Origin of the sequence: Nocardioides sp. L-11A (genome assembly GCA_029961745.1) — a bacterium.
Lineage (GTDB): Bacteria > Actinomycetota > Actinomycetes > Propionibacteriales > Nocardioidaceae > Nocardioides.
This window is the reverse complement of record CP124680.1, coordinates 5,186,915-5,242,497: the sequence shown is the minus strand read 5'-3', so window position 1 is coordinate 5,242,497 and position 55,583 is coordinate 5,186,915. Positions and strand designations below refer to the sequence as shown.

Below are 55,583 nucleotides of genomic sequence, written 5' to 3'. Positions count from 1 at the left end.
GTCCGGGGTCAGTCCAGAGATGGTCCGGCGGAGGCGATGTCGCGCAGGTCGCTCCAGGTGTCGATGTCCCGCGCCTCGTCGCCGACCGGCGCCACGGCGACGAGGTCGAGCGGCGCCAGCAGCGCCCGGACCGACAGGCCGTGCTGGCCCTCGTGGTCGGGGCGGACGGCGTCCAGGCGGGCGGTCTCCACGACGAAGGCCAGCTGGCGGCGGCCGTCGGCGTCCGCGAGCACCGCGCCCTCGTGGCCCACCGCCGCCTCGTGCAGCCGGCGGAAGGTGCCGGAGTGGAGGCGCGGCATGTCGACCGCGAGCACCGCGATCGTCGGGAAGCTGCGCAGCAGCAGGTCGCGCCCGGTCAGCAGCCCCGCCGCCGGACCGCCGAACCGCGGCTCCTCCCGGACGAAGGTCACCGGCCGCTCGGTCGGCACCGGGTGCCCCACCACGACCACCTCGCTCGCGTCGATGACGGCGTCGAGGGCGTGCTCCAGCAGCGGGCGGCCGTCGACCTCGATGGACGCCTTGTCGACGCCGCCGAGACGGGAGCCCTGGCCGCCGGCCAGCACGATCGCGGCGTATCCGGACAGTCCCTGCTCGATCACCACCCCTGGATCCTCCCAAACGCACGCCTACGCTGGCACCGTGACCAGTCCCACCTCCCGGCAGCTCCGTCTCTCCCTGGTGCAGGCCGCGTCGGCGCTCGACCCCGCGGTCAACCGGGACGCCCTGACCCGGCTCAGCGCCGAGCACGGCCAGGACACCGACCTCGTCGTCTTCCCGGAGGCCTTCGCCCGCGACTTCGGGGAGGCCGGCTCCGACGTCGCGCCGTACGCCGAGCCGGTCGACGGGCCCTTCGGCGCCGCCCTCGCGGCGGCCGCGGCGGACGCGGACACCACGGTCGTGGCCGGCATGTTCGAGTGCGGCCCCGACCCCGAGCGGCCCTACAACACCCTGCTCCTGGACGGCGCCGCCGCGGCGTCGTACCGGAAGGTGCATCTGTACGACTCCTTCGGCTACCGCGAGTCCGACCGCCTCACCGCCGGCCCGCTCGAGCCGGTCGTCGTCGACGTGCGCGGCTGGCAGGTCGGGCTGATGACCTGCTACGACCTCCGGTTCCCCGAGCTCGCGCGGGCACTCGTCGACCGCGGCGCCGAGCTGATCGTGGTGCCCGCCGCCTGGGTCGCGGGCCCGCGCAAGGTGCACCACTGGCGCACGCTGCTGAGTGCCCGCGCCATCGAGAACACGGTGTACGTCGCCGCGGTCGGCCAGCCGGCTCCCCGCTATTGCGGCCACTCGCTGGTGCTCGACCCCTTCGGCGAGGTGCTGGCCGAGGCCGGCCCGGGCTCGCCCGAGCAGCCGGAGGTCCTGCGCACCGTGATCGAGCGCACGGTGCTGGAGGAGGCCCGCCGCGTCAATCCCTCCCTGCTCAACCGCCGGCTGCGCTGAAGCAGCCGCGCACCGGATAGGCTGCTCCTCCGTGTCCCGCACCCCCTCCCGTATCCCGCTCGAGCAGCGCATCGGTGAGTTCGGGGCCTCGCGGGCGCCACTGACGATCTGGTTCCTGTTGGTGCTCGCCGCCGCCGGCGCCCTGGTCTGCGCGATGCTCCCGGTCGGGCCCACGTGGCTCGGGACCGCGGGCGCGGTCGGCGTCGCGACCGCCTTCACCTGGGGCCTGGCGGCCCGGACCGGCGGCCGCCCGCTGGTCTTCGCGCCGCTCGCCCTCGCCTGTGCCCTGGTCGCGGTGGCCAGCGACAACGACCTCCTGCTCACCGGCGCCGCCATCGGCACCTCGGCGGTCGCCGCCGTCCTCGGCGTGATGATCACGGTGCCGGCCGCCGGCATCGCCACGGCCGCTCGCGAGTGCGTGGTCGGCATGCTGGTCGCCGGCGTCGGCGCGATGGCCACCGTGGGCTTCGAGCCGGCCATCCAGAAGGAGCGGTTCGAGTACGTCGGGCTCGGGCTCGCGTTCGTGGTCGCGATCGTGCTCGTCCACCGGCTCGGCGCGGGCTTCCACGGCCTGGGTCGCCGTGGCCTGATCATCGTGGCGATCGGCGCGATCGTGCTCGCCGCGACCCTGCTGTACGCCGAGCTGCTGCGCCGCTACGGCTCCACCGGTCTGGTCGACCAGCTGCTGGACTGGGTGTCGTGGAGCCGGGACACGCTGGGCGCCTTCCCACGCCCGATCGCGAGTGTCCTCGGCGTACCCGCCCTCGCCTACGGCTGCCACATGCGGGCCCGCCGCCGCCAGGGCTGGTGGGTCTGCGCCTTCGGCGTGGCCGCCACCTCCTCCACCGCGACCGCCCTCGCCAATCCCGCCGTCTCGGTCCAGGAGGCGACCCTGTCGGTCGTCTACGGCCTGGTCGTGGGCCTGGTCCTCGGCTGGCTGCTCATCCGTCTCGACCTCGCCCTCACCGGCAACCGGGGCCGCCGCAGTCGCTCCGCGGAGCAGGCGGCCGCCGTCCGCCCCGAGCCGGGACGGTTCGCCCCCCTCCTGTGACGCGGCGCCCCTTGTAACTAAGGGTTACAGCACGAATTTCGCTGCAATAGCGCCCGGGTAGGTGTCACAACACCCGGGTAGATGCCTGCGCCTCAGCAGCCGCCACGCCCGGCCGACGCCCCCTCGGCAGAGGCTTGCTCCGCTGCGCCTCAGCAGCCGCCACGCCCGGCCGACGCCCCCTCGGCAGAGGCTTGCTCCGCTGCGCCTCAGCAGAGGGGGCGGGATTCGAACCCGCGGTAGGTCTCCCTACGACCGCTTTCAAGGCGGTTCCGATCGGCCACTCCGGCACCCCTCCACGCCCGTACGACGCACGCGTCGCCCCGGACCCCGCGAGTCTAGTGGTCCCGGTCGTCGCGGCTTTGCCCCGTCCTCGCCCGGCGTTGAACAATGCCGGTCATGAGCAGCACACAGCCGTCCGGGGTCACCGACTACCGTCTCGCGCCGCCGGTCATGGCGCGCTTCGTCGGGGCCTACCTGGTGCTGCTCGCCCTGGTGCTGCTCGTGGTCACGGCCGTCGTGGTGGCGGCCGACCTCAACGCCGATCTCCTGGTCCTCGTGCTGGGAGTGGGCCTGCTCGGCCTGATCGGGCTCGGCTGGTGGCTCCGCTCGCGGCTGGTCGTCGTCCGGCTCACCGACGCCGGCTACCAGGTCCGGATGATCCGCGCCGCCGGGGCGACCGACGCGCGCTGGGCCGAGGTCGAGGACGCCGTCGCGGCCGCACCGTCCGGGATCGACTGCCTCGTGCTGCGGCTGCGTGACGGACGCAGTACGACCATCCCGATGCAGCTCGTCGCCGCGGACAAGGACGACTTCGCGCGCGACGTACGGGAGCATCTGCGGCGCGCCGCCCGCTGACCGGCCCGCTCCCGGGGCCGTGGACGGGGCCCGATTGGTCCGCTCCCCGGCGCTCCTTGTAGCCTTGCCCACGCTGTCCGGTCTATGACCGGTGCGGTGGAGGAGGCGTCGCCTAGTCTGGTCTATGGCGCCCGCCTGCTAAGCGGGTTTGGGGCTACAACCCCATCGAGGGTTCAAATCCCTCCGCCTCCGCCGCGAACGAGGCCCCCGGTCGTCACTCGACCGGGGGCCTCGCTTATTGGGCCGCTTTGGGGAAGGATGTTTGAAAGCGTCGTCAGGGGGTAGGCGCCAGCGGCTCGGGTACCCGGAGGGACGGCACCCGGCCGCCCACCAGTGAGGGGAATGCTCAATGAAGAAGCTCGCTCGCAAGACCGCTTTCACGCTGGCAGCACTGATCACCGCGGCCGGCATCGTCTCCCTTCCCACGGCGGCCGAGGCCGACACGGGCTGGGGTTGGCGGGTCTTCCCCGGCGCGCACCGCTGACGGAGGCGCTCGGATCCTGTCCGGTCAGGACGACGTGACGTCGTCGTCCTGACCGGCTATGCCCAGGGTCCCCATGGTGTAGCCGAGCTGGAAGCGCGTCTCGGCGTCGTACTCCTCCTTGAGCTCGGCCACGTACCCGGCGTACGTCCGAGGGCTCACCCCGAGCCGCTTCGCGCTCACCGCGTCGGCATGGCCCTCGATCAGCATCCGGATGGTCATCGACCGCTGCTCGGACGCGATCTCCTTGGTCACGCTGTGTCCCGCGCTCGCGAACGGGCGGCCCCGCGCGAAGGCGCGTTCGAAGACGTCGACGAGGTACGCCACGATCGCCGGCTCCCGTACGACGACCGCGGTCGCCAGGCTGTCGGCGGCCGGGATCAGCGCGACCCGGCGGTCGACCACGATCATCCGGTTGAAGAACTCGTCGAGCGTGCGGACCTCCGCACCCTGCTCGGTCACGGTCGCGACGTACTTGTGCGTCGCCGGGTGCCGCCGCGCGCTGTGCTGGTACAGAGTGCGCATCGTCAGCCCTCGCTTGAGCGCGGCCACGTCGCGCACCGCCGCCTCCGCCACCGTCTTGGCGCTCCGGGTGGCCTGCGGCTGTGCCGTCAGCAGCTCCTCCTGGGCCTCGCTGACCAGGGTCGTCAGATAGGGATTGATCGCCTCGCCGTGCAGGTAGAGGAACGGCCCCGACTCACTCGCCGCCGGCGACCGCCGCCAGCTCTGCGCGAGATGCGAGAAGGCACTCGCCCAGCGCGCGGACTCCTCGAGCAGCCGCGCCCCCTCGTTGCCCAGCGGCGTCACGACCCGCGACTGCGCGTTGCTCGGCTCCAGCGGTCGCCACGTCTTCCGCGACGCGTCCAGCTGCAGCAGGCCCAGCTCGACCAGCAGGTCGAACGCCCGCCGCAGCGGCGCGCCCTCGACCAGGCGCGGGTCGTCGGCCGCCAGCCCGCCCTCGGCCAGCACCTGCTCGTAGAGACCGATCGCCTCCTCCTCGAAGAGGGCCCGGTCCTCGGGCTCGTAGGCGGTCATGGCGTCATGGTTCCACACCGTCCCGACCGTCGGCGGTGGCGGTGATTCGGCATCTGCAGGCCCTCTCGGCTATTCTCATGCGGTCGCTTCGGTGACGGGCGCCTGTAGCTCAACGGATAGAGCATCTGACTACGGATCAGAAGGTTTGGGGTTCGAATCCCTACAGGCGCGCAGCTCGGTCCACCGCATGACCTGCGCCAACAGGTCGAAAGGCCCACTTCCCCAAGGGAGGTGGGCCTTCTTCGGCTCAAGAACCACTCATGGTCCAGTGTCGCTGGGGCCACCTGTCCTGTCGGAGGGTAGCCGGCTCAGAGCAGCCGGTGGCGGTAGGCGACCGCGACCGCGGCTGCCCGGTCCGGGGCGTCGAGTTTGCCCATGATGTGCTGCAGGTGGGTCTTCACCGTCGCTTCGCCGATGAAGAGCTGGACGCCGATCTGATGGTTGGTTCGTCCTTCGGCCACCAGCTGCAGGACCTCGAGCTCCCGGGCGGTGAGGAGGGGGCGTGGCGGCGGGCTGGATAGCCGGTGAACCACCTCGGGAGAGTAGGCCGCTTCGCCGCGGCTCGCGCTGCGGATGGCGGCGATGACCGCTTCGCGGGTGGCGTCCTTGAGGAGGTAGCCGCGGGCGCCGGCAGCCAGCGCGTCGCGGATGTCGTCGTCCGTGTCGTAGGTGGTGAGGACGAGGAGCATGGTGTCAGGCCAGGACCGACGGACGGCGTGGATCAGCTCGATGCCGCCGATTCCCGGCATCCGCAGGTCGGTGAGCACGAGGTCGACGGAGCGACTGTCCAGCAGGGCCAGCGCCTCTTCCGCGCTGCCCGCCTCGCCGACCACGGTGATGTCGTCGTGGGCGGTGAGTTGACCGCGCAGGCCGTCCCGGACGACGGGGTGGTCGTCCACGAGGAGTACCCGGATCGGCTCGGTCATCGGCGGGCCACCTGCGCCGGCACCGTCACGGTCACCGTGGTGCCGGTGCTGCCGGAGGACCGCAGCTCCAGGCGACCGGCGACCCCGTCGACCCGTTCTCTCATGAACCGGAGGCCGTGTCCTTCCGCCGTCGCGAGGTCGGCGGAGAGTCCCACCCCGTCGTCGGAGACGTCGAGGGCCAACGCGTCGACCAGGTACGACAGCGTGAGGTGGGCGGCCGACGCGCGGGCATGGCGTCCCACGTTGGTGAGAGCCTCCTGCGCGGCGCGGACGAGGACGTCTTCCGCAGCGTCGGACACGGCGACCTGTTCGCCGACGACGTGGAGGCGGACCGGCAGCTGGTGGGTCCGTTCCGCCTGCGCCGCCACCTCGGCCAGCGCGGCAGGAAGCGTTCCTCTGTCGAGGGCACTGGGGCGGAGAGCGTGCACGGATCTGCGCGCGTCCCGCAGGCACTCGCGCGCCAGTGCGGTGCTGGTCCGGACGCGCCGGTGCAGCTCGTGCTCCGGCCCCAGTTGGGCATCGAGTGCCTCCAGCTGCGTCAGGATCCCGGCGAGTCCCGCAGCGAGGGTGTCGTGGATCTCGCCCGCCAGCCGGGTGCGCTCCCCGGCGACGCCGGCGGCCCGCGCCTCGGCGAGGAGCCGCTCCTGCAAGCCGAGATTCTCGTCGAGCGCACGTTGGAGGTCGGCGTGTGCGGCCGCGAGCGCAGCCAGCGCGGCGTGCCGTCCGGCCGTCTCTGCCTCGAGCGCGCGGATCGCCCCGCCCGCAACCCCGACGAGGGCCGCCGTCGCCGCGGCGAGGCTCACCTGCTCGAGCGTCCAGGTCCTCGGCGCCGATCCGAGGATCGAGACGGCCGTGGTCGCCGCGACGCCGGCGTACGCGGCGACGCCGGGCAACGCCACGAAGGCCATCGGGTAGCACACGAGCTGCAGCGCGAAGAAGGTGAAGCTGAGCTCGGTCAGGTGATCGGTGAGCGCAAGCAGTCCGACGAAGTAGAGGGCCATCGGCAGCAGGCGCGCCTCCAGCCACTGAGGGTGGAGGACGACCCACCACGCGTGCCAGGCCGCCACTGCCACCGAGACCGCGACGATCTGGAGCACCACCGCGGGTGCGGGCCGGGCGGTCGCAGCCGTCAGGACGACGGTCCCGGCCAACACCCCGTAGGGAAGCGCGATCCACATGCGATCCGACCGACGGAGGGACATCAGCCTGTCCCAGATCGTCGACACGCCCCGATTGTCACACGCAGGCGGGCTCGACGGGCGCGCCATCCGTCGATCGGGGGATCTGTCGGCCGGGTTGCGTCCCTAGCGTGGAGATCATGGCTTCGCCGACCCACTGCCTCCCGCTCGTCGATGGGGCGGTCGCTGCTCGCGCGGCCGCGCCCGATCTTGCGCGGGGCCTCGCGCTGGCGCTGATCGCGCTCGCCAACGTGATGATCTACTTGCACGCCCGTGCCTACGGCCCGCGCCAACACATCGTCGAGGAGAACCCCCTCGACCTCGGCGTCACGGCGCTGCTGGTGACCTGGGTCGACTCCCGTGCCTATCCGCTGTTCGCCGCGCTGTTCGGCTACGGGATGGTGCGGATCGCGGACCGCGTCCGTTCCGCAGGCGACGAACGCGGCGCGGCGTCGGCTCTGCGTCGGCGGTCCTGGTGGCTCATCGGTTTCGGCGCGGTCCACGCGGCCCTGGCCTTCTCCGGGGACGTGCTGGGTTGGTACGGACTGATCGGCGTGGTCCTGGCGTCCCGGACCCGTCTGCGGGGGAGCGCACTGCTCTGGCTCGCCGCGGCGTGGCTGCTCGTCGCCTCCGCCGTACAGGGCGCCGTCTACGCGGACCCGACGGTGACGGACCAACGCAGCTTCCTGTGGTCCTTCGCGATCGAGGATCCCGGCGCGGCCCTGGGGTGGCGTCTGCTGGAGTGGCTGATGACCCCGTTCGGCCTGCTGTCCGTCGTGAGTGCGGTGCTCGTGGGAATGTGGGCAGCACACCGACGAGTGCTCGAACGTCCGTGTGAGTACCTGATCCTGCTGCGGGTCACCGCCTTCGTCGGCATCTCGGCCGGAGTCCTGGGCGGCATCCCCATGGCGGTCGTGACCATCCAACTGTGGAAGCCATCGTCCCTCGTCGTCGGGGCGCTGTCCTGGCTCCACATCCTCACCGGCGTCCTCGCCGGCCTCGGCTACCTCGCGGCGATCACCCTGCTCGCTCGGCGATGGCGAGACGGTCGCATCGCTCGTGCCCTGCGCGCCACCGGCGAGCGTTCGCTGAGCGCCTATCTCGCGCAGACCGTCGTGTTCGGGGCCCTGCTCCCTGCGCACACTCTTGGCCTGGGCGCCGTCCTCGGTACGACGCAGGCGGCGGCGCTGGCCCTGCTCACGTGGCTCGCGACGGTGGTCGGTGCCGCCATGCTCGCCGGATCAGGACGGCGTGGGCCGGCCGAGGCCCTGCTTCGCCGCTGCGCGCGATGAGCCCGACGCCCCGGCCGCGGTGCGTCCCGCAGTCGTGGTCGCGGATGCTGTCGAGCACTTGACCCGAAGCCCGCAGGAACGGGAGCGCATTCTCGGCATGGCATTGTCCGACCGCGACCCTCGCGGCGTCGTACCCACCGAGTTCGGCGACCCCTTCGCGACCCATGCGCACCCAGTGCTCGCCAGGCGGTCGGCCCCATCCGCCCGGTCAGGAGGTCCTGTCGCTCGGGCGTAGCACGCTCACTGGAGGGAACCGCCGCCGCAAGGTGGCTCGGTGGATCCACGGTGCCGTACCGGCGCGGCAGCATCGAGCAGCGGTGGGCCGGTTCGTCGGCCGATTTACTACTTCCTATAGTAGGCAGTCACGTTCCGGGACAGGTGCCAAGGAGATCGATCGTCGGTGGGTGCTCAGCCGCGTCACCGCGCCCCGAGCAGCCATCGGGCGCCGCGTCGCCGCGCGACCTCCCCGCGACGGGGCCGGGTGGCCGGGGCCGTGGCCGCCGCGATCGCCACGACCGCGGCGGTGGCGCTGGGCAGTGCCGCCGTCGAGTCGCCGGACGGCTCCGGGGCGGCGGCCATCGCCGATCGCCGGCGCGAGCCGGTGCCGCTGCCCACGGGGGCCGAGCGGGAGCGACTCCGCGAGACGCGCGGCCTCGACGACGTGCTGAGCCGGAGTGCGCCGCGCGCCACGTCCGGGACAGTACGCCGCGAGCCGGCCTGGCTCGAGGGCTGCCGAACGGCGCCGCAGGCGACCCTGGGCGGCAACGGGACCGTGCCGGAGGAGAGCCTGTGTGAGCTGCCGGATGGCTTCCACCTGCGCGGCGACGCGGCGGCCGCCTGGGCGCGGCTCGACCTCGCCTACACGGCCCGGTTCGGGGAGGAGCCGTGCGTGACCGGCGGCTACCGCGATCTCGCCACGCAGCGCTCCCTGTACGCCGTCAAGCCGGGGCTCGCCGCCCGCCCGGGGACCAGCAACCACGGGTGGGGCGTGGCCATCGACCTGTGCGGCGGAGTGGAGTCGTTCGGGACGGCCGAGTACCGGTGGATGACGGAGAACGCTCCTGCCGCGGGGTGGGTGAACCCGTCCTGGGCCCGGGCCGGCGGCTCGCGCCCGGAGCCCTGGCACTGGGAGTACGTCGGGCCCTAGCGGCCCGGGCCCGGGGCCGGCCAGGGGTTGCGCCGGCAGCCCTGCAGGCCCTTGGTCTGCTGCATCATCACCGGAGCCAACGCGCCGGGCCCGTCGCAGTCGGCGTGGCCGTTGCCGAGGGCGTGCCCGACCTCGTGGTTGACCAGATAGCGCCGGTACTGGGCGATTCCGGCGTAGGCGTCGGCACCGTGGACCCAGCGCCAGGCGTTCAGGACGACGCGCTCGCCGTTGCGGCACGAGAGCCGGCCGCCGGTGTCCAGGGGCGCGCACAGCTGGTCCGTGGTGTCCGGGGTCGCGACCAGGATGCGCAGGTCGCCGTCCCGCTCGACCCGCTGCACCGACCGATCCTCGGCGCTCGTCCAGCCGCGCGGGTCGGCGAGGGTGGCGTCCACGGTCGCGGCGATCTCGCGCACCCGCAGCGGCAGGCCGCGCTCCACCTCGACGGTGTAGGTCAGCAGAGCGCCGTCGCCACCCACGTCGGACCGGCCGCCGGCGACCCGGAACGTCCCGGGGCCGCGCTCGGGGATCTCGACGACAGCCGCCGCCGGAGGAGGCGGATCGGACGGCGCCGGGGGAGCGGTCGTGAGCGGTGTCGCCTGCGCGACCACCGGGGTCGGCGGGGCCGACGGCTCCGCGCGGGTCGGGGTCCGGTCGGCCACGGGGTCCACGCCGTCGGGGGCGAGGACGCCCGCGCCGACCCCTGCCGCCGCGGCGGTCAACGCACCGAGCGCCACCACGCCGGCCCACCGCCCGCGGCGGGGACGTCGTCGGCGGTGCCCGGCAGAGGCCCGGCGGACGCGGGAGGACGGGGCGGCCCGGTGCCGGCCCGTCATGCGGCGCGCTCCCGGGCGCTCGGCGCCGGCCGGTCCGCCTCTCGCACCCGCCGCCCCGCTCTCCGTCCGGTCCACCCTCGACCCGGTCAACCTACTACGACGGATAGTGATGCGACCCGGCCGATCCTTCACATTCCTACTATGTAGAATAGTACTAAGGCTCGCCGGAGATGCCCCCGGACGCCGCCGACCCCGCCGCCTCCCCGCGGGCGGAGGACAGGAGCTCTGCGTGAGGACACCGCCCGGACGCCGCCGCGCCGTCGTACGCACGGCGGCGATCGCCGTCCTGGCGGTCCTGACCGCCGGGTGCTCGGCGAACGCCGGCGGCTCGCCCACCGCCACCGACCGCGTCGTCGAGCAGGTCCCGGCCGGCGACCGGGTCCGGGTCGAGCGCTTCACCGGCACCCTGCTCGACGGCACGGCCTTCGACAGCGCCGACGTCGCCGGCCGCGTCGTCGTCTACAACGTGTGGGGCTCGTGGTGCGCGCCGTGCCGGACCGAGGCTCCCGCGCTGGCGCGGGTCTCGGGCGACACCGCGGCGCAGGACGTGCGGTTCGTGGGGATCAACGTGCGCGACAACGACGCCGCGGCCCGGGCGTTCGAGGCCAGCTACGGCATCGCCTACCCGAGCCTGACCACCGACACGTCCAGTGATGCACTGCTGGCCTTCGGGCCGTCGCTGCCGCCGAGCGCGGTGCCGAGCACCCTGGTGGTCGACGCCGACGGCCGGCTCGCCGCACGGGTCATCGGTCCCGTGGACGCCTCGACGCTGCGCGCGCTCGTCGACGACGCCCTCGCCGAGGCGGGCGCCGCGCCGTGACCTGGATGTCGCGGGGCGCGACCCGCCCGCACCGGGTCAAGCGCGGCTGGCTGCGCTGGACCTGGCGGACACTCACCTCGATGCGCACCGCCGTGATCCTGCTGCTCCTGCTGGCGCTGGCGGCGATCCCGGGCTCGCTGTTCCCGCAGCGCAATGTCGCCACCGACCCCGCGGCTGTGCAGCAGTTCTTCGCCCGGAACCCCGGGCTCGCCCCGTGGCTGGACCGTCTGGGCCTGTTCGACGTGTACGCCGCGCCCTGGTTCGCGGCGATCTACGTGCTGCTCCTCGTCTCGATGACCGGGTGCGTGCTGCCCCGGTCGCTGCGCCTGTGGCGCGCCGTGCGCAGTGCGCCCCCGGCCGCGCCCCGCAACCTGGCCCGGATGGAAGAGCACCACTCCTGGCCGGCCGGGCGGGAGCCGGCGGCGGTCCTGGCCGACGCAGCGCGGCACCTGCGCCGCCGGCGGTTCCGGGTGGTGGTCACCGACACCGAGGTCCGGGCCGAGCGCGGCTACCTGCGCGAGGTCGGCAACCTCGCCTTCCACCTGTCCCTCCTCGTGCTGCTCGTCGGCGTCGCCGTCGGCAAGCTGGTGGGCTTCGAGGGCCGGGTCGCCGTGGCCGAGGGCGGCACCTTCGCCAACGACCGGTCGCAGTACGACGTGTTCACGCCGTCGGCCTGGACCGACGTGGACGACCTGGTGCCGCTCACCTTCCGACTCGACTCCTTCGACGTGGAGTACCAGACCCGCGGGACCAACCCGGGCCAGCCCCGCACCTTCGACGCGCAGCTCAGCTACCGGCGGGGCGACGACCCGACGCAGCGACGTGCCACCGTGCGGCCCAACGAGCCGCTCGACGTCGACGAGACGAAGTTCTTCCTCACCGGCAACGGCTATGCGCCCCTGGTCACGGTCCGCGACGGGCGCGGCGAGGTGGTCTTCACCGGACCGGTGCTGTTCCTGCCCCTGGACGGCAACAACACGTCGGAGGGCGTGGTGAAGGCGCCCGACGCCCAGCCGGCGCAGCTCGCCTTCGAGGGCCTGTTCCTCCCCACCGCGGACGTCGGGCCGCAGGGCCCGTACTCGATGTTCCCCGACGCCCTCGACCCGCAGCTGTTCCTGACCGCCTGGACCGGCGACCTCGGCATGGGCGACGGCGTGCCCCAATCGGTCTTCGCGCTCGACCGCGACGGGCTCACGCAGGTCCGCGCCGGCGACGAGCCGTTCAGTCGGGCGCTCTCGGTCGGCGAGACGATGACGCTCCCCGACGGGCAGGGGTCGCTGACCTTCGACGGCGTCTCCCGTTTCGCGAACTTCCAGATCGCCTACGACCCCGGCAAGGAGATCGCCCTCGTCGCCGCGGTCCTCGTCCTGGTCGGCCTCACCCTGTCGCTGCTGGTCCGGCGCCGCCGGCTCTGGGTGCGGGTGACGCCGACACCCGCCGGCGGCCTCGTCGAGGTCGCCGGCCATTCGCTCACCCGCCGGCCGCCCGCGGTCGCGGAGATCACCGCCCTCGTCGCCGCCGTCCGGGACACCGACGGTCCGCGGCCGCCCACCCAGGAGGAACGAGCCCGATGAGTGCCGGCGACGAGACACTCGCGCAGCTGTCCAACAACCTCGTGTACGCCGCGATCGCGGTCTACGCCCTGGCGATGCTGGCCTACGCGGCCGAGACCGCCCGACGTACGACGACCGGATCCGCTCCGCCGTCGGACCGGGCCCGGCTGGTCGGCGCCACGGGCACCTCGCTGACCGTGCTCGGGTTCGGCCTGACCGTCGGCGGCACCGTCACGCGGGGCCTGGCTGCCGGCCGCGCGCCCTGGGGGAACATGTACGAGTTCGTCCTCGTCTGCGCGGTCGCGGCCGGCGGCGCCTATCTCGCCTTCCTGTCCAGGCGGCCGGTCCGGGCCTTCGGGGTGTGGGTCGTGGGTCTCGTGCTGCTCGCGCTCGGCCTGGCCGTCACCGTGCTCTACGCGCCGGCCGGGGAGCTGGTGCCGGTCCTCGACTCCTACTGGCTGGTCATCCACGTCGCCGCGGCCATCACCGCCGGCGGCGTCTTCACGGTCGGCGTGGTCGCCGCCGGCCTGTTCCTGGTTCGGCACCGCCAGGAGCGCCGCGCCGCGGCGAGCGGGGCCGCCGCTCCTCGCCGGGGGTACGCCGCCAGTCTGCCGCCGGCCAGCACGCTGGAGCAGGTCGCGCATGCCGCCCACATCTTCGCGTTCCCGGTGTGGACCTTCGCGGTGATCGCGGGTGCGATCTGGGCGGAGAACTCGTGGGGCCGCTACTGGGGCTGGGATCCCAAGGAGACCTGGGCGTTCATCACCTGGGTGTGCTACGCGGCGTACCTGCATGCCCAGGCGACCGCCGGCTGGCGCGGGGTGCGCGCGGCGTGGTTCGCCGTGGCGGGGTACGCCGCCTTCCTCTTCAACTTCTTCGGCGTCAACCTCTGGATCACCGGCCTGCACTCCTACGCCGGGGTCTGAGCGGGGTCGTTCGCCGGGGCCGGGTCAGGCGTGCAGGGCGACCGAGCAGTAGTCGCGCAGCACGGCCTCGAGCGCCGGCGCGGCGGCGATCAGGACCGGCGCGACGCAGAGCGTGGCGACACCCAGCTGGATCGACCAGCGTTGGCGCAGGGGCAGGGCAGGGCCGGTCGCCAGCAGCCGCTGCACGCGCTGGACGGCGGCGCCGCCGTTGACGGCGAGGGCACCCTCCGGCCGGGGGCCGCCGGCCAGCTTGACCAGTGCGGCCGCCAGCTCGGAGCGCTCGCCGCCGCGGGCGGCGCGGTCGTCGGCGTGCATCTCGACGAGCGTCGCGATCTCCGTCGCGGCCGCCGCGAGGAGTCGGCTGCGGGGGAGTGCCCGGCGGGCCGCGGCGGCGAAGCTCAGGGCCAGGTGGTGCCGTCCCGACAGGTGGGCCTCCTCGTGCGCGAGGGCCAGCACCCGCTGCTGCGGCGTGAGCACGGACAGGGCTGCCGTCGTCACCACGACCTGGGCGCGGTGGCCGGGAATGCAGAAGATCGCGGCGCGGTCGTCGTCGATCACCCAGGCGCCGGGGACGAGGTCGGTCCGGCTCACCAGCGCGAGCCCGTCGCGCTGGCGGATCCGCAGCCGGCGTACGACGCGCAGCTCGTCGGCCAGGGCGACGGCCAGCCGGCCACTGAGCGCGAGGGCCCCGGCGAGACCGGAGATGCCGGCGGCGATGCCGCCCGGTGTCTCGTAGTGTTCGCGCAGCAGGAACGCGCAGGCACCGAGGATGCCGGTGGTGTCGCCGGTGACCGCGGGCAGGAGAGGGACGGCGAGGGCGAGTCCGGCCAGCACGACCGACACCGGCACCGCGATGGTCACGGACTGCCATGCGAGGACGCCCAGGCGGGGCGCGCGCCGGGCCCACGCCGCGTCGGGCAGCATCCGCAGGGCCGCGGTGCGGACCGCGAACGCGAAGACGAGCAGGGCCAGAGCGGCGATCACGGCCGGCCACCGCAGGTGGTCACCACGAGAGCTCGCTGCAGGCCGTGGCGTCGGACTCGATCTGGAGCGTCGCGTGGTCGACGCCGTACTTCTCCCGCAGCGTCGCCTGCGCTGCGACCAGGACCTCGCGGGAGGCGCCCGGGGCGGCGACCAGGTGAGCGGTGGCGACGTTCATGCCGGAGGTGAGCGCCCACAGGTGCAGGTCGTGCACCTCGGCGACGCCGTCGACGGCGACGAGCGACGCCTCCACCTCCGCGGGATCCATCCCGGCGGGCGCGTGCTGGCCGAGCACGTTGAGGACCTCGCGGCCCAGCATCGCGGCCCGGACGACGACGAACGCCGCGATGGCCAGCGCGATGCCGGTGTCCCACCAGGCGTTGCCGGTGAGGGCGATCATGACGCCGGCGGCTATGACGCCCACCGAGCCGACGGTGTCGGCGACGACCTCGAGGTAGGCGCCCTTGACGTTGATGCTCTCGCCGGCGCCGCCGCGCAGCAGGGCGAGCGCGATGACGTTGATGAGCAGGCCGATGGCACCGACCAGCATCACGGCGCCCGACTCGAGCTCGACGGTCTCGCCGATGCGCTTGATGCCCTCGACGGCGACATAGGTGCCGGCGCCGAGCATCAGCAGGACCGTCAGGCCGGAGGCGAACACCTCGGCACGGTAGGAGCCGAAGGTCTTGCGTCCGGTGCGGTCGGTCATCGTGGCGATGCGGGTCGCGGCGAGCGCGGCACCGAGGGCGACGACGTCCGCGGCCATGTGCCCGGCGTCCGAGAGCAGGGCCAGGGAGCCCGACCAGAGCCCGACGGCGAGCTCGACGCCGAAGAACGAGCCGACCAGTCCGAAGGCGACCGCCAGCCGCCAGCGGTGGCGTCCGCCCGCGTGTCCGTGGCCGTGTCCGGCGCCCATCAGCCGGCCATCCTCGAGTTGGGGCACAGCACGACCGCGTCGCCGGTCGCCGCGAGCAGGGACTCGGCGGCGGCGAACACCCGCACCACCGCGTCGGGGTGGGTGAGGGTGAAGACCGATGCGCGCCCGACCGGCCGCGATGCCACCAGTCCGCAGTCGCGCAGGCAGGCGAGGTGCTTGGAGACCGTCGACTGGGCCAGGCCGAGGTGTGAGGTCAGCTCGGCGACGTTGTGCTCGCCCAGGAGCAGGTGGCGCAGGATCGCCACCCGGGACGGGTCGCCCATCGCGCGGAACAGGCAGGCGGCGGCGACCGCCGCGGCCTGCTCGTCGACCTCGACGCCCGCGGTGCCCTCGGCGACGTCGCCGAGCGAGGCGTCCAGGCGAGATTCCATCGTCATGCGGCGATGATAGCGCTCAGTCGCGCTCGCGGTCCAGGAGGGCGCGCAGCTGGGCGGCCTCGGCGGCGGGCAGGTGCTCGACGAAGTGCAGGAGTGCGGCGGTCCGGTCGTCGCCGGTCCCGAGCGCGTCGGTCATCAGCGCCGCGGCATGGGCCGCCCGGGTCTGCGTGGGGCGGTAGGCCCAGGCGCGGCCGACCCGCTCGCGCTGTGCGAAGTCCTTGCGGTGCAGGTTGTCGAGGACGGTCATCACCGTGGTGTAGGCGCGGTTCCGCTCCTGGGGCAGGGTGTCCAGCACCTGGCGCACGGTGAGCGCCTCGGTGGCCGACCACAAGACGTCCATCACCTGCGCCTCGAGCTCTCCGAGACCCTTCATGTCTGCCTGACCCTCCTCGCGTGGCCCGCTGTGCCCACTTCGTATCCTATGGTCGATAGTAGATGCGCGGGACCGGGCTCCCGCGCCGCGGACAGGAACAGCACGGTACCCATGAGCATCGCCGACCTCGTGATGGACGGTCCCCTCCTCGTCGCCGTCGGTCTCGCGGTGGCCGCCGGGCTGGTGTCCTTCCTGTCGCCGTGCTGCCTGCCGCTGGTGCCGGGCTATCTCTCCTATGTCACCGGCATGTCGGGGGCCGAGCAGTCGGTCGAGTCCGGGCGGTCGGTGGGGCCGGGGCAGGCGGAGCCCGCCGGCGTCGTACGCCGCCCGTCCGCGCGCCGGACGATGGCCGGCGGTGCGCTGTTCGTGCTGGGCTTCGCCGCGGTCTTCACCGGCTACGGTGCGCTCTTCGGCGCCCTGGGTGGGCTACTGGTCGAGCACCAGGTGACGCTCGTCCGGGTGCTGGGCGTGGCCACCATCGGGTTCGGTCTGGTGTTCAGCGGTCTCCTGTGGCGGATACCGCTCACGGGCCGGAGCTTCCGGCCGGCGCACCGTCCCCGGGTCGGGCTCGCCGGTGCGCCGATGCTCGGCGTGATGTTCGGCCTCGGCTGGACCCCGTGCATCGGCCCCACCCTGGCCGCGGTGCTGACGCTCGCGACCTCGTCGGCCGGGGCCGAGCGGGGCGCGCTGCTCTCCTTCGCCTACAGCATCGGCCTGGGCATCCCCTTCCTGGTGGCGGCCTTCTCGGTGACCCGCGTCATGCACCGCCTGCGGTGGGCGCGGCGCCATGCCGACCGCGTGATGTTGGCCGGTGGCCTCGCGATGGTGCTCCTCGGCGTGCTCCAGGTCAGCGGTCTGTGGCTCGACCTGATGACCCGGCTGCAGGGTGTCGTCGCCACCTGGCAGACGCCGATCTGAGGGGGCTCACCGACGACCATCTACTATGTCAAGTAGTAGAAGTCGATCGAAGGATGGTCCCGTGAAGACCCAGGTGAAGGTGTCGCTGATCCTCGCCGCCGCGTTCGTCCTGGTCGTGGGCGGGCTCCTGCTGCTCACCGGCCGCGACGCCGCCGAGCCCGGCTCCGACGCGGCCGGCGGCGCGACCGACAGCCGCCTCGTCCGTGACGACAGCCGGCTCCTGGGGGAGCGGGGGAGCAGCGGCGTCGTCCTCGTGGAGTTCCTCGACTTCGAGTGCGAGGCCTGCGGAGCGGCGTACCCGCTGGTCGAGGAGCTCCGGGAGAAGTACGGCGACCGGGTCACCTTCGTCGCGCGCTACTTCCCGCTCCCCGGCCATTTCAACGCCGAGCGGGCGGCCCGCGCGGTCGAGTCGGCGGCGCGGCAGGACCGGTTCCTCGAGATGTACCAGAAGATGTACGACACCCAGGCCGAGTGGGGCGAGCAGCAGGTCCCCCTCGACGACCTCTTCCGCGGCTTCGCCGAGGAGCTCGGGCTCGACCTGGCCCGGTACGACGCCGACTACGCCTCGGAGGAGGTGGCAGCCCGCGTGCAGCGGGACGTGACCGACGGGGTCTCGCTCGGGGTCCAGGGCACGCCGACCTTCTTCCTGGACGGCGAGCTGCTCCGGCCGACGTCGGCGGAGGACTTCGAGCAGGCCATCGTCGACGCGCTGGCGCAGTGACCGGTCGACGATGAGCGCCGACGACAGCGTCGACGACTTCGCCCGGGTGGGCGCGGCACGCGACGCCACCGCGGGCGACCGGGCCCTCGCGGTCCTGCTGCTCGTCGGCGGCCTGCTGGGCCTCACTGCGGCCTTCGTGCTGGTGCTGGAGAAGATCGCCCTGCTGGGCGACGCGTCGTATACGCCGTCGTGCAGTCTCAACCCGGTCCTCGACTGCGGGTCGGTCATGACGACGGCGCAGGCCGAGGTGCTCGGCTTCCCCAACCCGCTCCTCGGCGTCGCCGCCTTCCCCGTCCTGGTCGCGACCGGCGCGGCGCTGCTGGCGGGTGCGCGGCTCGTCCCGTGGTACTGGGCCGGGCTGCAGGTCGGCGTCACGCTCGGCCTGGGGTTCGTGTGCTGGCTGATCTTCCAGAGCCTGTACCGCATCGGCGCCCTGTGCCCCTACTGCATGGTGGTCTGGGCCGTCGTGCTGCCGGTCTTCTGGTACGTGACGTTGCGCAATGCCCGGGCCGGGCTGTTCGGCGCCCGGGTGGCCGGCGCGCGGGTCACGCGCACCCTGCGGGCATGGCATCTGTTCGCCCTGACCGTGGTGGTGCTGGTCGTCCTCGGGCTGATCACCGAGCAGTTCTGGTACTACTGGCGCACCCTGCTGTGACCACCCGGCGTCCCCGAGGAGGGCGATCGGGCACACTCGGCTCATGATGACCGCCGAGCAGATCGGGGCCGCGCTGACGCCGAGCTTCCTCACCACGCTCGCGGTGGGCGAGGCGCGGCAGGTCGGCGGCCTGGAGCTGGTCGAGGCCGGCACCCGGGAGACGGTGCTTCCCGGTGACCTGGCCGTGGCCGTCGGGGTGCGGGACGAGGGCGACCTGCTGGCCCTGGTCGACGCCGTGGCCACCTGTGCGGGACTGGTCGCGCGACAGGCGCTGGCGGCGGCGCCGGCGGTGGTCGCGACCTGCCGGGAGCGCGGCCTGACGCTGCTGGCGCTCGCCGACGACACGGCGCTGTCCGCCGCGGTCACGATGCTGCGCGACGTCGTCCGTACGGCGGGCAGCGAGCCCGACGGCTGGTCGCCCGGCAGCGTCTACAGCGACCTGTTCGCGCTCGCCGACGTCCTCGCCGCCCTGCTCGACGCACCGGTCACGATCGAGGACGCCCGGTCCCGGGTGCTGGCGTACTCGAGCGGCCAGCACGGCATCGACGACGCCCGGACCTCGACGATCATCGGCCGCCAGGTCCCCCGGGAGGTGCGCGACCACTTCCGGTCGCTGGGAGTGTTCCGGCGGATCGCGCAGTCCGACGACCCGGTCTTCGTGCCGGCCGGCGGTGCGGAGGTCAAGCCGCGGCTGGTGATCCCGGTGCGGGCCGGCGGCGAGTGGCTCGGCTCGGTCTGGGCCGTGGTCCCGGCCGAGCCGGCCGCCGAGGCCGTGGCCCGTGCCCGGACCGCCGCGGAGGTGCTCGCCCTCCACTTCCTGCGCCTGCGGACCCGGGGCGATCTGCACCGTCGCCTCGAGAGCGAGCAGGTGCGGGCCGTGCTCCGGGGCGAGGCGGCCGTCCTTCCGGGCAGTGCCGACGGACCGTGGCGTGCCGTCGCACTGGCCGGACCACGCAGCGACCTGGAGCCGGAGGAGCGGGTCACCGTCTGGACGGCGCTCGCCCAGCGGCACGGGTGGCGGGCGCCGTTGCTGTGCGACGTGGACGGCCTCGTCTACGCCGTGGTGCGCGACGGAGCGGCCACGGGACCCGGATCCTGGTCCTGGCTGCGCGACCTCGTGGAGGCCGAGGCCCGGACCGACCGGACCCTGGAGGCGGCCGCGGGCGGCCCGGTCGCGACGCTCGACCGGCTCGTCGTGTCCGCGGCGCAGGCGGTCGAGGTGGCCGGCCTGCCCCACGCGGACGGACAGCCGGTGGCGACGGTCGACGAGGCCTGGCCCGCGCTGGTGCTCGCCAGGGCGGTGCGAGGTGTCGGGGCCGCCGCGCCGGTCTCCCCGATCGCTGCCCTCGTCGAGCAGGACCGCGAGCACGACAGCGAGCTGGTCGCGACGCTCTGCGCCGTGATCGACCACTGGGGCGAGCCGCAGCGTGCGGCGCGCGCCCTCGGCGTGCACCCCAACACCGTCCGGAACCGGCTGGCCCGGCTCGCCCGGACCGTGCCGGTCGACCTCGAGGACCCGACGACCCGACTGGCGCTGCGCCTCGAGGCGCTCCGCCCCGACAACGCCGCCGACTGACTCCTGCTCAGCGCAGCGGGTCGACCGCCCGCAGGGCATCGGGCGTGCGTCCGGTGACGATCTGCTCGGCGAGGAGCTTGCCGGTGACCGGCCCGAGCGTGATGCCCCACATGCCGTGGCCGCCCGCGACGAACACCCGCGGGTCGCGGGTCGCGCCGATCAGCGGCAGCCCGTCGGCCGTGCAGGGCCGGGCGCCGACCCACTCGTCCTTGCGCTCGTCGAGGTGGGCGCCGACGAGGAGGCCGTCGGCCGCGCGCACCAGGGCCTGGATCCGGCGGGGGTCCAGCGGTGCGTCGACGTCGCGGAACTCCATCATCCCGGCGATCCGCAGCCGCCCGTCGAGCGGCGTGCAGGCCAGCCGCTGGGCCGGGAGGTAGACCGGTCCGCGGGGCAGCTGGTCGACCTCGACCGTGAAGCTGTAGCCGCGACCGGCCTGGACGATGCTGCGCACGCCGAAGGGGCGGGTGAGCCGGCCGAGCCGAGCGCCGGTCGCAACCACCACGGCGTCGTACGCGTGCTCGCCCACCCGCACCTCGCTCGCGCCGGGGGCGAGCGAGGTGACGTCGTACCCGCCGCGGATCTCGCCGCCGCGGCTGCGGACGGCGTCGGCGATCGCGTGCACGTAGGCCGCGGGGTCGATGAACCGCTCGCCGGTGAACCGGACGGCGGCGTTGATCTCGCCGGAGAGCATCGGCTCCTCGCTGCGAGCCGTCGCGCCGTCCAGCACGTCGAAGTCGACCTGCTGGCCGCAGTCGCGGATGTGGCGGATCTCCTCCAGCAGCAGCTCCCGCTCGGCCGCGGTGCGGTAGGCCGCGAGGAAGGGCTCGGCCGGCCGCGTGCTGGCCTCGACCCCCCCGGCCTCCAGCTCCGCGAACGCGGCGAGGGCCTGGTTGTTGAGCGGGATCAGGGCCCGCATCGCCCGCTGCCAGCGGGCAGGGGTGCAGTTGCGGGTGAAGCGGGCGAGGAAGCGCAGCAGCCGCAGGTCGGCGGTCGGGGGCACGTAGACCGGCGAGGAGGGGCTCAGGACCGCGCGGACGCCGAACTTCAGCACCGCCGGCTCGGGCAGGGGGACCGCGATGCTGGGGGTCAGCCAGCCGGCATTGCCCCAGCTCGACCCGGCGGCGACGCCGTCGCGGTCGAGCACCGTCACCTCGACACCCTGCTCCTGCAGATGCCAGGCCGTCGCCAGTCCGACCATGCCGGCACCCACGACCGCGACCCGGCGCGGCGTCCGATTCCCTGAGCTGCTCATGCCCGACAGCCTGCCGGGGCCGGGCGTCGGCGGCCCTGTCGACTTCGCACAGCCGCCGGGGCTGGCACTGGGCCCGGAGCACAGCGACGCCTCAGGCCGTCCCGCCGGGTGGACGGGACGGCCTGAGGCGATCGAGTGTGCGGCGTGCCCGCTGCCGGCTCAGCGGAGGATGGGAAGCCTGCGGACCAGCTCGGTGCGGGCCCAGAACCGGCCCAGGCCCCAGGTGTCTCCGGCGAGGGTGAGGGCCAGCGCCACCAGGGTCACCGCGCCGAGGACGTGCTCGTCGAGGACCGGGTTGTTCGCGAGCGGCCAGGAGGCGACCCACATCAGCAGGTAGAGCGCCGCCCCGGAGATCGCCGCGAGGCGGATGCCGGCGCCGAGGGTCAGGGCCAGGCCGATGCCGAGCAGGCCGACCATGAACAGCCAGTCCGCCCAGGCGGCGCCCGCGATCGACGTGAACGCCCCGTGGAACGGGTTGTCGGGCGAGACGCCGAAGTTGAGGAACCCGAAGGTCGGGCTGCCGCCGTGGATCCAGGCGTCGGGACCGAAGCGGTCGACGGCGCCGGTGTCGGCGTTGGCGCCCGTCGCGTAGCCGAGGGCCAGCAACTTGTCGGCGAAGGCCCACAGGAAGGTGAGGCCGAAGCCGATGCGCAGTGCGGCGAGCGCGCGGCGGGCGGCGGAGTGGGTGACGACGTCCTGTTCGACGAGGACGGCGTGGTGGACGGTCACGGTGGCGGACATCGGACTCTCCTGGCTGGATGGGTGGTTGATGCATCCAGCATCGTTCCGCCGCGAGGTGGCCGCCATGGTCCAAAGTCCCGGTGGGCAGGGACGCTGTTCCCGTCCCTGCCCTCCGGGCTCAGGCGATCGTCGCCGGGGGCGTGACCCCCAGCTCGCGCAGCGCGTCGGCGTACCGCTCGACGTTGCGGAGCTTGACCGTCTCGTAGCCGCGCACCAGGTCGGGCAGCTCGGCGAGCCGGACCGCCCGGTCGTACGACGCGAGGTCGAGGCTCCGCGCGAGGTCGGCGACCATCGTGCGGTAGTGGTCGCGCAGGTCCCGCTCCACCCGGCGCAGGTGGGCGTAGCCGAAGACGTCGGCGCGGGTGCCGCGCAGCGACTTCATCCGGGCCAGGGCCCGCAGCGTGCCGTGGGAGGTCGGGCCGAAGGACATCTTCTTCGAGCGCCCCATCGCCCGCAGCATCGGCGGGTGCAGCTTGAAGGAGATGGTGCCGCCGGGGAAGGCGCCCTCGGTCGAGGCGAGGAAGGCCGGGTCGGTGAGCAGCCGGGCCACCTCGTACTCGTCCTTGTACGCCGTCAGCTTGAACAGGTGACGGGCGACGGCCTCGCTGAACCGGGTCTCGGTGGTGACGGCCCGTTCGGCTGCCGCGACCTGCGCGACGAGGGCGACATAGGAGTCCGCCAGCCGCTCGTCCTGGTAGCCCACGAGGTCGACGGCCCGCCGGGTGACCAGGCGCAGTACCTCGCCCCGGAGGCCGGAGGCCGCGACCGAGGCGGGCACCGGGAGCTCGCGGGCCGGAGCCGCCGGCGCGGTCGGGACGGCGGTCGTGCCGGCGGCCCGGAAGGCGTCCGGGTCGGTGACGGCGACCCGGCCCCAGCGGAAGGCCGCGACGTTCGCGGCCACCGCGGTGCCGTTGATCTCGATGGCCTCCTCGATGGCAGCGGCGGGCAGCCGCAGGGCGCCGGTCTGGTACGCCGCGCCGACCAGGAGGAAGTTGGCGGCCACCGTGTTGCCGAAGATCCGGTCGGCGGCCTCGAGCCCGTCGAAGTCGAACAGCTCGGCGCTGGCGGTGCGCACCCGCGCCAGCAGGTCGGCCTCCTCGGGATGCCGCACGGCCGGGTCGTAGACCATCGATCCGGTGGCGGTGCGGCTGGTCGAGACGACGGTCCGGGTCGCGTCGGTGCTGCCGTAGACCAGGTTCCGGTCCTCGGCCAGGGTCAGCAGGTCGAAGCCGAGGAAGCAGTCGGCCGATCCCGGGGTCAGGCGGTTGGCCGGCTCGAGGTCGCCGTCGGCGAACCGCAGGTGCCCGGTGACCGGACCGGCCTTCTGGCTCAGGCCGGTCTGGTCGAGCGACTCGACGGCGTACCCGGCGCGGAGCGCGGCCGTCGCGAGCACCTGGTTGACGGTGACGATGCCGGTGCCGCCGATGCCGGTCATGAAGACGTTCTGGGTGCCGCTGATCCGGTCCTCCGCGGGGCTGGGCGTCGCGGTCGGCGGCGTCGGGAAGCCCTTGCGGCCGGTCCTGGCCCCCTTCGACCTCGCCTTGGGCCGTCGGCGTCCCCGTGGGGCGGTCTCCACCGTGACGAACGACGGGCAGTCGCCGTCCAGGCAGCTGTAGTCGGTGTTGCAGGAGGTCTGCTCGATCCGGGTCTTGCGGCCGTACTCCGTGTCGACCGGCTGCACCGACAGGCAGTTGCTCTTCACGCCGCAGTCGCCGCAGCCCTCGCAGACCGCCTCGTTGATCACGACGCGCTGGGTGCGGGCGGGCAGTCCGCCGCGCTTGCGCTGGCGGCGGGCGTCGGCGGCGCAGTGCTGGTCGTAGATCAGCACGGTCACGCCGGGGACCTCGCGCAGCATCCGCTGCGCCTCGTCGAGGCGGTCGCGGTCCCAGAGCAGGGTGCCGGGGGCCAGGTCGCGGCGCCGGTGTCGGCTGGGGTCCTCCGCGCACACGACGATCCGCGCGACGCCCTCGGTGTGCAGCTTGTGGGTCAGCTGGGGGACGGACAGGGCACCCTCGGCGTCCTGCGCGCCGGTCATCGCGACGACGTCGTTGTAGAGCACCTTGTAGGTGATGTTGACGCCCGCGGCGATGCAGGCCTGGACGGCCAGCTGCGCGGAGTGGAAAAAGGTGCCGTCGCCGACGTTCTGGAAGATGTGGTCGGCGTCGGTGAACCACGCCTGGCCGATCCATTGGGCGCCCTCGCCGCCCATCTGGGTCACGCCGGTCACGGCGCTCTCCGGCCGGTCGGAGATGGTCACCATCGCGTGGCAGCCGATGCCGCCGCCGCCCATGGAGCCCTCCGGCAGCACGGTGGAGCGGTTGTGCGGACACCCCGAGCAGAAGTACGCCGACCGGTTGACCGGCAGCAGCGGCAGCGAGGTGCGCTCCCGCTGCGGCGGCGCGATGGTCAGCCAGCCCTCCAGCGCGTGGCGCAGCGGCGCCAGCAGCCGCCCGGCGGTCAGCTCGCCGTCGGCCGGCACCAGCCGCAGGCCGGCCGCGTCGAGCTTGCCCAGGATCCGCGGCGCCCGCTCGGTGCCGTAGAGCAGGTCCCGGATCTGCATCTCCATGAAGGACGTCTTGTCCTCGACGACGACGATCTCCTCGAGGCCCTCGGCGAACCGGCGGACGCTCTCGGGCTCGACCGGGCTCATCAGGCCCATCCGCATCAGCCGGACGCCGGCGGCCGTCAGGTCGTCGTCGTCCACGCCGAGGTCGGTGAGTGCCTGGCGCAGCGAGTCGAAGCAGCTGCCCGACGCGACCAGGCCGAGACGGGCCCCCGGCGGGTCGACCTCGATGACGTTGAGGCCGTTGCGGGCGGCGTACTCGTGGACCAGCGCGGTGCGGGGGCCGACCAGCTCGGCCTCGGCGCCGACGATCATCGCCGGGCGCAGCACGATCGGGCTCTGGGTGTAGGCGTAGGGGTGGCCGTTCCACTCGATCGTCGGCGTGACCGGTGTGATGTCGAGGTCGGCGCTGTCGACGACCCAGGCGCCGTCGGCGACGTCGGCGACGATCTTGAGGGCGACCACGCAGCCGGTGTTGCGCGACATCTCCACGGCGTGGATGCCGAGGGTGACGATCTCGGTCGCGTTGCGGGGGAACAGCACCGGGATGCCGAGGGCGGCCAGGGAGCGCTCGCTGACGGCCGGCACGGTCGAGGACTTCGAGGCCGGGTCGTCGCCGACCAGCAGGACCGCGCCACCACGCCGGTTGACGCCGTACATGTTGGCGTGGCGCAGGGCGTCGGTCGCCCGGTCCACCCCCGGGCCCTTGCCGTACCAGAATCCGGTCACGCCGTCGTGGGTGCGGGTGCCGAGCGGCAGCTCGATCTGGCTGCCCCACACGGAGGTGGCGGCGAGCTCCTCGTTGAGGCCGGGCACGAACCGGATGGCGAACTCGTCGAGGACGTCCGGCATCTCGGCCAGCAGGCGGTCCAGCCCGCCGAGCGGGCTGCCCTGGTAGCCGGAGACGAAGGATGCGGTGTTCAGTCCGCGGCGCCGGTCCAGCGCGCGCTGCTCGACGAGGAGCCGGGCGATCGCCTGCACGCCGGTGAGCAGCGTCGGCGGCCCGGCCGGGCGGAACCTGTCGGCGAGGTCGTACGGCGCCGCCGGCTCGGTCGCGGTCGTCGCGGGCGGGGTGAGCAGCTCGGTCATCCCCGGCTCCCCTCGCCCGCCGCGGCCAGTCGCTCCGCGACGATCTCCGCCGCCACCTCGCTCGGCAGCAGGTCGCCGTCGTCGGAGCGCCGCAGGATGGCGCGCACGGTGTCGGCGATCCGGGCGATGTCGCCGCGGACCTCGTCGGCGGTGCGCTCCCAGATCTCGCCGCCGACCTGGATCAGGCCGCCGGCGTTGGCGACGTAGTCGGGCACCCAGGTGATGTCGCGTCGCCGGAGCAGCGGCGCGACCGAGGAGTCGAGGAGCTGGTTGTTGGCGGCGCCGCACACGATGCTCGCGCGGATCGCGTCCACCGAGCCGGGCGTCAGCGTGGCACCGAGCGCACACGGCGCGTAGACGTCGAGGGGTGCGTCGAGGACGGCGTGCCGGATCGTGACCCGGGGGTGCCGCTCGAGCACCCGGGCCAGGGCGTCGCCCGACGCGTCGGACACGGTGACCTCGGCGCCCTCCTCGAGCAGCAGTCCGACCAGCTGGGCGCCGACCTTGCCGACGCCCTCGACGCCGACCCGCCGGCCCCGCAGCCCGTCCGCGCCCCAGCGGTGCTCGGCGGCAGCGCGCAGGGCGCTGAAGACGCCGTACGCCGTCGAGAAGCCGCTGTCGCCCGAGCCCCCGTTGCTCCCGACCACGTGCCGGGTGGCCGTGGCGACCACGTCGAGGTCCTGGGCGCTGGTGCCCACGTCGCCGGCGGTGATGTAGCGGCCCGAGAGGGAGTCGACCAACCGGCCGTACGCCGCCAGCAGCGCGGGCGTCTTCACGGTCGCGGGATCGCCGATGATGACGGCCTTGCCGCCGCCCAGGGGGACGCCGGCCGCCGCGGCCTTGTGGGTCATGCCCTGCGAGAGTCGCAGCACGTCGGTCAGCGCCGCGGACTCGGTGGCGTAGGGGTAGAACCGGGTGCCGCCGAGTGCCGGCCCGAGCCGGGTGTCGTGGATCGCGATGATCGCGCGCAGCCCGCTCGCCGCGTCCCGGCAGAAGACGACCTGCTCGTGTCCGGCGGTCCCGAGCTCGTCGGTGCGTTCGAAGACCAGGTCGGCGGGGGCAGCGGTGAGGGTCATGCGCACGAGCCTGGGGCATGGTGGGCCCGGTCACAACTCCTGTCGCCGGGTTTGGCGTCGATCCGCAACCCGAGCGACGGCGTCACGTCCGGAGGCGCAACGAAGAGGCTGCCGGGAGTAGATTCTGTTGCGTGACCGATCCGAAGCAGCGTCCGGGTGAGCGGGCCGACCGCCGGCCCGCCGTCCTCGACGCCACCGACCGCGCCATCCTCGACCTGCTGCGCGAGAACGCGCGCCGACCGCTGCGCGAGATCGCGACCGCGGTCGGGCTCACCGTCGCGCCGGTGCAGCGCCGGATCGCGCGGCTGGAGAAGGTCGGGGTGATCGAGCGCTACACCGTGCAGATCAATCACGGCCGGATCGCGACCGGCATCGAGGCGATGACCGAGCTCCACTTCGCCGACGACCTCGACCTGGCCCAGATCATGGAGTTCGTCGCGCAGATCCCCGAGGTCGAGGAGGTGCTCACCCTCGCCGGCGACCCCGACGCGCTGGTCCGGATCCGGGTCGAGGGGGTCGAGGACCTGCGCCGGGTGGTCAGCTCGCTGCGCTCCGGCGGCGCCGTAGCCAGCACCAAGACCCTCGTCGTCCTGGAGCAGTGGACCCGCTTCGGCTGACCGGCCCGCTCTTGTAACTAAGTGTTACGTACGATTTTGAACGATCCAAGGACCCAAAATCGTGACGTAACACTTAGTTACAAGGGGCTGCCGCCCCGCGCGTAGCGCTCGAACCGCTCGGGGATCTGCTCGGAGCCGGTCGACTTGGTGCCGGCGATCCGGACCTTGCGGGTCTTGATCCGCCAACGGTCGCCCTCGTCGACGAGCTCGTCCTCGTAGCAGCCCCAGACGTGCAGGTGGAGGTCCTGCTCGGCGTTGTCGTGGAAGGCGTAGACGTAGGCGATGGTCCGCGCGGCCCCGTCGGCGACCTCGAGGAAGCTCACGGTCGAGACGTGGTGACTGGTCGCGGTGTAGCGGCCGGTCGCCGCCTCGAACAGCCCGCGCAGGCTCTCGCGGCCCGACGTGACGTTGCCGTGCCCGTAGTCGAAGGTGGCGTCCGCGCAGAACAGGTCGGCGAGCAGGTCGATGTCGCAGCGGTCGACGCCGCGGCTGTAGGCGTGCAGGGTGTCGCTGATCTCGGCGCGGGCGACGAGGTCCTCGGGGGTGAGTCGGGTCATCGCGGTCTCCTCAGGCGAAGGCGGCGAGGATCTCGCGCAGCCGGTCGGGGTCGTCGGTGGGCCAGCCGAAGTACGACGACACCCGGTCGACCCGGCCGCCGAAGCGCTCCTTGCACAGCGCGGGCATCTCCTCCGGCTTGCCGACGAGGGCGATCTCGTGGAGGAGTCGGTCGTCGATCAGCTCGCCCATCTCGGCCCACTTGCCCTCGCGGGACAGGCCCTGCAGCTCGGGCTGGAGGTTCTCGTACCCGACGCTGGCGAGCACCTTCGCGTACGCCGGCGTGGAGGCGTAGAACGCGATCTGCTCGCGCGTACGCCGGGCCATGTCCTCCAGCTCGGCGTCGGTGTCGCCCATCACGAGGAACAGCGGCACGTAGAGCTCGAGCGCCTCCCGGTCGCGGCCGGAGGTGGCGAGGCCGCGCTCGACGGCGGGCAGCGTCACCTGGTCGAGGTACGCCGTGGTGGTCATGCCGTGCAGGAGCAGGCCGTCGCACAGCTCCCCGCCGAGCTCGGTCATCTTGGCGCCGACCGCGGCGATCATCGTGGGGATCCGATGGGTGTGGTGGTGCGGCGTGAAGACCGGTGTCATCAGCGTGTGCTGGTAGTGCTCGCCCCGGTAGTCGAGGCGGGTGCCGTCGCGCCAGGAGGAGAAGATGGCGTCGAGGGCCAGCAGGAAGTCGCGCATCCGGTCGACCGGCGGGCTCCACTCCATGGAGAAGCGGCGCTCGATGTGCGCCTGGATCTGGCTGCCGAGACCGAGCACGAAGCGCCCGTCGGACATGGCGGCGAGGTCCCAGGAGAGATAGGCGACGGACATCGGGTTGCGGGCGAACGCGACCGCGATCGCCGTACCGACGGACAGCCGGTCGGTGGTGAGCAACGCGGCCTGGGACTGGAGGAAGGCGTCGGTGACGCTCTCGCTCGCCCAGACGCCGTCGAAGCCCTGTGTCTCGGCGTCGGCCGCGATCGGCCCGCAGCCGGCGGCGGAGGAGCCGATCATGCCCATGTCGATCTTCATCGTGCGTCCTTCGGTAGGTGGAGGACCCGTTCGCCGACGGCGTTCTTGAGGATCTCGTCGGTGCCCCCGCCGACGCGGAGGCCGGGCAGCCCGAGGGTGAGCTCGGACCAGGCGTAGGTGCCCCACGCCCCGGTGTCGGCGACGTGCCCGGCGCCGAGGACGTCGGCGGCGACGTCGCTCATCTGGCGCAGCAGGTCCGTCGTGAGCAGCTTGGTCATCGCCAGCTCGGGGCCGGGCGTCCCGCCGCCGTCGAGGTAGCGGGCGGTCGTGAGCTGCGCGGCCCAGGCCCGGACGACGACGTCGGCGAGCTGGTCGCGGGTGCGGTCGTCGACGGGATCCTGCACGTGGCGCGCGAGGTCGACGAGCCGGTCGACCAGGGCGTCGTCGACCCCGACCTCGCGGCCGATGGCGGAGCGCTCGTTGAGCAGCGAGGTCACCACGACGCTCCAGCCGCCGTCGACCTCGCCGACGCGGGCACTGTCGGGGACGTGGACGTCGGTGAGGAACACCTCGTCGAACGACGCCCCGCCGGTGAGCTGGCGGATCGGGCGGATCTCGACGCCCGGTGCCCGCAGGTCGACGAGGAAGGTCGTCAGCCCGGCGTGCTTGGGCCGGTCGGGGTCGGTGCGGGCGATGCACAGGCCGAGATCGCTGTAGTGGGCGCCGGAGCTCCACACCTTCTGGCCGTTGAGTCGCCAGCCGTCGCCGTCGCGCTCGGCGCGGGTGGAGAGGCCGGCGAGGTCGGAGCCGGCCCCGGGCTCGCTGTAGAGCTGGCAGGCGATGAGCTCGGCCGTCCGCAGCCGGCGGAGCAGGTCGGTGCGCTGCTCCTCGGTGCCGTGCTCGAGCAGGGTGGGGCACAGCGTCGACGCGCTGAACCGGAGGTAGGCGTCGTCGGGGAGCTCGTGCTCCGCCTCGACCTCGCGCAGCAGGTCCGCGTGGCGGCTGGAGAGGCCCGCGCCGCCGTAGGCCGCCGGGCCCTCGACCCAGGCGAGCCCGTGGGTGTCGAGGTGGGCGCGGTAGCGCCGCAGCTCCGCGATCTCCTCGGCCTCGCCCTCGGAGCGCTCGGCGACGACCGAGACCCGGTCCTCGCCCTCGCCCCAGGCGCTCCCCGCGTCGGCCCGGCGCGGCGCGAAGGCACCGATCACCTCGGTGAGGTGCTGCCGGAAATCCTGCTCACTCACGGTCGACATCGTCCTCCGATCGGGGCTCCTGGCCCGACGCACGGTTGCGTCGGTGGGGCGGCGCGCCTAAGATATCAAAGCAAGTGCTTGATTGAAAGTGTCTCCGGAGACGGGGCAGAAGGAGGTGCCGTGGTCGGCATCGAGTCATATGCGGTCTACCTGCCCGTGCCGCGCCTGGATCGGGCCGACGTGGCCCGGGTCGTCGGCGGCCGGGGCAAGGGCACGCGTCCCGTGGCGTCGTACGACGAGGACGCCACCACCATGGGCGTGGCCGCGGCCCGCGCGGCGCTTCATGGAGCCGGTGCCGGCGTCGACAGCCTGTGGTTCGCCACGACCCGCCCCGCCTACCTCGAGAAGTCGAACGCGGCCACCGTCGCGGCCGCCTCGGGCCTGGCCGCCGAGGTCGCGGCCTACGACGTGTCCGGCGCCCTGCGTGGCGGTGCGGGCGCCCTGCGCGCCGGCCTGGCCGCCGGCGCCGCCGTGGTCGTCGCGAGCGACGTCCGCTACGGCCTGCCCGGCTCCGCGGACGAGGCCGAGGGCGCCGACGCCGCCGCCGCGCTCCTGGTCGGTCCCGACCCGGTCGCCGAGCTGGTCGGCACCGCGTCCCTGACCAGCGAGTTCCTCGACCGGTGGCGGATCCCCGGCGACGTGCGCACCCGCACCTGGGAGGAGCGCTTCGGGGTCGAGGAGTACGTCCCCCTCGTCGAGCGGATCGTCGACGACGTCCTCGGCCGCTGCGAGCTCAAGCGCGAGCAGGTCGACCACGTCGTCATCAGCACCCCCCACGCGCGGGCCCGCGCGGCGGCGCGCCGCGGCTTCGAGGCGGCGCAGCTGGCTGCCATCGACGCGGCAGCCCTCGGGTACGCCGGCGCCGCCGATCTCGCCGTCGGCCTGGCGCTCGCGCTCGACGCCGCCGCGCCCGGCGACCTGGTGCTCGCGGTCTCGGCCACCGACGGCGCCGACGCCTTCGTCTTCCGGGTGACCGAGAAGCACGTGACGGGCGGGCGCAGCGGCCTCGCCGCCGCGCCTGCGGGACAGCCCGTCTCCTACGGCGACTTCCTCAACTGGCGGGGCCTGCTGCCCCGCGAGCCGGCCCGCCGTCCCGACATCAAGCCGCCGGTCCCGCCCGCCGCGCGGCGTACCGCCTCGTGGAAGTTCGGCTTCGTGGCCGCGCGGTGCGGCTCGTGCGGCTACCGCAACCTGCCGCCGCGGCAGGTCTGCCTGCGCTGCTCGGCCACCGAGGGCTTCGAGCCGGTCTCGATGGTCGACGTGCCCGGCCGGATCGCGACCTTCACCGACGACTGGCTCTCCGAGTCCGTCCAGCTCCCGGCCCGGGTGGTCGCGGTCGACTTCGACGGCGGCGGTCGCTTCGAGTGCGAGATGACCGACGTTGTGGGCCGCGAGCTCGCGATCGGCGACCGGGTCAGTCCGACCTTCCGGCTGGCGAGCGTGGCCGGCAACGGAGTCAGGAACTACGTGTGGAAGGTGCGGCCGCACCTCGAGGAGGAGGACTGATGGGATCTCACGCCCTGGCGACGCCCGTCGCCGTGGTCGGCATGGCCTGCACCAACTTCGGTGAGCTGTGGGACCGCAATGTCGACGACCTGCTGGTGGAGGCGACCCACGGCGCCCTCGGCTCGGCCGGCGGCCTCGGGGTCGACGACGTCGACGCGTTCTGGCTCGGTTCGATGATCTCGGGCGTCTCGGGCCTGACCCTCACCCGTCCGCTCAACATCTCCCACAAGCCGGTGACCCGGGTCGAGAACATGTGCGCGACGGGCTCCGAGGCCTTCCGCAACGCCTGCTACGCCGTCTCCTCCGGCGCCTACGACGTCGTGATGGCGGTCGGCGGCGAGAAGCTCAAGGACGCGGGCTACTCCGGCCTGGAGATGCCGAGCGTGCCCAACGACGGTACGCCGCCGGTCCTCAGCGCGCCCGCGATGTACTCGATGATCGTGCCCGCCTACGCCCGCCGCTACGGCGTACCGGAGGAGCAGATCAAGGAGGCGATGACCCACATCGCCTGGAAGAACCACGGCAACGGGGCCCGGAACCCGCGTGCGCAGTTCCGCAAGGAGGTGCCGAAGGAGACCATCGCCGCGGCGCCGACCCTCGCCGGCCGGCTGAGCGTGTTCGACTGCTCCGGCGTCGCCGACGGTGCCGCCGCGGCGGTCATCGTGCGGGCCGAGGACGCGCTGAAGTACACCGACAAGCCGCTCTACGTGCACGCGCTGGCGCTCGACGCCGGGTCGGGAACCGGGCGCAACGACAGCGACTACGACTACTCCGACCTCGCCGAGGCGGCGGCGTCGGCGCGCACGGCGTACGCCCAGGCCGGCATCACCGATCCCGCCACCGAGATCTCGCTGGCCGAGGTGCACGACTGCTTCACGCCGACCGAGCTGGTCCTGATGGAGGAGCTCGGCTTCTCGGAGCGCGGCAAGGCCTGGCGCGACGTCCTCGACGGCCGCTACGACCGCGACGGCGCGCTGCCGGTCAACATCGACGGCGGGCTGAAGAGCTTCGGGCACCCGATCGGCGCGAGCGGGCTGCGGATGATCTTCGAGATGTGGCTGCAGTTCCGCGGTGAGGCCGGCGAGCGTCAGGTCGCGGATCCGCGGTTCGGGCTGGTCCAGAACCAGGGCGGCAGCCCGGGAGACCTGGTCAGCGCGGTCACCATCGTCTCCGACCGACGACCCTGAGATGGGCCGTCCGTGCATCTCCGGTCCGACCACGACCCGGTCCGTTAAGGTGTCCGAGCACGTGGACCGGTTGCAGAAAGGCAGCGCAGCGTGAGTACAACCCGTCGCCGCTCGACCGGCTCTCCCACGGGCGTGGCGCGCAAGGAGCTGATCATGCGCGCCGCGGCGAAGGTGTTCTCGGAGAAGGGCTTCTCCGCGGCCACCGTCCGTGACATCGCCGACGACGCCGACATGCTCTCGGGGAGCCTCTACTACTACTTCGACTCCAAGGAGGCGATGGTCGAGGAGGTGCTCGTCGAGTACCTCGACTCGATGGTCCGGGGGTACGACGTGGCGGTCTCCGAGGCGGACGGCCCGGTCGTCGCGCTCGAGCAGCTGGTCGCGTGTGCCCTGCGCGGCCTGGTCGAGAACCGGCAGCACGTCACGATCCTGCAGAACGACTGGCACTACGTCGGCCCGATGAAGGGGATCGTCGAGCGCCAGCACCAGATCGAGAAGGTCTGGCTGGAGACGATCCAGCGGGGCATCGACGCGGGAGAGATCCGCGACGACATCGACGCCCGGATGATCTACCGCACGATCATGGGCGCGATCCAGGCGGTGATCCGCTGGTTCAACCCCCGCGGCCGGGTCGGCATCGACCGGGTCATCGAGGTGCAGACCGCGATCCTGCTCGACGGGATCCGCACGGCCTGACAGCCTGAGGAGGAACGCCGCGCTGCGGCGTTCTCTCTCGTCAGCGGAGAATAGCAAGCGCTTGCTCGACATCGAGCGGGAGGAGAGATCATGGCAGGCCTGGTGATCAGTGCCGAGCTGTCGCCGGTGTTCGCGCGGTTCCTGGACCAGCGCAGCCCGGTGGAGGTGAGCCGGCTCGGGGGAGCGGCGCTCCCCGAGCTGTGGACCGGACTGGTCGAGGAGGTCGGCGCCGCCGGCCTGCTCGTCGAGGACGAGTACGGCGGCCAGGGCGCCACGCTCACCGAGCTCGCCGCCGCGGTCGCCGAGACCTCCCGCTGCGGGTGGTCCGGCCCGCTGGTCGCGGCCTCCGGCGTCGGTGCGAGCCTGCTGCGGCGGGTCGACCCCGCGGACGCCGCCGGGCTGCGCCGCGCGCTCGCGGAACAGGGGCGGGTCGTCGTACCCGCGCTGCACGAGGACGGCGCCGGGCTCGCCCTCGACGCGGCCGCTCGGCTCGACGGCGACGGCGCGACGCTCGCGGTCAGCGGGCGCAAGACGTTCGTCGACAGCGGCACCCACGCCGACGCCTTCCTGGTCACCGCCACCGGTGCGGACGGCACACTCGCCGTGGTGCTGGTGGACGCCGCCGCGCCGGGCGTGCGGGTGAGCGCCATGGAGGCGGTCGATCCGGGCCGCGGACTCGCGCTGCTCGACCTCGACGGGGCCCGGGCGACCCCGGTGGCCGCGGGCGCGGAGGTGGCCGCCGCGGTCCGCGACGCCTGGCTGGTCGGCGCCCTGCTCACGGCGGTCGACGCCCTCGCCGCCGCGCACCGGGCGTTCGGCCTGGCCCGCGACTACGCCGTCGACCGCCAGCAGTTCGGCCGTCCGGTCGCCTCCTTCCAGAGCGTCAAGCACAAGCTGGTCGACATGTACGCCGAGCTCGAGACCGCGACCAGTGCGGTGCTGGCCGCCGTCGCCGCGGCCGGCGCGGAGGCCGACGACTGGCGCTTCGCCGCGTCCGCCGCCAAGGCCCGGGCGGGCGACGCCGCCATGTTCGTACTGCGCGAGGCCGTGCAGGTCCACGGCGGCATCGGCTTCACCTGGGAGCACGAGATCTCCCACCACTTCCGCCGCGTCACCGCCGCCCGCGGCCTCTACGGCACGCCGCGCGCCCATCGGGCGCTGGTGGCCGCGGAGCGGGGCTTCTGATGAGCGACGTCCCCGCCCGCGTGGTGCTGCGCGAGGTCGGACCGCGCGACGGTCTGCAGAACGAGCCGCCCGTGCCCACGGCGGGCAAGGTCGAGCTGGTCGACGCGCTCGGCACCACCGGCCTCAGCGAGATCGAGACCGTCTCCTACGTCCACCCGCGCGCCATCCCGCAGATGGCCGACGCCGCCGAGGTGTGGTCGGCGGTGCGGCGGCGCGACGACGTGCGCTACTCCGCACTCGTGCCGAACCTGGTCGGCGCCCGCCGGGCCCTCGACGCGGGCTTCCGCGACATCGAGGTCGTCGTCTCGGCGTCCACCACCCACAACCTGCGCAATATCAACCGCACGCCGGAGGAGTCGCTCGACGGCATCGCCGAGGTCATCGACCTGGCCCACGCGGCCGGCGCGCAGTGCCAGGTGATCGTCGCGACGGCGTTCGGCTGTCCCTACGAGGGCGAGGTCGCCGAGGAGGTCGTGGCGTCGTACGCCGCTCGGGCGCGTCGTGACGGCGCTGACAGCATCTGCTTCGGCGACACCACCGGCATGGGCTCGCCGCCGCGGGTACGCCGCCTGGTCGGCCGGCTCCGCGAGCTCGACGCGGACGTGCCGCTGACCCTCCACCTGCACGACACCCGGGGGACCGGCATGGCGAACCTCGTCGCCGGTCTGGAGATGGGGGTGTGGCAGTTCGACGCCAGCGTCGGCGGCCTCGGCGGCTGCCCGTACGCGCCCGGCGCGAGCGGCAATATCGCCACCGAGGAGGCGGTCTACCTGCTCGAGGAGCTCGGCGTGGAGACCGGCGTCGACCTGGAGCGCCTCCTCGACGTCGCCGAGCTCGCCCAACGCCTGGTCGGCCGGGAGCTGCCCTCCCGCCTGCTCAAGGCCGGGCCGCGCACCCGCCTGTCCGTCTGACCCCCGCTCCCACCACCCGCCCCCGCACCTCCCAGGAGGAACTGATGCCTCTCGACCCGACCCGCGTCGGCATGGTCACCGGACCGCACCCGGTGACCTGGACCGACCAGGACTCGCTGCTCTACGCCCTCGCCGTGGGCGCCGGCCAGGACGACCCGCTCGCCGAGCTCGCCTTCACGACCGAGAACAGCGAGGGCATCGCCCAGCAGGTGCTTCCGACCTTCGGGGTGGTCCTCGGCCTGGCCGACGGCCTGCCGGACGTCGGCGACTTCGACCCGACCCGCGCGGTGCACGCCGAGCAGGAGTTCGAGGTGGACGGCCCGATCCCCGCTGCCGGCTCGGGCCACGTCGTCACGACCGTGACCGAGATCTGGGACAAGGACCCGCATGCGGTCATGTGGACCGAGTCCGAGCTGGTCGACGCCGCGACCGGCCGACGGCTGATGCGCAGCCGGCTGGGCGCCTTCTTCGGCGGCGCCGGGGGCTTCGGCGGCGAGCGCGGGCCCAGCCCGTCCTGGACGGCGCCGGAGCGGAGCCCCGACCTCGAGATCGACTTCGCGAGCCGCCCGGACCAGGCGCTGCTCTACCGCCTGACCGGGGACCGCAACCCCCTGCACGCCGACCCGTCGTTCGCGGCCCGGGGCGGCTTCGAGCGCCCGATCCTCCACGGCATGTGCACCTACGGCTGGGTGGCGCGGCTGCTCGTCAACCGGCTCGGCGGTGGCGAGGTGAGCGCGCTGCGCGCCATGGCCGGTCGCTTCACGCGCCCGGTCCTCCCCGGCGACCCGTTGCGCCTGGTGGTGTGGCGTGACGGTGACGAGGGCCGGTTCCGGGTGCTGACGCCCGCCGGCGACGTCGTCATCGACCGTGGGCGGTTCGAGCTGAACGGCTCGCCGGCGCCCGAGGGCGCCTCCGGCTGACCCCGCCCCCCGATTCCACCGGAATTGCCGTCTCGGGCCATTGCGTGACCGCCATCACTGTGTTTAAGATCAAGCACTTGCTTCACATTAATCAAGCATTTGCTTGACCCGCCCGCAAGAAAGGGACGCTCGTGTCTCGACTCATCACCCCCCGCCGCCGGTTCCGTACCGTCACCGCGGCCATCACCACGGCGGCCCTGGTCGCCCTCTCGGGATGCAGCTCCTCCGACGAGGGAGGCGATACCGAGTACCTCGTCGGCTTCCCCGCCCTCACCTCCGGGCCGGCGGCCTTCGCCGGCGTGCCGATCACCGAGGGGGCGAAGCTCGCCGTCGAGGAGATCAACGACAGCGACTTCCTCGGCGACGGGAAGACGATCGACCTCAAGATCGACGACATCAAGGGTGACCCCGCCCAGGCCATCGCGCTGTACAAGCAGTACGCCGCCGATGGCGCCTCCGGTGTGCTGTGCTGCGGCCTGTCCTCCGAGGCCGGTGCCCTCGCGCCGATGATCAAGCAGAGCAAGGTCCCCGCGATCGTCACCTCGGCGATCCTCGCCGGCCTCGCCGAGCCGCCGTACGTCTACCGACCGGTCGTGCTCCCCGCCGAGTCGGAGGGCATCTACGACCAGTTCATCGACACCGTCGTCCCGGCCGAGGGCATCAAGACCGCCGTCCTCGTCGTCACCTCCGACAACGACGGCATGGTCGGCGACGCCGAGATCTGGAAGGCGGCCCTGGAGCGCAACGGCGTGGACGTCGTGAAGACCATCAACACCTCGTCCACCGACACCAACTACACCCAGGCCGCGACCGAGATCCAGTCCCTGGACCCCGACGCCGTCGTCTCCAGCATGCTCGGCACCCCCGCGGCGCTGCTGGCGAAGTCGCTGCGCGAGCGCGACTACGACAAGCGCATCCTGACCAGCTACGGCGTCGACAGCGTCGAGCTCTTCAAGTCCTCGGGCGGCGGCCTCGCCGGCGCGCTGTTCGCCGTGCCCTTCCAGGCCGGGTTCACCGACAACGAGCTCGCCACGAAGTTCACCGAGGCCTACAACAAGGAGTACGGCAAGGACCCCGACATGTACGGAGCCCAGGGCTACACCGCCATGTGGCTGCTGGCCGAGGCGATCAAGGAGGCCGGCGACAAGGACCCGGCCAAGGTCGCCAAGGCGCTCGAGGGGATCACCTCGCAGGACACCGTCTACGGCGAGCTCGTCTACAAGGACGGCCAGGCCAGCCTGAACGCGCCCGGCGCCTACCTGGAGTGGACCGCCGAGGGCACGCTGACGGAGTGGGCCGGCTGACCCACGGGTCGCTGGCCGCGTGAGGGAGAGGACGTCGATGGACCTCGGAATCGCCTGCAGCTTCCGGACGACCGGAGGGGAGTCGCTCGGCACCGCGATCGCGCGGGCCGGTGCGGCCGCCGAACAGGCGGGGCTCGCCTCCTGGTGGGCCGGCGGCGACCGCGAGGCCGCCGCCGACCGGGCGCACGACCCGAACCTGGGCCTGCAGCGCCTGGCCCGGGCGACGAGCGGCATCCGGCTCGGACTGTCCGGAGACCTCCTCTCCCTCCACAGCGCGGCCGTCCGCGCCAAGCAGATCGCCAGCATCGACTGGTTCGCCGGCGGGCGGCTGGAGCTGGGGCTCGACCTCGGCACCCCGCCCGCCGCGCTGGCCGACCCGTTCCGCGACGTCGACGACCACGTCGGCCGTGCCCTCGACAACCTGGGCGCCATGCGGGCCCTGTGGACCGAGCGCCGCGCGTCGTACGCCGGGGAGCAGGTGTCCTTCACCGGAGCCATCGCGCTCCCCAAGCCGGTGGGCGAGCGTGCGCCGGCCACCCACCTGCGGGCCACCACGGCCGACGTCCTCGACCGGTACGCCGCCGCGCACGGCGCCCCCGCCGGCTGGCTCGCCTGGCAGGCGGGCCGCGACGACCTGGTCGCCTCGGTCGAGGTGCTCGGCAAGGTGCTCGGCGACGCGGCGGACGGCGTACGGCGCACCTGGTGCGTGCCGGTCGCCGACCTGCCCGCGGCCCGTGAGGCGATCGCCTCGCTTCCGGTCCGCGTCGACGAGCTCGTCGCGGACCTGGATCACCTGCCGACCGACGAGGAGATCGCCGCCATCGCGGCGTTCGCCTGAGTCGCGGCACCAACGACAACCCATCGTCAAGCGCACGACCACGAGAGGAGCCTCGGTGGAGATCGGTCTGGTCGACCTGTTCGACGGCAGCGCCGAGCGGGACCCCGCCTTCATGGCACAGTTCGGGAGGACGGCCGAGGAGCTGGGGTTCACCGGCATCTGGCTGCCGGAGCACATCGTGTTCTTCGACGAGTACACCTCGGAGTACCCCTACCCCGAGGCGCCGTCCGCCACGGACCCCGAGAAGGTCGAGCGGCACAACAAGACGGTCGACGGCAAGGCCCGCGTGGAGGCGGCCGCTGACCAGGGGCTGCTCGACGTGCTCCAGGCCGCGGCGGAGGTGTGCGCCGCGACGACCCGCCTGCGGATCGGCAGCTCGGTGATGTTGCTGCCGCTGCGCAACCCGCGGCTGCTCGCCCGCGACCTGATGACCGTGGCCGCGCTCACCGACGGCCGGGTCGACCTCGGCGTCGGCGTGGGCTGGTCGGCCGAGGAGTTCGCGGCCTGCCAGACCGAGTTCAAGACCCGTGGGCGGCGCTGCGGCGAGGGCATCGCCGAGCTCACCCGGTTGTGGGCGGACCCCGACGGCATCTACCCGGAGGACCCCGCGCCGATGCCGCGGATGCTGGTCGGCGGGCACTCGCCGGCCGCGCTGCGCCGTGCCGCCACGGTCGCGACCGGGTGGTACCCCTGGAACCTCACTCCGTCGCAGTTCACCGAGCACCACGCGACGTACTGCGCCCAGCTGGCCGAGGCCGGCCGTGACCGGGCCGAGCAGCACGTGATCGCGGGGCTCCGCTTCACCGGCGAGATGGACGCGCTGCCCGCCGTGGTCGAGCGCTACCTCGAGCTCGGCGCCGACGGGGTCAACCTGTCCCTGCGGATGGAGTCCCACGACTACGCCGACACCATGCAGGCCGTCTCCGACGTGCTGGGACTCGCGGCATGAACGCGCCGGTCACCGTCGCCGAGGTCGAGGAGTTCCGCGCCGAGGTGCGCGCCTGGCTCGCCGAGAACGTCCCCGCCGATCCCCTGCCGCCGTGGACCGAGCGCGCCGGATTCGACCTCCACCGCGCCTGGGAGGGCCGGCTCTTCGAGGGCGGGTACGCCGCCGTCGACTGGCCCACCGAGTACGGCGGCCGCGATGCCGGCCTGCGCCGGTCGATCGCGTTCGCGGAGGAGTACTACCGCGCCGGCGCGCCGGAACGGATCAACATGGGCGGCCTGTACCTGCTCGGCCCGGTGCTGATGCAGTACGGCACGCCCGAGCAGTGCGCGCGCTGGATCCCCGACCTGCTGGCCTGCCGCACGATCTGGTGTCAGGGCTTCAGCGAGCCCGGCTCGGGCTCCGACCTCGCCTCGCTGCGCACCCGCGCCGAGCGCGACGGCGACCACTACGTCGTCAACGGCCAGAAGATCTGGACGTCCATGGGCGGCTTCGCCGACTGGATCTTCGCGCTGGTGCGCACCGACCCCGAGGCCGGCCGCAAGCGCAAGCACGACGGCATCACCTTCCTGTGCATCGACCTGCGCTCGCCCGGCGTGGAGGTGCGGCCGCTCGCGATGGTCGACGGCACCCGCGGCTTCGCGGAGGTCTTCTTCACCGACGTCCGGGTCCCTGTCGAGAACGTCGTCGGCGAGGTCGACCGCGGCTGGGCCGTCGCGATGTCGACACTCGGGTTCGAGCGGGGCGCCGTCTTCGGCGACCACGCCAAGTTCGCAGGCGACGTCGCCGACCTGGCCGCGCTCGTCGATGCGCGCGCCCTCGGGGACGACACGCATGCGCTCGACGAGCTGGGCCGGGTCCTGGTGCAGACCGAGGTCTACCGGGCCAACGTCTACCGGCTGGCCGCCCGCGCCGAGGCGGGGGGCGAGCTCGACAGCACCGCCAGCATCAACAAGGTCTTCTGGACCCAGATGCAGCACGACATCTTCGACACCGGCATCCGCCTGCTCGCCGAGGACGGTGCTGTCGTCGGCGACCCGGGCTCGCTGCCGGACGCCGACCCCGCCACGCTGCGTGCGTGGTCCCAGTGGCACCACCGCTACTGGTACGCCCGGGCCGCCATGATCTTCGGCGGCACCAACGAGATCCAGCGCAACATCATCAGCGAGCGCGTGCTGGGCCTGCCGATGGAGCCGCGACGATGACCCTGCCCGACACCCTCGATCAGGACCGCCGCGAGCTGGTCGAGCTCACCGACGACCTGCTCGGCCGGCACTGCGACCTCGACTTCCTGCGCGCGCGGATCGACGACGGCACCGCCCACACCCCCGCACTCTGGGGCCGACTGGCCGAGACCGGTCTGGTCTCCGCCCTCGTCGCCGAGGAGCACGGCGGCGCGGGACTGACGCCCGCCCACCTGTCGGGCGTGCTGCACAGCCTCGGCCGGCATGCGGTCCCCGAGCCCTACCTGGAGACCGCGGTGCTCGCCGTCTCCGTGCTCGGCGCCCTGCCCGGCGCCGTCGCCGACGCCTGGCTGCCGCGCATCGCCGCCGGCGAGGCGGTCGCCGTCGTCCGTCTCGGGGACCTGACCCCGCTCGTGCCGTACGCCGCCGACGCCGACCTGCTGCTCGACCTGGGGGCCGACGGCGTCGTGCGCGCCTTCACCGCCGACGAGCTCGAGGTCACCCCGGTCGCCGCGCTCGACCCGCTGCGCCCCCTGGCGCGGGTCGCGCTTACCGACGCGGGCACCCTCGTGGGCGACGACAGCGCCGTCGTCGCCCGCACCCGGGCGCTCGCCGTCGCCGGCGCGGCCTGCCTGCTCGCGGGCGCCTCCCAGCGGCTGCTCGACCTCACCGTCGAGTACGTCGCCGTCCGTGAGCAGTTCGGCCGGCCCGTCGGCTCCTTCCAGGCGGTCAAGCACAAGGCGGCCGATCTCGCCGTCATGGTCGACATGGCCACCGCGGCGGCGCTCTCCGCCTTCGACGCCGTCGACGAGCCCGACGGGCCGCGCCGGGCCGCTGCGGCCAAGGCCTACGCCGGTGACGCCGCCGCTCGGGCCAATGTCGACGCCCTCCAGCTGCACGGCGGGATCGGCTTCACCTGGGAGTACCACCTGCACATCTGGCTCAAGCGGGTGATGGGCCTCGCCGCGTCGTACGGCACGACGACGGCGCTGCGCCGCGACCTCGCGCGCGAGCTGGTGGCGCGGGTGGCCCGGGAGCGGCGCGGATGAGCGAGCTGGGCTTCTGGCGCCTGGCCGCCGCCGACCCCGCGGCCCGCGCGGTCGTCGAGCCGGACGGCGCCACCGTCACCCGCGGGGAGCTGCTGGCCCGGGCCAACGCCACCGCACGGCTGCTGCGCGACCTCGGCCTCGACCGGGGCGACCGCGTCGTCGGGGTGGTCGCCAACGAGTCGTGGGCGATCGCGCTGGTGCTCGCCTGCCAGCAGGCCGGCGCCTACTACGTGCCGATCAACACGGCGCTCACCACGACCGAGGTCGGCCATATCGTCGAGGACGCCGGCCCGGTGGCCGTGCTCTGCTCGCTCGCGTACGCCGACACCGTGCGCGCGGCGGCCGACACGGTGGGACTGCCGGCCGAGCGCCGCCTCGCCTTCGGCGCGGCCGACGGCTTCCGCGACCTCACCACCGAGGTCGCCGGGGTGCCCACGGGACCGGTCGAGAACCGCACGCCCGGCTCCTACCTCGGCTACACCTCCGGCACCACGGGCCGCCCGAAGGGCGTGCTGCGCCGACTGCCGGAGGGCGACCCGGACGACGTGTTCGCGGCCGGCGCGGCCTGGCAGCTCGGCATGTTCGGCATCACCCCGCTCGACGACGGCGTCCATCTCGTGACCTCGCCGCTCAGCCACACCGCGGTGAGCGGTCTCGCCGTCACCTCCCTGCACTACGGCCACGCGGTGGTGCTGACGAGCCGCTTCGACGCGGAGCAGGTGCTCCGGCTGATCCAGGAGCACCGGGTCACGACGACGCACATGGTGCCGACCCAGCTGCACCGGCTGCTGCGCCTTCCCGAGGAGACCCGGGCGGCGTACGACGTCGGCAGCATGCGCAACCTGGTGCACGGCGCCGGGCCCTGCCCCCCGTCGGTGAAGCGCGCGGTCATCGCGTGGTTCGGCCCGGTCGTCTGGGAGTACTACGGCGCGACCGAGGCCGCCGGCACCGCCATCTCGAGTGCGGAGTGGCTGGAGCGGCCCGGCAGCGTCGGCCGTCCCCAACCCGGCGCCGAGGTCCGGATCCTCGACGAGCACGGTACGGAGGTCCCGACCGGCACCGACGGTGCCGTCTACCTCCGGATGGGCGCGCACGCCTTCGAGTACCGCGGCGACGACGCGAAGACCCAGGCCGGCCGGGTGGGCGACTTCGTCACCGTCGGCGACCTGGGCCACCTCGACGAGGACGGCTACCTCTTCCTGCTCGGCCGCTCGGCCGAGGTCATCGTCAGCGGCGGGGTCAACATCTATCCCGCCGAGGTCGAGGCGGCCCTGCTGGAGCACCCCGACATCCAGGACGCCGGTGTGGTCGGCCTGCCCGACCCGGAGTGGGGCGAGCTCTCCTGCGCCGTCCTCCAGGTCGTGCCCGGCTCCCCGCTGTACGGCGACGACGTCGCCGGCCAGCTCGCGCCCTTCCTCCACGACCGGCTCGCGCGCTACAAGGTGCCGCGCCAGTACCAGGTCGTCGCCGAGCTGCCCCGCGGCGCCAACGGCAAGCTCCGCAAGCACCTGCTGCCCGATCTCGTCAGGAAGTGAACTCCGTGAAACCCGTTCCGCTGCCCACCCCGGACACCCAGGAGTGGTTCGACCGGATCGACGCCGGTGAGCTGACCGTGCCCCGCTGCACGGCGTGCGCCTCGTTCTTCCTCCACCCGCGCAGCAGCTGCCCGCGCTGCGGTGCCCGCGCGGTCGAGCTGATCCCGGCGGCGGGCACCGGCGTCCTGCTGTCGTTCGTCGTCAACCACCGTGCCCCGGCGGGGTTCGAGGCGCCGTACGCCCTCGGTGTCGTCGCGCTCGCGGAGGGGCCGCGCCTGACCGGGATCGTCCGCACCGACGCACCCGACCGGCTGGAGGTCGACGCGCCCGTGCGGGTGGCCTTCGAGGAGCGCGGCGAGCGCCGCGTCGTCTGCTTCGAGCTCAAGGAGGCCGGCCGATGAGCGCGCGTGGAGCCGGCCTGCGCGGGGCGATCGCGATCGTCGGCGCCGCCGAGAGCACCGACCTGGGGAAGATCCCCGACAAGTCCGCCCTGGAGCTGCACGTCGACGCCGCGCTCAACGCGCTGGCCGACTGCGGCCTCACCCCCGCCGACGTCGACGGCGTCGCCTCGGCCGGCGAGCTGCCCAATGACGTCGCCGACTACCTGGGCATCGTTCCGGAGTACCTCGACGGCACCAACGTCGGCGGCTCGTCGTACATGCTGCACGTGCGGCACGCCATGGCCGCGATCAGCGCGGGCCTGTGCGAGACGGTGCTGGTCACCCACGGCGAGTCCGGCCGCTCGCGGATCGGCATGACGCCGTGGGCGCCCGCGCCGCAGTCGTTCATGGGGCAGCTGGAGGTGCCGCACGGACCGGTGGGTGCGCCGTCGCTGTTCCCGATGGGCGTGCGCCGCTACATGGCGGAGTACGGCATGACCCGTGAGCAGCTCGCGCTGGTGCCCGTCGTGCAGCGCCAGTGGGCCGCCATGAACCCGCGCGCCAAGCTGCGCGACCCGATCACCGTCGAGGACGTCTTCGCCTCACCCGTCATCGCCGATCCGGTGCACCTGCTGCACTGCTGCCTGGTCACCGACGGTGGCGGTGCGCTCGTGCTCACCTCGGCCGAGCGGGCCCGCTCGCTCGACCTGCCCCAGCCGCCCGTCTACGTCCTCGGCGCCGGCGAGTCCAGCGAGTCGTCGGTCGTCTCCGGCCTGGAGAGCCTCACGTCGTCGCGGGCGATCCGCATCGGCGGCGAGCGTGCCCTCGCCCAGTCGGGCGTCGCGCACGCCGACGTCGACCACCTGATGATCTACGACGCCTTCGCACACGTCCCGGTCTACGGCCTCGAGGACCTCGGCTTCGTCGGCCGGGGAGAGGCGCCGGCATTCATCGAGGACGGCCACACCGCCCCGGGTGGCAGCCTGCCGATGAACACCAACGGCGGCGGCCTGTCCTACACCCACACCGGGATGTACGGCATGTTCGCCATCCAGGAGTCCGTGCGTCAGGTCCGCGGCACCGCTCCCGCCCAGGTCGACGGCGTCGACGTCAGCGTCTGCACCGGCGTCGGCGGCATGTTCATGAGCTCCGGCACGCTCGTGCTCGGCAGCGCAGCCACCCTCTGAGCTCCCCACTCCCGAGCTCCACCCGACAGGAGATCCACCCATGCGCCGAGCCGTCCGCACCGCCGGAGCCCTGACCGCCCTCGCCGTCGCCGGCAGCGTCCTCGCGGGATGCTCCTCCTCGGACGACGAGGGCGGCGCCACGACGTACCTCGTCGGGGCGCCGATCGTGCAGTCCGGCGCCGGCGCCTTCGCCGGCAAGCCGGTGGCGCAGGGGATCGAGCTCGCCGTCGCGGAGATCAACGAGAGCGACTTCCTCGGCGACGGCTCGCAGATCGAGCTGGAGATCGTCGACACCGCGGGCGACCCGGGCAAGGCGATCGCCGCCTACCGCCAGCTCGAGGCCGACGACGCCTCCGCCGTGCTCTGCTGCACCCTCGGCGGCGAGGCCGGTGCGCTGTCGCCGCTGCTGCGGGAGAGCACCGTGCCCGGCGTCGTGACCGTCTCCATCCTCGACGACCTGGCCGATCCGCCGTACCTGTTCCGGCCCTTCGAGGTGCCCTCGGCGCCCGGCGGGATGTACGACCAGTTCCTCGACACCGTGCTGCCGGCGGGCGACTTCGCCGACGCCGTCATGGTCGTCAACGACGACAACGACGCCATGGTGCAGGACGCCGCGGTCTACGAGGCCGGACTGGAGCGCAACGGCGTCGACCTGGCCAAGACGATCCGGGTCGGCACCGCCGAGACGTCCTTCACCGCCGTCGCGACCGAGATCGCCAGCATCGATCCCGACGTCGTGGTCGCCAGCACCATCGGCTCCTCGACCGCGAACCTCGCGAAGGCGCTGCGCAGCCGCGGCTACGACAAGCCCATCGTCTCCAATGTCGGGGCCGACAGCCGGGCGGCGTACGACGCGTCCGGCGGCGACCTGGCCGGCACGATCTTCCCGACCCCGTTCAGCGCCGCCTTCACCGTCAACGACGAGGGCGCGGAGTTCGCGGCCGCGTACGAGGAGGAGTACGGCGCGGCGCCCGACATGTTCGCCGCCCAGGGCTACACCGCCATGTGGCTGGTCGCCACCGCCATCCGCGACGCCGGCAGCGGTGACCCGGAGAAGGTCGCCGCGGCGCTCACCGCGGTCGAGGAGCAGGTCTCGGTCTACGGCTCGTTGAGCTACGCCGACGGCCAGGCCGAGGTCGAGGAGCCCGGGCAGTACCTGGTCTGGGGTGAGGGCGGCTCGCTCGCCCCGTGGTCCGCCTGATTCCCACCGACCCGGCGCATCTGAACGTCTGAGAGACGCCGAACCGGCGCATCTGAACGCCTGAGAGACGCCGACCCGGCGCGTTCAAACGCGCCGGGTCGATCTGGATCGGGGGCGGGCCGGATCAGGCGGCGAGGGCGGCAAGGAGGCGCTGCCAGTCGGCGACCGGGAGGGCCTGGTCCTTCCAGCCGGCCTGCCGGTCGAGCACCTGCAGACAGACGTGGTCGGCACCGGCGGCGACGTGCTCGTGGAGCCGCTCGGCCACCCGCTCGGGCTCGCCCCAGGCGACGAGGGCGTCGATGAGGCGGTCCGAGCCGCCGTGCGCGGCGTCCTCCTCGGTGAAGCCGAGACGCTCCCAGCTGGAGCGGTAGTTCGGCTGGCCGAGGTACATCGCGAGGTGACGACGGGCGGCGCTCCGGGCGAGCTCGGGGTCCGCCTCGAGGACCACCATCTGCGTCGGCGCGAGGTACGCCGCCGGGCCGAGTGCCGTCCGGGCGAGGGAGGTGTGCTCCGGCGTCGTCAGGTACGGATGCGCGCCGGCGGCCCGGGTGGCGGCGAGGTCGAGCATCCGGGGGCCGAGGGCCGCCAGGACCCGGTCGCCGGCGTCGGGACCGCCGGCGGCGTCGAGCTCGTCGAGGTAGGCGCGCATCCGGCTCAGCGGCCGCCGGTAGCGGCCCGGGTCGGCGTGGTCGACCAGCTGGGCGTGGCTGACCCCGAGCCCGAGCAGGAACCGGTCGGGGTCCGGCAGCGCGCGGACCGCGGTCGCGACCTCGTCGGCCGGCATCGTCCAGATGCTCAGGATCCCGGTGGCGACCACGATGCGGGACGTCGCCGCGAGCAGCTCCGTCACGCGCGGGAAGGGATCGCCGAGCCCACCGGTCATCCACAGCGCCGAGCAGCCCGCCTCCTCCAGCGCCGCCGCGGCGTCCTGGGCCGCGGCGCTCTCGCGCAGCCGGAGCGCGCTGGACCAGGCGCCCCAGCGTCCGCTCGGCAGGCTCATCCCTCCTCCTCCGTCGGCGGCGTCAGCACGGAGCCGTGTGCCAGGTCCGCGACCCAGGAGGCGAACCGCCATCCGTCGGCGGTGCGCACGAACTCGCCGACGTAGGTGCCGACCACGACGTGGCTGCCCGCGTCGCGCCGGTAGTAGGCGATGCCCTTGAAGGTCCCGGTCGCCCGGTCGCCGTCGTCGGCGACGTCGATCTCGCTGTTGGTGAAGGTGTGCAGGATCCACGGCATGGACGTCCGCAGCCGGACGAACTGCTCGCGGATCTCGGCTCGGCCGCGGCACGGTGGCCGGGCGGCGTTGATGCAGTAGACGCCGTCGGGCAGCCAGAGGTCGGCGAGCGCGTCGACGTCGGCATGGCTCGGCCCGGCCCAGCCGCCGTCGCACAGCGTGTGGTAGCGGCTGGCGAGGGCCTCGATCGCACGCACGCTCTCGAGTTCGGTGATCCGCCGCTCCAGGCGCTCCAGGCGCTGCAGTCGGGCCGCGAGCTCCGTGGCCGGATCGGGGGTGGTGAGGGGAGTGGTCATGCCGGTCCTCCGATCGGGTCAGGCGAGCGCGGTCTCGCCCTCGGGGAGGAACTTCACGAGGGCGGAGCGCACCGCCGTGCACACCACGACGCCGTCCTGGTTGAGGCCGCGGTGCTCGAGCGTGACGATGCCCTGCCCCGGCCGGGACGCCGACGGCCGACGGTCCTTGATCTCGGTCTCGCAGTAGAGCGTGTCGCCGATGAAGACGGGCGCGGGGAAGGCGATCTGCTGGAAGCCGAGGTTGGCGATCGTCGTCTTCTGCGTGAGGTCCGGTACGCCGATGCTGCACACGATGCCCAGCGTGAGCAGGCTGTTGACCAGCCGCTGGCCGAACTCCGACTCGGCCGACTTCACCGCGTCGAGGTGCAGGGTCTGGGTGTTGAGGGTCAGGCTGCAGAACAGCACGTTGTCGGCCTCGGTGATGGTGCGTCCGGGCTCGTGCTTGAACACGTCGCCCGGGATCATCTCCTCGTAGTAGCGGCCGCGGCGGGTGTGGACGGTCATGGTGCCTCCTGGCTCCGTCAGGGTTCGGTGGTGGTGAGCAGGCCGTCCCGGTGGTCGGGGTGCGCGACGGCCACGAGGGCCTCGATGCGCTCGGCCTCGGTGCGGCCGCGGAGCCAGGCGACGCCGTACTCCGTGACCACAGCGTCGGGGGTGTGCCGCGCCAGCGAGACGACGTCCGCGCCGAGGCGGGGCACGATCCGGCTGTGCCGGCCGTCGGGGGTCGTCGACGGGAGCGCGATCACCGACAGCCCGCCGTCGGAGCCGAAACCGGCCTCGACGAAGTCGGCGCTGCCGCCGATCCCGGAGACCTGGCGGCTGCGGACCAGTTCGGAGCCGACCTGGCCGGCGAGGTCGACCTCGATCGCCGAGTTCACCGCGACCAGCCGCGGGATCCGGGCGAGCGCCCGCGGAGCGTGGGCGAAGCGGCTGTCGCGCAGGACGATCGCGGGGTTGCCGTCGGCGAACTCCATCAGCGTGCGGGTGCCCATCAGCTCGGCGGCGGAGATGGCGGGGGTCTCGCCGGTGTCGGTCCAGCGCAGCAGCCCGCGCTCGAAGAGGTCGACCATGGCGTCGTTGCCCATGCCGACGATGCGCACCGGCCCGACGCCGCTCTCGGCGAGGAAGGCGGTGAGCGCCTCGGGGATCGCGCCGATGCCGAGCTGGAGGGTCGGCTCGGGCGGCAGCAGGCCGAGCACGTGGGCCGCGACCCGGTCGCTGACCTCGTCGCGGACGGCGGCGGGGAAGGTGCAGGGCGGCGTGCCGGCGTCGACCAGGACGTCGAGCTGCGAGACGTGGAGCATCGAGTCGCCGGTCGTGCGGGGCGTCAGCGGGTCCACCTCGGCGATGACGAGCGCCGCGCGGGCGACCGCGTGGCAGACATAGCTGGCGGACGGTCCGAGGCTGCACCAGCCGTTGCGGTCGGGCGGGGAGACCCGGACCAGCGCGACCGAGGTCTCCCACTGGTCGAGCAGCCCCGGTACGGCGGATCCGCGTGCCGGGACGTAGTCCACGCTGCCGGGCGCCAGTGCGGCGCGGGCAGGCCCGTAGGGATGCCAGGTGCGGTAGCGCAGCAGGCCCGCGGCGGCGGCGTCGAGGAAGGGGTAGCCGCCGAGCTGCAGGCCGGAGTAGAGCGTCGGCCGGTCCAGCAGGTCGGCCGCGGCGCCCAGCTCGGTGAGCAGGGTCTCGGGCGTCCCGCACCCGGGGGAGGCCACGATCGCGGCTCCGGGCGGGATCAGGCGCACGGCCTCGGCCGGCGTGCTGCGGGTGGGCAGCGGCACGAGCGCCACCTCCTGTCGCGGTCGTCGCGGGTCGCTCCCGCGGTCGTTCTCGGGTCGTCCACCGGGCTCACCGGTGGTCGCGGGGCATCGGCGAACGTAGTCCGCGGAACCGATTTAAGCAAGTGCTTGATTCACGTCTTGACAGGGCGGTTGTGACGTGGCTTACTTGCACTTCAAGCGAGCGCTTGATTCAGCGACGGGACCGGACTCGGCGTCGCTCGCCAGAAGGAGGGACCGTTCCGTGCAACTGCTGATGCAACAGCTGCTCAACGGCATCGCACTCGGGTCGATCTATGCGCTCTTCGCGGTCGGGTTCTCGCTGATCCTGGCCAAGATGGGCATCCTCAACGTCGCCCACGGCACGTTCGCGACCTGGGGCGCCCTGTCGTCGTACTGGCTGGTCTTCGAGCACGGGATCAGCTTCTGGCTCGCGCTCGTCCTCGGCGTCGTCTTCGCCGGTGCGTTGGGCGTGGCCGCCGACCTGATCGCGTTCGAGCCGCTGCGCAAGCGCAATGCCGGCACCTTCGCGCCGATCATCGCCAGCATCGGCATCTGGATCGTGCTGCTCACCCTCGCCGAGGCCTTCAGCGGCCCGACGGCGACGAGCTACCCGACCGAGTCGGTCCCGACCGAGCCGATCCGGGTCGCCGGGCTGCTGCTCCTGCCGGCGCAGGTGATCAGCGTGATCGCACTCGTCGTGATCGTGACGGCCGTCCACCTGCTGCTCACCCGCAGTCGCTTCGGCGCGGCGGTGCGGGCGGTCTCGGTCGACCCGCGCTCGGCGACCATCGTCGGCGTCAACGCCCGCCGCACCCTGATCGCCGTGGCCTTCCTCGCCGCCGCGATCGCCGGGCTGGCCGGCATCCTCGCCGCGCTGTCCGACAACAACGTCTCGTTCGGCATCGGGGAGGCGCTGCTGCTCAAGGGCTTCGCGGCGGTCGTCGTCGGCGGGTACGGCGACATCCGCGGCGCCGCCCTGCTCGGTGTCGCCATCGGGGTGCTCGAGGTGATGAGCGCGCAGTACATCTCGTCCGGCTTCCGCGACGCGATCACCTTCGGCGTCCTGCTGGTCGTCCTCGTGTTCCGGCCGCAGGGCATCTTCGGCGAACGACAGCTCGTCCGAGCCTGAGCAAGGAGAACGACTCGTGAGCACAACAGCCTGGATGATCACCCTGCAGTTCGCCGGGGTGAACGCGCTCTTCGCCCTGGCGATCTACGCCTCCCTGTGGACGGGCGTGCTGAGCCTGGCGCCGGTCTTCTTCGGCGCGGTCAGCGCGTTCACCTTCGGGTACGCCGCCGGCACGCTCGGCCTCTCGCCGTTCCTCGGCCTGCTCCTCGGTGCCGCCCTCGGCGCCGGCCTCGGCGCGCTGACCGCCGGCCTGCTGATCCGGCTCGACAGCCACTACCTGGCGATGGCCACCATCGCCATGGTGCTGATCGGACGGGTCCTGATCCTCAACCTGACCGAGTACACCGGCGGCGCGACCGGCACCCTGGTGCCCGGCGACCTCGGCACCTGGGCCTGGTTGATCGGGACCCTGGTCGTCGCGGCCTATGTGATGGCGCGGCTCGCCGGGTCGCGCTTCGGTCTCGCGGCGGACGCCGTCCGCGAGGACCCCGCCGTCGCGGAGACGCTGGCGATCTCGCCGCGCCGCATCCAGTTCGTCGGCATGATCATCTCCGGTGCCCTCGGCGGCGTCGCGGGCATCCTGCAGTCCAGCTTCCTGCAGTACATCGGGCCGGACACCTTCTACACGCACCTGGGCTTCGTCACCCTCGCGGCGGTCGTCCTCGGCGGTGCCTTCCACTGGCTCGGTCCGATCGTCGGCGCGGTCGTCTTCACGATCCTGCCGGAGCTGCTGCGCGAGCCGATGGGCGAGTACGACCGCGTCGTCACCGGCGTGCTGCTCGTGCTGATCATCATCTACATGCCGCGCGGCCTGGTCGACGTACGCCGGCTGCGGCTGGTGCGCTCGCGCTGGTGGCGCCCGAAGGGCGGTGGCGCCGAGCCGGACGGCCCGGATCCCCGCGACCCGCAGCCCACCGTCCGGGCGGAGGTGGCCTCGTGAGCGGCCTGGCGGTCGACATCGTCGGCCTGACCAAGGCGTTCGGCGGCCTCAAGGCCGTCGACGACGTGACGATCCAGGTGCCTCCGCGCCGGATCCACGGCATCCTCGGCCCCAACGGCGCGGGCAAGACCACCGTGCTCAACATGGTCAGCGGCTTCATCCAGGCCGACTCCGGCCGGATCGACGTGTTCGGCCAGGACGTCACCCGGATGCAGCCCTTCCAGATCGCCCGTCGCGGCGTGGCGCGGACCTACCAGAACATCCGGCTGTTCCCCGGCCTGACCGTCCTCGAGACCGTGGTGGCCGGCGCCTACATGCAGCGCAGCTCCACGATCGCGGGCGCGATCCTGATGAGCCCGACCGAGCGGCGCGAGCGCCGGGAGATGCGCGAGCGCGCGGGCGAGCTCCTCGAGAAGGTCGGCTGCCGGGCGCCGCACTCGGCGCTCGCCGAGACGCTGTCGTACGGCGACCAGCGCCGCGTCGAGATCGCCCGGGCGCTCGCGACCAACCCCAAGGTGCTGCTCCTGGACGAGCCCACCGCGGGCATGAACGACGTCGAGTCCGAGGAGGTCGGCCGCCTGCTGGTCGAGCTCCGCGAGCTCGGCCTGACGCTGATCCTCATCGAGCACAACATGCGGCTCGTCGAGGAGTTCTGCGAGACCGTCTCGGTCATGAACTCCGGTGCACTCCTCGCCGAGGGTGCGCCGACGTGGTGCCTGGAGCAGGACGAGGTCAAGGAGGCCTACTTTGGAAAGCGATCCGATGCTGCGCGTATCGCGACTCTCCGCCGCGCACGGCGCGGTCCCGGCGGTTCGTGAGGTCGACATCGAGGTCGCCCAGGGAACCCTGGTCGCCCTCATCGGCTCGAACGGCGCCGGCAAGACGACCACGCTGAACACCATCGCCGGACTGCACAAGCCGTCCGGCGGGACGGTCACGGTCGGCGGCCGGGACATCACCGGCTGGGCCTGCCACAAGGTGGTCCGCTCCGGCGTCGCCCTGGTGGCCGAGGGCCGCCGGGTGGCTCCGCCGCTGACCGTGCTCGAGAACCTCGAGCTGTCGTCGTACAGCGGGCGCAGCACCAAGGCCCAGCAGAAGGAGCAGCTGGCCGAGGTCTTCGACCTCTTCCCGCGGCTCGCGGACCGGCGCGACCAGCTCGCCGCGTCGATGAGCGGAGGCGAGCAGCAGATGCTCGCCTTCGGCCGCGCGCTGATGACCCGGCCCGAGGTGCTGCTGCTCGACGAGCCGTCGATGGGCCTCGCGCCGTCGATCGTCGACATCCTGTTCCAGACCATCGAGACCCTGCACAACAGCGGCGCGACGATCCTGCTCGTCGAGCAGAACGCCGAGCTCGCCCTGGCCGTCAGCGAGCGTGTCTACGTGATGCAGCGCGGCCAGATCGTCACCGACGGCACTGCGGACGCCGTCCGCGGCCGCGCGGAGGTCATGTCCGCCCTCTTCGGCTGACCCGTCGAACCCGGTACGAAACCCGGTCCGAACCCAGAAGGAGTCCCACCCCATGAGCGAGATCAGGCTGGACGGTCGTGTCGCCGTCGTCACCGGCGCGGGACGTGGCCTCGGCCGCGAGCACGCCCTGCTGCTCGGCGCGCGCGGTGCCGCGGTGATCGTCAACGACCGCGGCGGCGCCCTCGACGGCGCGGGCGGCGAGGCGTCGCCCGCCGAGCAGGTCGTCGAGGAGATCCGCGCGGCCGGCGGCACCGCGATCGCCGACACCAACGACGTGAGCACCCTCGAGGGCGCGTCGCGGATCGTCGCCACCGCGACCGACACCTACGGGCGCCTCGACGTCCTGGTCAACAACGCCGGCATCCTGCGCGACCGGTCGATGGCGAAGCTGACCCCCGAGGAGGTCGGCCCGGTCCTCGACGTCCACCTCGGCGGCACGATCTGGATGAGCAAGGCGGCCTGGCCGGTCATGGCCGAGCAGGGGTACGGGCGGATCATCAACACGACGTCCGCGGCCGGCATCTTCGGCAACTTCGGCCAGACCAACTACGCGGCGGCCAAGGCCGGCATCTGGGGGGTGACGAAGACCCTCGCGATCGAGGGTGCCCGCAGCGGCATCCAGGTCAACGCCATCGAGCCGGGCGCGCGGACCCGGATGACCGAGAACCTGCTCGGTGACCTGGCCGACCGCCTCGACCCGAGCCTGGTGGCGCCGCTGGTGCTGTGGCTGGCCGCCGCCGAGTGCGAGACGACCGGCGAGGTCTACAACGTCGGTGGGGGCCGGGTGGCGCGGGTCGTGGTGGCCCAGACGCCCGGCTTCTTCTCCCGCGAGGTCACGCCCGAGGCGCTGCGCGACAGCTGGGACAGCGTGAACGACCCCGACCTGGCCGAGGTGATGACCTCCTTCCAGCAGGAGCTCGGCGTCCTCGTGGACCTGCTGTCGGACGGCGACCGCGCCGGAGCCTGAGCCGATGCCCGAGTCCCGGACGGCCGATCGCGGAGCCCTCGCTCCGGCGCTGCGCCTGATGGCGGCGCTGGACGCGAACGACGCGGAGGGCGTGCGCCGCTGCTTCGCGCCGGACGGCACCTGGTGGGTCGACACCGGGCTCGACCGCGCCGCGGGCCTCCTCGACGTCGACCCGGGCGACGACCGGCCGTGGCCGCTGCACGGGCTGATGCCGGCGCAGGCCAAGTGCGACCTGCTCCGCTCGGTGCCGGAGCGCTTCCCCGGCGGCGTACGTCAGCACGTGCGCCGGTCCTTCGCCGGCGGTGATGTCGCCGTGCTGGAGGTCGAGGGCGACGGGCTGTTCCTGGGGGAGCGGCCCTACCGCAACCGGTACGCCTTCGTGATCACCGTGCGCGACGGCACCGTGACCTCCCTGCGGGAGTACCTCGACACGGCGCACAGCGCCGCGGTCTTCGACGGCCGCGGCCTGGATCGGCGCTCCCGTGCACCGGAGCCGGTCGACGACGTCCTCGCCGAGGTGCGGGACGGCGGCCCGGCGGGTCCCGGCGAGCGGCTCGCCGCGGACTTCCTGGACGCGCTGGAGGCGGCCGACGGCGACCGCCTGCTCGCCCTGTGCGCGCCGACGGCGACCTGGTGGGCCGACGGCGGCCGGGTGCGGACCGCGGGCCCGGAGGCGCCGGCGGACCCCGACGCCGAGCTCGTGGTCGTCGGGCGCGTCCCCGTCGCCGTCCGGGCTCCGCGGATCGGCGCCCTGCGCACGACCTTCCCCGACGGCCTGCGGCTGCGGGCGCACCGCGTCGTGACCGACGACGACGTCGCCGGCAGCGGTCTGGTCGCGGTCGAGGTGCAGGGCCACGGCGTGCATCGGCGCGGTGGGACCTACCAGAACCGCTATGTCTTCGTGCTGCGCGCGGAGGCGGGCCGACTGGCCGAGATCCGGGAGTACTGCGACACCCGGCACGCCTTCGACGTGTACGGGATCGACCTGTGACCTGAGTGAAGCAAACGCTTGATTCTAATCAAGCGCATGCTCTACTGTGCGACGAGAGTCGCTCACCCGAACACCCCACGAAGGACGACGATGAAGCCCACGCCCCGCCCTACCGGATTCCTCTCGGCGGCCGCCGATGCGTGAGCTGCGCGACCCCGAGCACGAGCTGATCGCGAAGGCGATCCGCGAGCGCATCGCCGGATTCGACGACGACTACTGGTCGGCCTGCGACCGCGACCACCGGTTCCCCTGGGAGTTCTTCGACGCACTGGCGAAGGACGGCTGGGTGGGCCTCGCCATCCCCGAGGAGTACGGCGGCGGCGGCCGCGGCGTCACGGAGGCAGCGATCCTGCTCCGCGAGGTCGCGGCCTCCGGGGCGGCGATGAACGGCTGCACCGCGCTGCACATGAACGTCTTCGGGCTCCAGCCGGTGATCAAGTACGGCAACGACCGCCTCAAGGAGACCTTCCTCCCCGCGGCGGCCGCGGGCGACCTGCACGTCGCCTTCGCCGTCACCGAGCCGGACGCCGGCACCGACACCTCCCGGATCAAGACCCGCGCCGTCCGC

Annotated in this window: 56 protein-coding genes and 3 tRNA genes (1 of these 59 cut by a window edge); 38 read left to right on the top strand and 21 right to left on the bottom strand. The window is 73.2% G+C overall.

Translation table 11 applies throughout. The features are described 5' to 3' along the window. Window positions 1-8: 8 nt before the first annotated feature. Window positions 9-602, bottom strand: a complete 594-nt coding sequence (locus QJ852_25090) for a molybdenum cofactor guanylyltransferase (GenBank protein ID WGX96407.1) — start codon at window positions 600-602, stop codon at window positions 9-11. A gap of 37 nt (window positions 603-639) precedes the next feature. Here QJ852_25090 and QJ852_25085 point away from each other — a divergent pair, with 37 nt between their 5' ends. Together QJ852_25085 and QJ852_25080 are read left to right on the top strand one after the other, a co-directional pair. Next, window positions 640-1,443 (top strand): carbon-nitrogen hydrolase family protein, encoded by an 804-nt coding sequence (locus tag QJ852_25085; protein ID WGX96406.1) that lies wholly within the window; start codon window positions 640-642, stop codon window positions 1,441-1,443. A 31-nt stretch (window positions 1,444-1,474) separates the two neighbouring features. Further along, complete coding sequence (locus tag QJ852_25080; protein WGX96405.1) at window positions 1,475-2,494, top strand: hypothetical protein; 1,020 nt, start codon at window positions 1,475-1,477, stop codon at window positions 2,492-2,494. A gap of 210 nt (window positions 2,495-2,704) precedes the next feature. On the opposite strand, the gene QJ852_25075 is transcribed toward QJ852_25080, so the two are convergent. Further along, window positions 2,705-2,789, bottom strand: a tRNA-Ser gene (locus QJ852_25075). Between the two features lie 101 nt (window positions 2,790-2,890). Here QJ852_25075 and QJ852_25070 point away from each other — a divergent pair. From QJ852_25070 to QJ852_25060, 3 genes are all read left to right on the top strand, one after another. Then, window positions 2,891-3,349: a hypothetical protein gene (locus tag QJ852_25070; protein WGX96404.1), complete on the top strand. Its 459-nt coding sequence runs from the start codon at window positions 2,891-2,893 to the stop codon at window positions 3,347-3,349. Window positions 3,350-3,450: 101 nt separating this feature from the next. Next, window positions 3,451-3,541: transfer RNA gene (locus QJ852_25065), tRNA-Ser, on the top strand. Between the two features lie 157 nt (window positions 3,542-3,698). After that, on the top strand, window positions 3,699-3,833 hold the full coding sequence (locus tag QJ852_25060) for a hypothetical protein (protein WGX96403.1): 135 nt from the start codon (window positions 3,699-3,701) through the stop codon (window positions 3,831-3,833). Between the two features lie 24 nt (window positions 3,834-3,857). Here the strand turns inward: QJ852_25060 and QJ852_25055 are convergent, their stop codons facing one another. Further along, window positions 3,858-4,865: a LuxR family transcriptional regulator gene (locus tag QJ852_25055; protein WGX96402.1), complete on the bottom strand. Its 1,008-nt coding sequence runs from the start codon at window positions 4,863-4,865 to the stop codon at window positions 3,858-3,860. A 98-nt stretch (window positions 4,866-4,963) separates the two neighbouring features. Here QJ852_25055 and QJ852_25050 point away from each other — a divergent pair. Then, a tRNA-Arg gene (locus QJ852_25050) sits at window positions 4,964-5,036 on the top strand. Between the two features lie 137 nt (window positions 5,037-5,173). On the opposite strand, the gene QJ852_25045 is transcribed toward QJ852_25050, so the two are convergent. Further along, a complete protein-coding gene (locus QJ852_25045; protein WGX96401.1) occupies window positions 5,174-5,791 on the bottom strand; it encodes a response regulator transcription factor in 618 nt (205 codons plus the stop codon). Continuing rightward, window positions 5,788-6,969, bottom strand: a complete 1,182-nt coding sequence (locus QJ852_25040; GenBank protein WGX96400.1) for a histidine kinase — start codon at window positions 6,967-6,969, stop codon at window positions 5,788-5,790. The genes QJ852_25045 and QJ852_25040 overlap by 4 nt, the downstream gene beginning before the upstream one ends. A gap of 140 nt (window positions 6,970-7,109) precedes the next feature. Here QJ852_25040 and QJ852_25035 point away from each other — a divergent pair, with 140 nt between their 5' ends. Next, complete coding sequence (locus QJ852_25035) at window positions 7,110-8,261, top strand: DUF418 domain-containing protein (GenBank protein ID WGX96399.1); 1,152 nt, start codon at window positions 7,110-7,112, stop codon at window positions 8,259-8,261. Between the two features lie 481 nt (window positions 8,262-8,742). Next, entirely contained in the window at window positions 8,743-9,408 is a 666-nt protein-coding gene (locus tag QJ852_25030) for a M15 family metallopeptidase (protein WGX96398.1), read from the top strand. Here QJ852_25030 and QJ852_25025 read toward each other — a convergent pair. Further along, window positions 9,405-10,145, bottom strand: coding sequence for a DUF3152 domain-containing protein (locus QJ852_25025; protein ID WGX96397.1), 741 nt, complete (start codon window positions 10,143-10,145; stop codon window positions 9,405-9,407). The two genes, QJ852_25030 and QJ852_25025, sit on opposite strands and share 4 nt — an antisense overlap. Window positions 10,146-10,470: 325 nt before the next feature. On the opposite strand from QJ852_25025, the gene QJ852_25020 reads away from it, so the two are divergent. From QJ852_25020 to ccsB, 3 genes are read left to right on the top strand one after another with little or no spacing between them, the layout of a single operon-like run. Next, a complete protein-coding gene (locus QJ852_25020) occupies window positions 10,471-11,061 on the top strand; it encodes a TlpA disulfide reductase family protein (protein ID WGX96396.1) in 591 nt (196 codons plus the stop codon). Window positions 11,062-11,066: 5 nt separating this feature from the next. Further along, window positions 11,067-12,635, top strand: coding sequence for a cytochrome c biogenesis protein ResB (locus tag QJ852_25015; GenBank protein WGX99504.1), 1,569 nt, complete (start codon window positions 11,067-11,069; stop codon window positions 12,633-12,635). After that, the gene (gene ccsB / locus QJ852_25010) at window positions 12,632-13,540 is read left to right on the top strand and encodes a c-type cytochrome biogenesis protein CcsB (protein WGX96395.1); all 909 of its coding nucleotides are present in this window, start codon (window positions 12,632-12,634) and stop codon (window positions 13,538-13,540) included. The genes QJ852_25015 and ccsB overlap by 4 nt, the downstream gene beginning before the upstream one ends. A gap of 24 nt (window positions 13,541-13,564) precedes the next feature. On the opposite strand, the gene QJ852_25005 is transcribed toward ccsB, so the two are convergent. From QJ852_25005 to QJ852_24990, 4 genes are read right to left on the bottom strand one after another with little or no spacing between them, the layout of a single operon-like run. Then, window positions 13,565-14,524: a M56 family metallopeptidase gene (locus tag QJ852_25005; protein WGX96394.1), complete on the bottom strand. Its 960-nt coding sequence runs from the start codon at window positions 14,522-14,524 to the stop codon at window positions 13,565-13,567. Window positions 14,525-14,543: 19 nt separating this feature from the next. Then, the gene (locus QJ852_25000) at window positions 14,544-15,437 is read right to left on the bottom strand and encodes a cation diffusion facilitator family transporter (GenBank protein WGX96393.1); all 894 of its coding nucleotides are present in this window, start codon (window positions 15,435-15,437) and stop codon (window positions 14,544-14,546) included. Continuing rightward, window positions 15,437-15,835 carry a metalloregulator ArsR/SmtB family transcription factor gene (locus QJ852_24995; GenBank protein WGX96392.1) on the bottom strand — a complete coding sequence of 133 codons (399 nt, stop codon included), beginning with the start codon at window positions 15,833-15,835 and terminating at the stop codon, window positions 15,437-15,439. The genes QJ852_25000 and QJ852_24995 overlap by 1 nt, the downstream gene beginning before the upstream one ends. Before the next feature lie 16 nt (window positions 15,836-15,851). Beyond that, window positions 15,852-16,208, bottom strand: a complete 357-nt coding sequence (locus tag QJ852_24990; GenBank protein ID WGX96391.1) for a BlaI/MecI/CopY family transcriptional regulator — start codon at window positions 16,206-16,208, stop codon at window positions 15,852-15,854. Window positions 16,209-16,319: 111 nt separating this feature from the next. Between QJ852_24990 and QJ852_24985 the strand changes: the two genes are divergently transcribed. The 4 genes from QJ852_24985 (at window position 16,320) to QJ852_24970 (ending at window position 20,078) form a co-directional block, all read left to right on the top strand. Further along, window positions 16,320-17,126, top strand: a complete 807-nt coding sequence (locus QJ852_24985; GenBank protein ID WGX96390.1) for a cytochrome c biogenesis protein CcdA — start codon at window positions 16,320-16,322, stop codon at window positions 17,124-17,126. A 61-nt stretch (window positions 17,127-17,187) separates the two neighbouring features. Then, window positions 17,188-17,847, top strand: coding sequence for a thioredoxin domain-containing protein (locus QJ852_24980; GenBank protein ID WGX96389.1), 660 nt, complete (start codon window positions 17,188-17,190; stop codon window positions 17,845-17,847). A gap of 10 nt (window positions 17,848-17,857) precedes the next feature. Continuing rightward, the gene (locus QJ852_24975; GenBank protein WGX96388.1) at window positions 17,858-18,502 is read left to right on the top strand and encodes a vitamin K epoxide reductase family protein; all 645 of its coding nucleotides are present in this window, start codon (window positions 17,858-17,860) and stop codon (window positions 18,500-18,502) included. Window positions 18,503-18,545: 43 nt separating this feature from the next. Beyond that, window positions 18,546-20,078: a helix-turn-helix domain-containing protein gene (locus QJ852_24970; protein WGX96387.1), complete on the top strand. Its 1,533-nt coding sequence runs from the start codon at window positions 18,546-18,548 to the stop codon at window positions 20,076-20,078. Between the two features lie 7 nt (window positions 20,079-20,085). On the opposite strand, the gene QJ852_24965 is transcribed toward QJ852_24970, so the two are convergent. The 4 genes from QJ852_24965 to QJ852_24950 form a co-directional block, all read right to left on the bottom strand. Next, window positions 20,086-21,330 (bottom strand): FAD-dependent oxidoreductase, encoded by a 1,245-nt coding sequence (locus QJ852_24965; GenBank protein WGX96386.1) that lies wholly within the window; start codon window positions 21,328-21,330, stop codon window positions 20,086-20,088. Between the two features lie 159 nt (window positions 21,331-21,489). After that, entirely contained in the window at window positions 21,490-22,071 is a 582-nt protein-coding gene (locus QJ852_24960; protein ID WGX96385.1) for a hypothetical protein, read from the bottom strand. A 118-nt stretch (window positions 22,072-22,189) separates the two neighbouring features. Beyond that, complete coding sequence (locus tag QJ852_24955; GenBank protein ID WGX96384.1) at window positions 22,190-25,723, bottom strand: indolepyruvate ferredoxin oxidoreductase family protein; 3,534 nt, start codon at window positions 25,721-25,723, stop codon at window positions 22,190-22,192. Continuing rightward, window positions 25,720-26,799 carry a Glu/Leu/Phe/Val dehydrogenase dimerization domain-containing protein gene (locus tag QJ852_24950; GenBank protein ID WGX96383.1) on the bottom strand — a complete coding sequence of 360 codons (1,080 nt, stop codon included), beginning with the start codon at window positions 26,797-26,799 and terminating at the stop codon, window positions 25,720-25,722. The genes QJ852_24955 and QJ852_24950 overlap by 4 nt, the downstream gene beginning before the upstream one ends. Window positions 26,800-26,930: 131 nt before the next feature. On the opposite strand from QJ852_24950, the gene QJ852_24945 reads away from it, so the two are divergent. Further along, entirely contained in the window at window positions 26,931-27,416 is a 486-nt protein-coding gene (locus QJ852_24945) for an Lrp/AsnC family transcriptional regulator (GenBank protein ID WGX96382.1), read from the top strand. Window positions 27,417-27,493: 77 nt separating this feature from the next. Here the strand turns inward: QJ852_24945 and QJ852_24940 are convergent, their stop codons facing one another. Genes QJ852_24940 through QJ852_24930 form a run of 3 tightly spaced genes read right to left on the bottom strand, consistent with a single transcriptional unit; the run spans window position 27,494 to window position 30,172 of the window. Beyond that, a complete protein-coding gene (locus QJ852_24940; GenBank protein ID WGX96381.1) occupies window positions 27,494-27,973 on the bottom strand; it encodes a nuclear transport factor 2 family protein in 480 nt (159 codons plus the stop codon). A gap of 10 nt (window positions 27,974-27,983) precedes the next feature. Continuing rightward, window positions 27,984-28,991, bottom strand: a complete 1,008-nt coding sequence (locus QJ852_24935) for a TIGR03617 family F420-dependent LLM class oxidoreductase (GenBank protein WGX96380.1) — start codon at window positions 28,989-28,991, stop codon at window positions 27,984-27,986. Further along, window positions 28,988-30,172: an acyl-CoA dehydrogenase family protein gene (locus tag QJ852_24930; protein ID WGX96379.1), complete on the bottom strand. Its 1,185-nt coding sequence runs from the start codon at window positions 30,170-30,172 to the stop codon at window positions 28,988-28,990. The genes QJ852_24935 and QJ852_24930 overlap by 4 nt, the downstream gene beginning before the upstream one ends. A gap of 129 nt (window positions 30,173-30,301) precedes the next feature. On the opposite strand from QJ852_24930, the gene QJ852_24925 reads away from it, so the two are divergent. The 15 genes from QJ852_24925 to QJ852_24855 all read left to right on the top strand — a co-directional run bounded on the left by QJ852_24925 (window position 30,302) and on the right by QJ852_24855 (window position 46,210). Continuing rightward, window positions 30,302-31,687, top strand: coding sequence for a hypothetical protein (locus QJ852_24925; GenBank protein ID WGX96378.1), 1,386 nt, complete (start codon window positions 30,302-30,304; stop codon window positions 31,685-31,687). Continuing rightward, on the top strand, window positions 31,687-32,874 hold the full coding sequence (locus tag QJ852_24920; protein WGX96377.1) for an acetyl-CoA acetyltransferase: 1,188 nt from the start codon (window positions 31,687-31,689) through the stop codon (window positions 32,872-32,874). Before QJ852_24925 ends, QJ852_24920 begins: the two co-directional genes overlap by 1 nt. 90 nt (window positions 32,875-32,964) lie before the next feature. After that, a complete protein-coding gene (locus QJ852_24915) occupies window positions 32,965-33,570 on the top strand; it encodes a TetR/AcrR family transcriptional regulator (GenBank protein ID WGX96376.1) in 606 nt (201 codons plus the stop codon). A gap of 90 nt (window positions 33,571-33,660) precedes the next feature. Continuing rightward, window positions 33,661-34,755: an acyl-CoA dehydrogenase family protein gene (locus QJ852_24910; GenBank protein ID WGX96375.1), complete on the top strand. Its 1,095-nt coding sequence runs from the start codon at window positions 33,661-33,663 to the stop codon at window positions 34,753-34,755. After that, window positions 34,755-35,666, top strand: a complete 912-nt coding sequence (locus tag QJ852_24905) for a hydroxymethylglutaryl-CoA lyase (protein ID WGX96374.1) — start codon at window positions 34,755-34,757, stop codon at window positions 35,664-35,666. Before QJ852_24910 ends, QJ852_24905 begins: the two co-directional genes overlap by 1 nt. A 44-nt stretch (window positions 35,667-35,710) precedes the next feature. Continuing rightward, window positions 35,711-36,586 carry a MaoC/PaaZ C-terminal domain-containing protein gene (locus QJ852_24900; protein ID WGX96373.1) on the top strand — a complete coding sequence of 292 codons (876 nt, stop codon included), beginning with the start codon at window positions 35,711-35,713 and terminating at the stop codon, window positions 36,584-36,586. A 131-nt stretch (window positions 36,587-36,717) separates the two neighbouring features. Continuing rightward, window positions 36,718-37,890 carry an ABC transporter substrate-binding protein gene (locus QJ852_24895; protein WGX96372.1) on the top strand — a complete coding sequence of 391 codons (1,173 nt, stop codon included), beginning with the start codon at window positions 36,718-36,720 and terminating at the stop codon, window positions 37,888-37,890. Between the two features lie 37 nt (window positions 37,891-37,927). After that, window positions 37,928-38,728: an LLM class flavin-dependent oxidoreductase gene (locus QJ852_24890; GenBank protein ID WGX96371.1), complete on the top strand. Its 801-nt coding sequence runs from the start codon at window positions 37,928-37,930 to the stop codon at window positions 38,726-38,728. 55 nt (window positions 38,729-38,783) lie between these two features. Beyond that, window positions 38,784-39,677, top strand: a complete 894-nt coding sequence (locus tag QJ852_24885; GenBank protein WGX96370.1) for an LLM class flavin-dependent oxidoreductase — start codon at window positions 38,784-38,786, stop codon at window positions 39,675-39,677. Continuing rightward, entirely contained in the window at window positions 39,674-40,879 is a 1,206-nt protein-coding gene (locus QJ852_24880) for an acyl-CoA dehydrogenase family protein (protein ID WGX96369.1), read from the top strand. The genes QJ852_24885 and QJ852_24880 overlap by 4 nt, the downstream gene beginning before the upstream one ends. After that, on the top strand, window positions 40,876-41,907 hold the full coding sequence (locus QJ852_24875) for an acyl-CoA dehydrogenase family protein (protein WGX96368.1): 1,032 nt from the start codon (window positions 40,876-40,878) through the stop codon (window positions 41,905-41,907). Before QJ852_24880 ends, QJ852_24875 begins: the two co-directional genes overlap by 4 nt. Further along, window positions 41,904-43,442 (top strand): AMP-binding protein, encoded by a 1,539-nt coding sequence (locus QJ852_24870; protein ID WGX96367.1) that lies wholly within the window; start codon window positions 41,904-41,906, stop codon window positions 43,440-43,442. The genes QJ852_24875 and QJ852_24870 overlap by 4 nt, the downstream gene beginning before the upstream one ends. Before the next feature lie 5 nt (window positions 43,443-43,447). Next, complete coding sequence (locus tag QJ852_24865; protein ID WGX96366.1) at window positions 43,448-43,843, top strand: OB-fold domain-containing protein; 396 nt, start codon at window positions 43,448-43,450, stop codon at window positions 43,841-43,843. Beyond that, a complete protein-coding gene (locus QJ852_24860) occupies window positions 43,840-45,009 on the top strand; it encodes a thiolase (protein WGX96365.1) in 1,170 nt (389 codons plus the stop codon). The genes QJ852_24865 and QJ852_24860 overlap by 4 nt, the downstream gene beginning before the upstream one ends. A gap of 40 nt (window positions 45,010-45,049) precedes the next feature. Further along, complete coding sequence (locus QJ852_24855) at window positions 45,050-46,210, top strand: ABC transporter substrate-binding protein (GenBank protein ID WGX96364.1); 1,161 nt, start codon at window positions 45,050-45,052, stop codon at window positions 46,208-46,210. Window positions 46,211-46,334: 124 nt separating this feature from the next. Here the strand turns inward: QJ852_24855 and QJ852_24850 are convergent, their stop codons facing one another. The 4 genes from QJ852_24850 to QJ852_24835 are packed head-to-tail and all read right to left on the bottom strand — an operon-like array spanning window position 46,335 to window position 49,521. Beyond that, complete coding sequence (locus tag QJ852_24850; protein ID WGX96363.1) at window positions 46,335-47,210, bottom strand: TIGR03620 family F420-dependent LLM class oxidoreductase; 876 nt, start codon at window positions 47,208-47,210, stop codon at window positions 46,335-46,337. Then, the gene (locus QJ852_24845; protein WGX96362.1) at window positions 47,207-47,740 is read right to left on the bottom strand and encodes a nuclear transport factor 2 family protein; all 534 of its coding nucleotides are present in this window, start codon (window positions 47,738-47,740) and stop codon (window positions 47,207-47,209) included. Before QJ852_24845 ends, QJ852_24850 begins: the two co-directional genes overlap by 4 nt. Window positions 47,741-47,758: 18 nt before the next feature. Next, window positions 47,759-48,244: a MaoC family dehydratase gene (locus QJ852_24840; protein ID WGX96361.1), complete on the bottom strand. Its 486-nt coding sequence runs from the start codon at window positions 48,242-48,244 to the stop codon at window positions 47,759-47,761. Between the two features lie 17 nt (window positions 48,245-48,261). Further along, window positions 48,262-49,521, bottom strand: a complete 1,260-nt coding sequence (locus QJ852_24835; protein WGX96360.1) for an acetyl-CoA hydrolase/transferase C-terminal domain-containing protein — start codon at window positions 49,519-49,521, stop codon at window positions 48,262-48,264. Window positions 49,522-49,762: 241 nt separating this feature from the next. Here QJ852_24835 and QJ852_24830 point away from each other — a divergent pair, with 241 nt between their 5' ends. The 7 genes from QJ852_24830 to QJ852_24800 all read left to right on the top strand — a co-directional run. Next, window positions 49,763-50,650, top strand: coding sequence for a branched-chain amino acid ABC transporter permease (locus QJ852_24830; protein ID WGX96359.1), 888 nt, complete (start codon window positions 49,763-49,765; stop codon window positions 50,648-50,650). 16 nt (window positions 50,651-50,666) lie between these two features. After that, the gene (locus tag QJ852_24825; GenBank protein ID WGX96358.1) at window positions 50,667-51,590 is read left to right on the top strand and encodes a branched-chain amino acid ABC transporter permease; all 924 of its coding nucleotides are present in this window, start codon (window positions 50,667-50,669) and stop codon (window positions 51,588-51,590) included. Then, complete coding sequence (locus QJ852_24820) at window positions 51,587-52,408, top strand: ABC transporter ATP-binding protein (protein WGX96357.1); 822 nt, start codon at window positions 51,587-51,589, stop codon at window positions 52,406-52,408. Before QJ852_24825 ends, QJ852_24820 begins: the two co-directional genes overlap by 4 nt. Then, window positions 52,353-53,057, top strand: coding sequence for an ABC transporter ATP-binding protein (locus QJ852_24815; protein ID WGX96356.1), 705 nt, complete (start codon window positions 52,353-52,355; stop codon window positions 53,055-53,057). Before QJ852_24820 ends, QJ852_24815 begins: the two co-directional genes overlap by 56 nt. A 52-nt stretch (window positions 53,058-53,109) precedes the next feature. Further along, window positions 53,110-54,024 carry an SDR family NAD(P)-dependent oxidoreductase gene (locus QJ852_24810; protein WGX96355.1) on the top strand — a complete coding sequence of 305 codons (915 nt, stop codon included), beginning with the start codon at window positions 53,110-53,112 and terminating at the stop codon, window positions 54,022-54,024. A gap of 4 nt (window positions 54,025-54,028) precedes the next feature. Further along, the gene (locus QJ852_24805) at window positions 54,029-55,015 is read left to right on the top strand and encodes a nuclear transport factor 2 family protein (protein WGX96354.1); all 987 of its coding nucleotides are present in this window, start codon (window positions 54,029-54,031) and stop codon (window positions 55,013-55,015) included. A gap of 136 nt (window positions 55,016-55,151) precedes the next feature. Then, window positions 55,152-55,583, top strand: the 5' end (the start) of a protein-coding gene (locus QJ852_24800; protein ID WGX96353.1) for an acyl-CoA dehydrogenase family protein. Its footprint extends 738 nt past the window's final position; the window shows 432 of its 1,170 coding nt (coding positions 1-432); it begins with the start codon at window positions 55,152-55,154; the stop codon falls past the right edge of the window.

Coding starts and splice junctions, on each gene's coding strand:
- QJ852_25070 (WGX96404.1), top strand. CDS start 2,891: ATGAGCAGCACACAGCCGTCCGGGGTCACCGACTACCGTCTCGCGCCG.
- QJ852_25060 (WGX96403.1), top strand. CDS start 3,699: ATGAAGAAGCTCGCTCGCAAGACCGCTTTCACGCTGGCAGCACTGATC.
- QJ852_25055 (WGX96402.1), bottom strand. CDS start 4,865: ATGACCGCCTACGAGCCCGAGGACCGGGCCCTCTTCGAGGAGGAGGCG.
- QJ852_25045 (WGX96401.1), bottom strand. CDS start 5,791: ATGACCGAGCCGATCCGGGTACTCCTCGTGGACGACCACCCCGTCGTC.
- QJ852_25040 (WGX96400.1), bottom strand. CDS start 6,969: ATGTGGATCGCGCTTCCCTACGGGGTGTTGGCCGGGACCGTCGTCCTG.
- QJ852_25035 (WGX96399.1), top strand. CDS start 7,110: ATGGCTTCGCCGACCCACTGCCTCCCGCTCGTCGATGGGGCGGTCGCT.
- QJ852_25015 (WGX99504.1), top strand. CDS start 11,067: ATGTCGCGGGGCGCGACCCGCCCGCACCGGGTCAAGCGCGGCTGGCTG.
- ccsB (WGX96395.1), top strand. CDS start 12,632: ATGAGTGCCGGCGACGAGACACTCGCGCAGCTGTCCAACAACCTCGTG.
- QJ852_25000 (WGX96393.1), bottom strand. CDS start 15,437: ATGGGCGCCGGACACGGCCACGGACACGCGGGCGGACGCCACCGCTGG.
- QJ852_24995 (WGX96392.1), bottom strand. CDS start 15,835: ATGACGATGGAATCTCGCCTGGACGCCTCGCTCGGCGACGTCGCCGAG.
- QJ852_24990 (WGX96391.1), bottom strand. CDS start 16,208: ATGAAGGGTCTCGGAGAGCTCGAGGCGCAGGTGATGGACGTCTTGTGG.
- QJ852_24985 (WGX96390.1), top strand. CDS start 16,320: ATGAGCATCGCCGACCTCGTGATGGACGGTCCCCTCCTCGTCGCCGTC.
- QJ852_24975 (WGX96388.1), top strand. CDS start 17,858: ATGAGCGCCGACGACAGCGTCGACGACTTCGCCCGGGTGGGCGCGGCA.
- QJ852_24970 (WGX96387.1), top strand. CDS start 18,546: ATGATGACCGCCGAGCAGATCGGGGCCGCGCTGACGCCGAGCTTCCTC.
- QJ852_24965 (WGX96386.1), bottom strand. CDS start 21,330: ATGAGCAGCTCAGGGAATCGGACGCCGCGCCGGGTCGCGGTCGTGGGT.
- QJ852_24960 (WGX96385.1), bottom strand. CDS start 22,071: ATGTCCGCCACCGTGACCGTCCACCACGCCGTCCTCGTCGAACAGGAC.
- QJ852_24955 (WGX96384.1), bottom strand. CDS start 25,723: ATGACCGAGCTGCTCACCCCGCCCGCGACGACCGCGACCGAGCCGGCG.
- QJ852_24950 (WGX96383.1), bottom strand. CDS start 26,799: ATGACCCTCACCGCTGCCCCCGCCGACCTGGTCTTCGAACGCACCGAC.
- QJ852_24940 (WGX96381.1), bottom strand. CDS start 27,973: ATGACCCGACTCACCCCCGAGGACCTCGTCGCCCGCGCCGAGATCAGC.
- QJ852_24935 (WGX96380.1), bottom strand. CDS start 28,991: ATGAAGATCGACATGGGCATGATCGGCTCCTCCGCCGCCGGCTGCGGG.
- QJ852_24920 (WGX96377.1), top strand. CDS start 31,687: ATGGGATCTCACGCCCTGGCGACGCCCGTCGCCGTGGTCGGCATGGCC.
- QJ852_24910 (WGX96375.1), top strand. CDS start 33,661: ATGGCAGGCCTGGTGATCAGTGCCGAGCTGTCGCCGGTGTTCGCGCGG.
- QJ852_24905 (WGX96374.1), top strand. CDS start 34,755: ATGAGCGACGTCCCCGCCCGCGTGGTGCTGCGCGAGGTCGGACCGCGC.
- QJ852_24900 (WGX96373.1), top strand. CDS start 35,711: ATGCCTCTCGACCCGACCCGCGTCGGCATGGTCACCGGACCGCACCCG.
- QJ852_24890 (WGX96371.1), top strand. CDS start 37,928: ATGGACCTCGGAATCGCCTGCAGCTTCCGGACGACCGGAGGGGAGTCG.
- QJ852_24880 (WGX96369.1), top strand. CDS start 39,674: ATGAACGCGCCGGTCACCGTCGCCGAGGTCGAGGAGTTCCGCGCCGAG.
- QJ852_24875 (WGX96368.1), top strand. CDS start 40,876: ATGACCCTGCCCGACACCCTCGATCAGGACCGCCGCGAGCTGGTCGAG.
- QJ852_24870 (WGX96367.1), top strand. CDS start 41,904: ATGAGCGAGCTGGGCTTCTGGCGCCTGGCCGCCGCCGACCCCGCGGCC.
- QJ852_24860 (WGX96365.1), top strand. CDS start 43,840: ATGAGCGCGCGTGGAGCCGGCCTGCGCGGGGCGATCGCGATCGTCGGC.
- QJ852_24855 (WGX96364.1), top strand. CDS start 45,050: ATGCGCCGAGCCGTCCGCACCGCCGGAGCCCTGACCGCCCTCGCCGTC.
- QJ852_24850 (WGX96363.1), bottom strand. CDS start 47,210: ATGAGCCTGCCGAGCGGACGCTGGGGCGCCTGGTCCAGCGCGCTCCGG.
- QJ852_24845 (WGX96362.1), bottom strand. CDS start 47,740: ATGACCACTCCCCTCACCACCCCCGATCCGGCCACGGAGCTCGCGGCC.
- QJ852_24840 (WGX96361.1), bottom strand. CDS start 48,244: ATGACCGTCCACACCCGCCGCGGCCGCTACTACGAGGAGATGATCCCG.
- QJ852_24815 (WGX96356.1), top strand. CDS start 52,353: ATGCTGCGCGTATCGCGACTCTCCGCCGCGCACGGCGCGGTCCCGGCG.
- QJ852_24810 (WGX96355.1), top strand. CDS start 53,110: ATGAGCGAGATCAGGCTGGACGGTCGTGTCGCCGTCGTCACCGGCGCG.
- QJ852_24805 (WGX96354.1), top strand. CDS start 54,029: ATGCCCGAGTCCCGGACGGCCGATCGCGGAGCCCTCGCTCCGGCGCTG.